Annotated in this window: 55 protein-coding genes and 1 other RNA gene (2 of these 56 cut by a window edge); 27 read left to right on the forward strand and 29 right to left on the reverse strand. The window is 69.1% G+C overall.

Features of this window, described 5'->3' with window-relative positions:
- From lpdA to VYI76_RS15285, 9 genes are all read left to right on the forward strand, one after another.
- Positions 1 to 513, forward strand: the final stretch of a protein-coding gene (gene lpdA, locus VYI76_RS15245; RefSeq protein WP_326525633.1) for a dihydrolipoyl dehydrogenase. 879 nt of this gene lie to the left of the window's left edge; only the last 513 of its 1392 coding nucleotides appear in the window; the start codon falls outside the window, past its left edge; it ends in the stop codon at positions 511 to 513.
- 253 nt (positions 514 to 766) lie between these two features.
- A complete protein-coding gene (locus VYI76_RS15250; protein WP_326525634.1) occupies positions 767 to 1375 on the forward strand; it encodes a thymidine kinase in 609 nt (202 codons plus the stop codon).
- Positions 1368 to 2057 carry a site-2 protease family protein gene (locus VYI76_RS15255; protein WP_326525635.1) on the forward strand — a complete coding sequence of 230 codons (690 nt, stop codon included), beginning with the start codon at positions 1368 to 1370 and terminating at the stop codon, positions 2055 to 2057. The genes VYI76_RS15250 and VYI76_RS15255 overlap by 8 nt, the downstream gene beginning before the upstream one ends.
- An 8-nt stretch (positions 2058 to 2065) precedes the next feature.
- Positions 2066 to 3055: a tRNA pseudouridine(55) synthase TruB gene (gene truB / locus VYI76_RS15260; protein ID WP_326525636.1), complete on the forward strand. Its 990-nt coding sequence runs from the start codon at positions 2066 to 2068 to the stop codon at positions 3053 to 3055.
- 22 nt (positions 3056 to 3077) lie between these two features.
- The gene (gene rpsO / locus VYI76_RS15265; protein ID WP_326525637.1) at positions 3078 to 3347 is read left to right on the forward strand and encodes a 30S ribosomal protein S15; all 270 of its coding nucleotides are present in this window, start codon (positions 3078 to 3080) and stop codon (positions 3345 to 3347) included.
- A gap of 151 nt (positions 3348 to 3498) precedes the next feature.
- Positions 3499 to 5862, forward strand: coding sequence for a polyribonucleotide nucleotidyltransferase (pnp, locus tag VYI76_RS15270; protein ID WP_326525638.1), 2364 nt, complete (start codon positions 3499 to 3501; stop codon positions 5860 to 5862).
- A 257-nt stretch (positions 5863 to 6119) separates the two neighbouring features.
- Positions 6120 to 7106, forward strand: coding sequence for a class A beta-lactamase (gene bla, locus VYI76_RS15275; RefSeq protein WP_326525639.1), 987 nt, complete (start codon positions 6120 to 6122; stop codon positions 7104 to 7106).
- Positions 7103 to 8284: a serine hydrolase domain-containing protein gene (locus VYI76_RS15280; protein ID WP_326525640.1), complete on the forward strand. Its 1182-nt coding sequence runs from the start codon at positions 7103 to 7105 to the stop codon at positions 8282 to 8284. The genes bla and VYI76_RS15280 overlap by 4 nt, the downstream gene beginning before the upstream one ends.
- A 38-nt stretch (positions 8285 to 8322) precedes the next feature.
- Entirely contained in the window at positions 8323 to 8667 is a 345-nt protein-coding gene (locus tag VYI76_RS15285) for a hypothetical protein (protein WP_326525641.1), read from the forward strand.
- A 15-nt stretch (positions 8668 to 8682) separates the two neighbouring features.
- Here the strand turns inward: VYI76_RS15285 and VYI76_RS15290 are convergent, their stop codons facing one another.
- Both VYI76_RS15290 and ssrA read right to left on the reverse strand, forming a co-directional pair.
- Positions 8683 to 9453: a class II aldolase/adducin family protein gene (locus VYI76_RS15290; RefSeq protein ID WP_326525749.1), complete on the reverse strand. Its 771-nt coding sequence runs from the start codon at positions 9451 to 9453 to the stop codon at positions 8683 to 8685.
- Positions 9454 to 9549: 96 nt separating this feature from the next.
- Positions 9550 to 9897: a transfer-messenger RNA gene (gene ssrA, locus VYI76_RS15295) on the reverse strand.
- A gap of 43 nt (positions 9898 to 9940) precedes the next feature.
- Between ssrA and VYI76_RS15300 the strand changes: the two genes are divergently transcribed.
- Positions 9941 to 10372, forward strand: a complete 432-nt coding sequence (locus tag VYI76_RS15300; RefSeq protein WP_326525642.1) for an RrF2 family transcriptional regulator — start codon at positions 9941 to 9943, stop codon at positions 10370 to 10372.
- Here the strand turns inward: VYI76_RS15300 and mscL are convergent.
- Positions 10369 to 10800 (reverse strand): large conductance mechanosensitive channel protein MscL, encoded by a 432-nt coding sequence (mscL, locus tag VYI76_RS15305; RefSeq protein ID WP_326525643.1) that lies wholly within the window; start codon positions 10798 to 10800, stop codon positions 10369 to 10371. The two genes, VYI76_RS15300 and mscL, sit on opposite strands and share 4 nt — an antisense overlap.
- Positions 10801 to 10895: 95 nt before the next feature.
- Here mscL and VYI76_RS15310 point away from each other — a divergent pair, with 95 nt between their 5' ends.
- From VYI76_RS15310 to VYI76_RS15325, 4 genes are all read left to right on the forward strand, one after another.
- Positions 10896 to 11480 (forward strand): LemA family protein, encoded by a 585-nt coding sequence (locus tag VYI76_RS15310; RefSeq protein ID WP_326525644.1) that lies wholly within the window; start codon positions 10896 to 10898, stop codon positions 11478 to 11480.
- Between the two features lie 82 nt (positions 11481 to 11562).
- A complete protein-coding gene (locus VYI76_RS15315) occupies positions 11563 to 12441 on the forward strand; it encodes a TPM domain-containing protein (RefSeq protein WP_443018975.1) in 879 nt (292 codons plus the stop codon).
- Positions 12441 to 13112, forward strand: coding sequence for a TPM domain-containing protein (locus tag VYI76_RS15320; protein WP_326525646.1), 672 nt, complete (start codon positions 12441 to 12443; stop codon positions 13110 to 13112). Before VYI76_RS15315 ends, VYI76_RS15320 begins: the two co-directional genes overlap by 1 nt.
- Positions 13109 to 13633: an NUDIX hydrolase gene (locus VYI76_RS15325; RefSeq protein WP_326525647.1), complete on the forward strand. Its 525-nt coding sequence runs from the start codon at positions 13109 to 13111 to the stop codon at positions 13631 to 13633. Before VYI76_RS15320 ends, VYI76_RS15325 begins: the two co-directional genes overlap by 4 nt.
- Positions 13634 to 13636: 3 nt before the next feature.
- Here the strand turns inward: VYI76_RS15325 and VYI76_RS15330 are convergent, their stop codons facing one another.
- From VYI76_RS15330 to VYI76_RS15345, 4 genes are all read right to left on the reverse strand, one after another.
- Complete coding sequence (locus VYI76_RS15330; RefSeq protein ID WP_326525648.1) at positions 13637 to 13918, reverse strand: ETC complex I subunit; 282 nt, start codon at positions 13916 to 13918, stop codon at positions 13637 to 13639.
- Positions 13919 to 13928: 10 nt separating this feature from the next.
- Positions 13929 to 16367, reverse strand: a complete 2439-nt coding sequence (gene hrpB, locus VYI76_RS15335; protein ID WP_326525649.1) for an ATP-dependent helicase HrpB — start codon at positions 16365 to 16367, stop codon at positions 13929 to 13931.
- A 184-nt stretch (positions 16368 to 16551) separates the two neighbouring features.
- On the reverse strand, positions 16552 to 18000 hold the full coding sequence (locus VYI76_RS15340) for an ATP-binding protein (protein ID WP_326525650.1): 1449 nt from the start codon (positions 17998 to 18000) through the stop codon (positions 16552 to 16554).
- A gap of 156 nt (positions 18001 to 18156) precedes the next feature.
- The gene (locus VYI76_RS15345) at positions 18157 to 19170 is read right to left on the reverse strand and encodes a polyprenyl synthetase family protein (protein WP_326525651.1); all 1014 of its coding nucleotides are present in this window, start codon (positions 19168 to 19170) and stop codon (positions 18157 to 18159) included.
- Positions 19171 to 19245: 75 nt separating this feature from the next.
- Between VYI76_RS15345 and VYI76_RS15350 the strand changes: the two genes are divergently transcribed.
- Both VYI76_RS15350 and VYI76_RS15355 read left to right on the forward strand, forming a co-directional pair.
- Positions 19246 to 19527: a chorismate mutase gene (locus tag VYI76_RS15350; protein WP_326525652.1), complete on the forward strand. Its 282-nt coding sequence runs from the start codon at positions 19246 to 19248 to the stop codon at positions 19525 to 19527.
- Positions 19528 to 19543: 16 nt separating this feature from the next.
- Positions 19544 to 21010: an amidohydrolase family protein gene (locus VYI76_RS15355; RefSeq protein WP_326525653.1), complete on the forward strand. Its 1467-nt coding sequence runs from the start codon at positions 19544 to 19546 to the stop codon at positions 21008 to 21010.
- A 3-nt stretch (positions 21011 to 21013) separates the two neighbouring features.
- On the opposite strand, the gene smc is transcribed toward VYI76_RS15355, so the two are convergent.
- From smc to VYI76_RS15375, 4 genes are all read right to left on the reverse strand, one after another.
- Positions 21014 to 24436 (reverse strand): chromosome segregation protein SMC, encoded by a 3423-nt coding sequence (gene smc, locus VYI76_RS15360; protein ID WP_326525654.1) that lies wholly within the window; start codon positions 24434 to 24436, stop codon positions 21014 to 21016.
- A 156-nt stretch (positions 24437 to 24592) separates the two neighbouring features.
- Complete coding sequence (locus VYI76_RS15365) at positions 24593 to 25339, reverse strand: thioredoxin domain-containing protein (protein ID WP_326525655.1); 747 nt, start codon at positions 25337 to 25339, stop codon at positions 24593 to 24595.
- 22 nt (positions 25340 to 25361) lie between these two features.
- Positions 25362 to 26036 carry a DsbA family protein gene (locus VYI76_RS15370; protein WP_326525656.1) on the reverse strand — a complete coding sequence of 225 codons (675 nt, stop codon included), beginning with the start codon at positions 26034 to 26036 and terminating at the stop codon, positions 25362 to 25364.
- The gene (locus VYI76_RS15375) at positions 26036 to 26566 is read right to left on the reverse strand and encodes a DUF721 domain-containing protein (protein ID WP_326525657.1); all 531 of its coding nucleotides are present in this window, start codon (positions 26564 to 26566) and stop codon (positions 26036 to 26038) included. Before VYI76_RS15375 ends, VYI76_RS15370 begins: the two co-directional genes overlap by 1 nt.
- Before the next feature lie 27 nt (positions 26567 to 26593).
- Here VYI76_RS15375 and VYI76_RS15380 point away from each other — a divergent pair, with 27 nt between their 5' ends.
- From VYI76_RS15380 to nudC, 3 genes are read left to right on the forward strand one after another with little or no spacing between them, the layout of a single operon-like run.
- The gene (locus tag VYI76_RS15380; protein WP_326525658.1) at positions 26594 to 27601 is read left to right on the forward strand and encodes an A/G-specific adenine glycosylase; all 1008 of its coding nucleotides are present in this window, start codon (positions 26594 to 26596) and stop codon (positions 27599 to 27601) included.
- 3 nt (positions 27602 to 27604) lie between these two features.
- A complete protein-coding gene (locus VYI76_RS15385) occupies positions 27605 to 28915 on the forward strand; it encodes a serine hydrolase domain-containing protein (protein ID WP_326525659.1) in 1311 nt (436 codons plus the stop codon).
- A complete protein-coding gene (nudC, locus tag VYI76_RS15390) occupies positions 28912 to 29796 on the forward strand; it encodes an NAD(+) diphosphatase (protein WP_326525660.1) in 885 nt (294 codons plus the stop codon). The genes VYI76_RS15385 and nudC overlap by 4 nt, the downstream gene beginning before the upstream one ends.
- Here nudC and VYI76_RS15395 read toward each other — a convergent pair.
- Positions 29793 to 30683 carry a prephenate dehydratase gene (locus VYI76_RS15395; protein ID WP_326525661.1) on the reverse strand — a complete coding sequence of 297 codons (891 nt, stop codon included), beginning with the start codon at positions 30681 to 30683 and terminating at the stop codon, positions 29793 to 29795. The genes nudC and VYI76_RS15395 overlap by 4 nt on opposite strands.
- Before the next feature lie 88 nt (positions 30684 to 30771).
- Here VYI76_RS15395 and VYI76_RS15400 point away from each other — a divergent pair, with 88 nt between their 5' ends.
- From VYI76_RS15400 to VYI76_RS15410, 3 genes are all read left to right on the forward strand, one after another.
- On the forward strand, positions 30772 to 31440 hold the full coding sequence (locus VYI76_RS15400; RefSeq protein WP_326525662.1) for a c-type cytochrome: 669 nt from the start codon (positions 30772 to 30774) through the stop codon (positions 31438 to 31440).
- Positions 31441 to 31629: 189 nt separating this feature from the next.
- Positions 31630 to 32961: a hypothetical protein gene (locus VYI76_RS15405; protein WP_326525663.1), complete on the forward strand. Its 1332-nt coding sequence runs from the start codon at positions 31630 to 31632 to the stop codon at positions 32959 to 32961.
- 89 nt (positions 32962 to 33050) lie between these two features.
- Complete coding sequence (locus VYI76_RS15410; RefSeq protein ID WP_326525664.1) at positions 33051 to 34286, forward strand: threonine synthase; 1236 nt, start codon at positions 33051 to 33053, stop codon at positions 34284 to 34286.
- 16 nt (positions 34287 to 34302) lie between these two features.
- On the opposite strand, the gene VYI76_RS15415 is transcribed toward VYI76_RS15410, so the two are convergent.
- On the reverse strand, positions 34303 to 34692 hold the full coding sequence (locus VYI76_RS15415; protein ID WP_326525665.1) for a hypothetical protein: 390 nt from the start codon (positions 34690 to 34692) through the stop codon (positions 34303 to 34305).
- Positions 34693 to 34780: 88 nt separating this feature from the next.
- On the opposite strand from VYI76_RS15415, the gene VYI76_RS15420 reads away from it, so the two are divergent.
- Positions 34781 to 35530, forward strand: a complete 750-nt coding sequence (locus VYI76_RS15420; RefSeq protein WP_326525666.1) for a hypothetical protein — start codon at positions 34781 to 34783, stop codon at positions 35528 to 35530.
- Positions 35531 to 35609: 79 nt separating this feature from the next.
- Positions 35610 to 37289 (forward strand): serine hydrolase domain-containing protein, encoded by a 1680-nt coding sequence (locus VYI76_RS15425; RefSeq protein WP_326525667.1) that lies wholly within the window; start codon positions 35610 to 35612, stop codon positions 37287 to 37289.
- A gap of 12 nt (positions 37290 to 37301) precedes the next feature.
- On the opposite strand, the gene VYI76_RS15430 is transcribed toward VYI76_RS15425, so the two are convergent.
- The 14 genes from VYI76_RS15430 to VYI76_RS15495 all read right to left on the reverse strand — a co-directional run bounded on the left by VYI76_RS15430 (position 37302) and on the right by VYI76_RS15495 (position 48064).
- Complete coding sequence (locus VYI76_RS15430; RefSeq protein ID WP_326525668.1) at positions 37302 to 37670, reverse strand: STAS/SEC14 domain-containing protein; 369 nt, start codon at positions 37668 to 37670, stop codon at positions 37302 to 37304.
- A gap of 89 nt (positions 37671 to 37759) precedes the next feature.
- Positions 37760 to 38116, reverse strand: a complete 357-nt coding sequence (locus VYI76_RS15435; RefSeq protein ID WP_326525669.1) for a VOC family protein — start codon at positions 38114 to 38116, stop codon at positions 37760 to 37762.
- Between the two features lie 220 nt (positions 38117 to 38336).
- A complete protein-coding gene (gene rplL / locus VYI76_RS15440; protein WP_326525670.1) occupies positions 38337 to 38717 on the reverse strand; it encodes a 50S ribosomal protein L7/L12 in 381 nt (126 codons plus the stop codon).
- A 45-nt stretch (positions 38718 to 38762) separates the two neighbouring features.
- Positions 38763 to 39278, reverse strand: a complete 516-nt coding sequence (gene rplJ, locus VYI76_RS15445; protein ID WP_326525671.1) for a 50S ribosomal protein L10 — start codon at positions 39276 to 39278, stop codon at positions 38763 to 38765.
- 320 nt (positions 39279 to 39598) lie between these two features.
- Positions 39599 to 39817 (reverse strand): hypothetical protein, encoded by a 219-nt coding sequence (locus VYI76_RS15450; RefSeq protein WP_326525672.1) that lies wholly within the window; start codon positions 39815 to 39817, stop codon positions 39599 to 39601.
- A 74-nt stretch (positions 39818 to 39891) separates the two neighbouring features.
- Positions 39892 to 40104, reverse strand: a complete 213-nt coding sequence (locus tag VYI76_RS15455; protein ID WP_326525673.1) for a cold-shock protein — start codon at positions 40102 to 40104, stop codon at positions 39892 to 39894.
- Between the two features lie 185 nt (positions 40105 to 40289).
- On the reverse strand, positions 40290 to 40592 hold the full coding sequence (locus VYI76_RS15460) for a hypothetical protein (protein WP_326525674.1): 303 nt from the start codon (positions 40590 to 40592) through the stop codon (positions 40290 to 40292).
- A gap of 21 nt (positions 40593 to 40613) precedes the next feature.
- Entirely contained in the window at positions 40614 to 42113 is a 1500-nt protein-coding gene (locus tag VYI76_RS15465; RefSeq protein ID WP_326525675.1) for a L,D-transpeptidase family protein, read from the reverse strand.
- A gap of 78 nt (positions 42114 to 42191) precedes the next feature.
- A complete protein-coding gene (locus VYI76_RS15470) occupies positions 42192 to 42530 on the reverse strand; it encodes a hypothetical protein (protein WP_326525676.1) in 339 nt (112 codons plus the stop codon).
- A gap of 323 nt (positions 42531 to 42853) precedes the next feature.
- Positions 42854 to 43447 carry a helix-turn-helix transcriptional regulator gene (locus tag VYI76_RS15475; protein ID WP_326525677.1) on the reverse strand — a complete coding sequence of 198 codons (594 nt, stop codon included), beginning with the start codon at positions 43445 to 43447 and terminating at the stop codon, positions 42854 to 42856.
- Between the two features lie 146 nt (positions 43448 to 43593).
- Entirely contained in the window at positions 43594 to 44286 is a 693-nt protein-coding gene (gene rplA, locus VYI76_RS15480; protein WP_326525678.1) for a 50S ribosomal protein L1, read from the reverse strand.
- Between the two features lie 4 nt (positions 44287 to 44290).
- Positions 44291 to 44722, reverse strand: coding sequence for a 50S ribosomal protein L11 (rplK, locus tag VYI76_RS15485; protein WP_326525679.1), 432 nt, complete (start codon positions 44720 to 44722; stop codon positions 44291 to 44293).
- Positions 44723 to 44892: 170 nt separating this feature from the next.
- Positions 44893 to 47598: a TonB-dependent receptor gene (locus VYI76_RS15490; RefSeq protein ID WP_326525680.1), complete on the reverse strand. Its 2706-nt coding sequence runs from the start codon at positions 47596 to 47598 to the stop codon at positions 44893 to 44895.
- Positions 47599 to 47716: 118 nt separating this feature from the next.
- A complete protein-coding gene (locus tag VYI76_RS15495) occupies positions 47717 to 48064 on the reverse strand; it encodes a winged helix-turn-helix domain-containing protein (protein WP_326525681.1) in 348 nt (115 codons plus the stop codon).
- Between the two features lie 235 nt (positions 48065 to 48299).
- Here VYI76_RS15495 and VYI76_RS15500 point away from each other — a divergent pair, with 235 nt between their 5' ends.
- The 3 genes from VYI76_RS15500 to VYI76_RS15510 are packed head-to-tail and all read left to right on the forward strand — an operon-like array spanning position 48300 to position 50553.
- On the forward strand, positions 48300 to 49388 hold the full coding sequence (locus VYI76_RS15500) for a sensor histidine kinase (protein WP_326525682.1): 1089 nt from the start codon (positions 48300 to 48302) through the stop codon (positions 49386 to 49388).
- Positions 49385 to 50173 carry a LytR/AlgR family response regulator transcription factor gene (locus tag VYI76_RS15505; protein ID WP_326525683.1) on the forward strand — a complete coding sequence of 263 codons (789 nt, stop codon included), beginning with the start codon at positions 49385 to 49387 and terminating at the stop codon, positions 50171 to 50173. Before VYI76_RS15500 ends, VYI76_RS15505 begins: the two co-directional genes overlap by 4 nt.
- 41 nt (positions 50174 to 50214) lie before the next feature.
- Entirely contained in the window at positions 50215 to 50553 is a 339-nt protein-coding gene (locus tag VYI76_RS15510) for a hypothetical protein (protein WP_326525684.1), read from the forward strand.
- 156 nt (positions 50554 to 50709) lie between these two features.
- On the opposite strand, the gene VYI76_RS15515 is transcribed toward VYI76_RS15510, so the two are convergent.
- On the reverse strand, positions 50710 to 53127 hold the full coding sequence (locus tag VYI76_RS15515; RefSeq protein ID WP_326525685.1) for a PhoX family protein: 2418 nt from the start codon (positions 53125 to 53127) through the stop codon (positions 50710 to 50712).
- Between the two features lie 158 nt (positions 53128 to 53285).
- Positions 53286 to 54899 carry the 3' portion of a PhoX family protein gene (locus tag VYI76_RS15520; RefSeq protein ID WP_326525686.1) on the reverse strand. It continues 840 nt past the right edge of the window, so the window shows 1614 of its 2454 coding nt (coding positions 841–2454); its start codon lies beyond the right edge, outside the window — the gene reads right to left on this strand; the stop codon is at positions 53286 to 53288.

A 54899-nucleotide genomic window follows, 5' to 3' on the forward strand; every position in this document is an offset into this window, starting at 1 on the left:
GAGACCGGCCATGATTTCCGCACCAGGGTGGACGGGGTGTGGGCGATCGGCGACGTCGTGCCCGGCCCGATGCTGGCGCACAAGGCCGAGGACGAGGGTATCGCCGTTGCGGAGAACATCGCCGGCCAGACCGGCATCGTGAACCACGACATCATCCCGAGCGTCGTCTACACCTGGCCCGAGATTGCCGGCGTCGGCCTGACCGAGGAAGCGGCGAAGGAGAAGGGCGAAATCAAGGTCGGGAAGTTCCCGATGATGGCGAACAGCCGCGCCAAGACCAACCACGAACCCGACGGCTTCGTGAAGGTCATTTCCGACGCCAAGACCGATCGCGTGCTCGGCGCCTGGATCATCGCGGTGCCCGCCGGCACGATGATCGCGCAGGTCGCGCAGGCGATGGAATTCGGCGCGACCAGCGAGGACATCGCCTACACCTGTCACGCGCATCCGACGCATTCGGAAGCGATCAAGGAAGCGGCGATGGGCGTCCGGGGCAAGCCGATACACATTTAGCAAAGCTAAATGGGATCGAACCGGCTTGCCCCCGGCCGGCGGCGCCAAAGCGCCGTCCGACGCCGCGGCTTTGCTGCGGCGGGTTTAACAGGAACGTTCTATCCCGTTCGGGCTGAGCCTGTCGAAGCCCCGCCCATTCTTCGGCGCTCGGGCTGCTCGGTGAGCAGAAGGCGGCCCTTCGACGGGCCCAGGGCGAACGGGATAGGGGTTAGCGCTGGACATTGTCGCGCGTTCCGCCCCACATCTCCGCGCGATGGCCAAGCTCTATTTCTACTACGCCAGCATGAACGCGGGGAAATCGACCACGCTGTTGCAGGCCGATTTCAACTATCGTGAGCGGGGCATGCGCACGATGCTGTTCACCGCGGCGATCGACGATCGCTATGCGGCGCGCACGATCACCTCGCGGATCGGTCTCGCGATGCCGGCGATCACGTTCGATCCGGCGACGGATATCGGCGCGTGCGTGGCTGACGAGCATGCCCGACAGAAGGTCGATTGCGTGCTGGTCGACGAGGCGCAGTTCCTCACCGCCGATCAGGTCGCGCAACTCGCCCATGTCTGCGACGTGGTTGGCGTGCCAGTGCTCGCCTACGGCCTGCGCACCGATTTCCAGGGGGCTCTGTTCCCCGGTTCCGCCCGGCTGCTGGCGATCGCCGACGCGCTCATCGAGATCAAGTCGGTCTGCCTGTGCGGGCGCAAGGCGACGATGAACGCGCGGGTCGGCGAGAACGGCCGGGCGGTTAGCGAGGGTGCGCAGACCGAGATCGGCGGCAACGATCGCTATGTCGCGCTGTGCCGCCGTCATTTCGCCGACGCGCTGGCGGGCGTGCTGAGCCTGAGCACGCACGTCGATGCCTGACGGCGATCTGCTCTATCGCATCGCCATCTGGCTGGTGCCGCTGGTGATCGCGATCGTGTTCCACGAGGTCGCGCACGGCTGGGTCGCGCGGGCATTCGGCGATCCGACGGCTGCGCGTCTCGGACGGCTGACGCTCAATCCGATCAAGCATGTCGATCCGGTCGGAACGGTCGGGCTGCCGCTATTGCTGGCTGTGACGGGAGCGCCGGTATTCGGCTGGGCGAAGCCGGTGCCCGTCGTCACCTCGCGCCTGCGCAATCCGCGGCTCCACATGATGCTGGTCGCGCTGGCGGGGCCGGGGATCAACCTGGTGCTGGCGCTCGTCGCCGCGCTCGGGCTGGGCGTGCTGCTGGCGGGCAACGGCGGCGTCGAGCCAACCGGGGGCGTGCGCTTCCTCGTCGACAATCTGTTCAACTTCCTCCTCATCAACGTCTTCCTCGCGATCTTCAACCTTATCCCGCTGCCGCCGTTCGACGGCGGCCATGTGGTCGAGGGGTTGTTGCCGCGCAGCGTCGTGCCGACGTGGCAGGGGCTGGGGCGGTTCGGCTTTCCGATCCTGATCGTCCTGCTGCTGGTGGTGCCGATGATCTCGCCGGAATGGAACGTCGTCGCGCGGGCGGTCGTGCCCATCGTACATATGGTCGCGGGCGCCTTCCTGGGACTGGTCGGCCTCGCTATCTGACCCGCGCGATGCATGGCTGGGTGATTCTCGACAAGCCGCTGGGGCTGGGTTCGACGCAGGGCGTGTCGGCGGTGAAGCGCGCGTTGCGCCAGGGCGGCTACGGCAAGTTCAAGGTCGGACACGGCGGCACGCTCGATCCGTTGGCGACGGGCGTGCTGCCGATCGCAGTGGGTGAGGCGACCAAGCTCGCCGGGCGTATGCTCGACAGCGACAAGGTGTATGACTTTACCGTGCGGTTCGGCGCGCAGACCGACACGCTGGATGCGGAAGGGGCGGTGATCGCGCAGAGCGACGTTCGCCCGACGCTGGCCGAGATCGAAGCGGTGCTGCCGCGCTTCACCGGCCCGATCGCGCAGGTGCCGCCGGCATATTCGGCGCTGAAGGTGGATGGGGAGCGGGCCTATGATCTGGCGCGGGCGGGCGAGGAAGTGCAGCTCGCGAGCCGGGATGTGGTGGTTCATTCGCTTGGCTTGTCCTCCCCTGCAAGGGGAGGTGGCGCGCGCCAGCGCGACGGAGGGGTATCGACCTCTCCGGATAACGCGACACCCCTCCGTCAGCCCTGCGGGCTGCCACCTCCCCTTGCAGGGGAGGGATTGAACGAAGTCATCCTCACCGCCCATGTCTCCAAGGGCACCTATATTCGCAGCCTCGCCCGCGACATCGCGCTGGCGCTCGGCACGGTCGGTCATGTCACCATGCTGCGGCGGACGAAGGCGGGGCCGTTCGGCCTCACCCACGCGATATCGCTGGACAAATTGGATGAAGCCGCTAAGGGGCGCACCCTTGAGACGATACTCCTGCCGCTGAGGGCGGGGCTGGACGACATCCCGGCTCTCTCCCTCTCCCCCGACCAGGCAGGGGCGCTCCGCCAGGGGCGTGTGCTGGTCGGGATTGCCGAAGACGATGGCCAGTATTTCGCGCTGTCGGGGGAAACCCCGGTCGCGCTGATCGAGGTCACCCACGGGGAAGCCCGTGTCGTCCGCGGTTTCAACTTGTGACGACGATGTCGAGGGAAACGATATGACGATTACCGCAGAACGCCGCCAGGAAGTCATCAAGGAACATGCGCGCGCCGAAGGCGACACCGGTTCCACCGAAGTCCAGGTCGCGATCCTGACCGAGCGCATCCGCAACCTGACCGAGCATTTCAAGGGCCACGCGAAGGACAATCATTCCCGCCGCGGCCTGCTGATGATGGTCAACAAGCGCCGTGCGCTGCTCGACTATCTGCGTAAGTCGGATGGCGATCGCTATCTGGCGCTGATCGCGAAGCTCGGGCTTCGCAAGTAACTTCAAGGGCGCCCGCGGGCGCCCTTGTCGCATTCGGGGCCCCGCAATCCGGCGGCGTCCCCGGCAGACGGATACTCCGTCGCACCGGATCGCATGGGCGATCCACAAAGGCCCCGGCCGGCATCTGGCCGCCGGAGTGAAGGAAACGAGAATGTTCGACAAGAAGACCGTATCGATCGAGTGGGGCGGCAAGACGCTGACGCTCGAAACGGGCAAGGTTGCCCGCCAGGCCGACGGCGCGGTGATCGCGACGCTGGGCGAGACCGTGGTGCTGTGCGCCGTGACGGCCGCCAAGTCGGTGAAGGAAGGGCAGGATTTCTTCCCGCTCACCGTCCATTATCAGGAGAAGTTCTCGTCGTCGGGTCGTATCCCGGGCGGCTTCTTCAAGCGCGAGCGCGGCGCGACCGAGCGCGAGACGCTGGTCAGCCGCCTGATCGACCGTCCGCTCCGCCCGCTGTTCCCGGAAGGCTTCTACAACGAGATCAACTGCATCGCGCAGGTGATGAGCTATGACGGCGAGAACGAGCCCGACCTGCTGGCGATGATCGCCGCCTCGGCCGCGATGACGCTGTCGGGCGTGCCCTTCATGGGTCCGATCGGCGCCGCGCGCGTCGGCTACAAGGACGGCGAGTATCAGCTCAACCCGTCGGACGGCGAAGTCGCCGAGGGCGAGCTCGACCTGATGGTCGCCGCCACCCACGACGCGGTGATGATGGTCGAATCGGAAGCCAAGGAGCTGTCCGAAGAGGTCATGCTGGGCGCCGTGATGTTCGCCCACCGCGAGAGCCAGAAGGTGATCAACGCGATTATCAAGCTGGCCGAGCAGGCCGCCAAGGAGCCGTGGGAACTGAAGGCCCAGGTCGACAGCTCGGCCGCCAAGACCAAGCTGAAGAAGCTGATCGGCAAGGATATGGAGGCGGCCTACAAGCTGACCGACAAGCAGGCCCGCCAGACCGCGATCAACGACGCCCGCACCAAGGCGCGCGAGGCGTTCGCCGACCTGAAGGAAAGCAACCCGGCCGAATATCTGGGCACGCTGAAGCTGGTGAAGAAGCTGGAGGCGGAGATCGTCCGCACCGCGATCCTCAAGACCGGCAAGCGCATCGACGGCCGCGACACCAAGACTGTCCGTCCGATCGAGGCGGAAGTCCACTTCCTGCCGCGCGCGCATGGTTCGGCGCTGTTCACCCGCGGCGAAACCCAGACGATCGCGACGACGACGCTGGGCACCCGCGACGCGGAGCAGATGATCGACGGGCTGAACGGCCTGTCGTACCAGCACTTCATGCTGCACTATAACTTCCCGCCCTATTCGGTCGGTGAAGTGGGCCGCTTCGGCGCGCCGTCGCGCCGCGACGTCGGCCACGGCAAGCTCGCCTGGCGCGCGCTGCACGCGGTGCTGCCGACGAAGGAAGAGTTCCCCTACACGATCCGCGTCACCAGCGACATCACCGAGTCGAACGGATCGTCGTCGATGGCGACGGTCTGTGGCGGTTCGCTGTCGCTGATGGATGCCGGCGTGCCGATCAAGCGCCCGGTTTCCGGCATCGCGATGGGCCTGATCCTGGAAGGCAAGGACTTCGCCGTCCTCAGCGACATCCTGGGTGACGAGGATCACTTGGGCGACATGGACTTCAAGGTCGCCGGCACCAGCGAGGGCATCACCAGCCTTCAGATGGACATCAAGATCGCCGGTATCACCGAGGAGATCATGAAGGTCGCGCTGGCGCAGGCCCATGAAGGCCGCGCGCACATTTTGGGCGAGATGGCCAAGGCGCTCGACCATACCCGCGAGAGCCTGAGCGAACACGCGCCGCGCATCGAGACGATGACGATCGACAAGTCGAAGATCCGCGACGTCATCGGCACCGGCGGCAAGGTGATCCGCGAGATCGTCGCGACGACCGGCGCCAAGGTCGACATCGACGACGAGGGCGTCATCAAGATCAGCTCGTCGGACGGGTCGCAGATCGAGGCCGCGATGAACTGGATCAAGGGCATCGTCGAAGAGCCGGAGATCGGCAAGGTCTACACCGGCAAGGTCGTCAACCTGGTCGATTTCGGCGCGTTCGTGAACTTCATGGGCGGCAAGGACGGCCTCGTCCACGTCTCCGAGATGCGTAACGAGCGCGTCGAGAAGGTGTCGGACGTCGTGTCCGAGGGCCAGGAAGTAAAGGTCAAGGTCCTCGAGATCGATCCGCGCGGCAAGGTGCGCCTGTCGATGCGCGTCGTCGATCAGGAAACCGGCGCCGAGCTGGAGGACACCCGTCCCCCGCGCGAGCCGCGTGAAGGCGGCCGTGGCGATCGCGGCCCCCGTGGGGATCGCGGCGACCGTGGCGGCGATCGCGGCGGCCGGGATCGCGGCCCGCGCCGTGACGGCGATCGTGATCGCGGCCCCCGTCGCGAAGGCGGCGACCGCGGCCCGCGCCGCGAGCGTTCGGACAACGACGCCAACGACGATCGGGGCCCCGCGCCCGAGTTCGCGCCGGCGTTCCTGACCGGCGACAAGGACTGACCCAGTTACCGTCCGGGGAAGTGACGGAGAGGATAAGGGGTCCGGCAGCAATGCCGGGCCCCTTTTTCTCGGTTCCCGTATCTTGACCGCCGGGAGGGGCAGGAAGGGGACAGCCACGCCGGGTTGAGGGGCGCGTTTCGGCGAGCCACCGTGTTGCGACCGCGCGCCCATGGTTCGTCGCGGTAACGGCCATCATGCTTGCCTGACCGCCGCTTTTTGCGGTTGCCTCCGCGCGCGATCTCGGGCGGTATGGCGCCATGCGCACATCGACCCGATCCATATTGTTCGCCCTGTCCCTCCTCGCCGCGACGCCGGCTACGGCGCAGGTGCTGCCCGACGGGCTCGCGCAGCGGGTCGCCGCCGTCGCCTCGGTGCCGGCGGGCAAGCTGGGCGTCGCGGCGATCGACCTCGACAGCGGCGCGACGCTGTCGATCAACGCCGACGATCGTTTCCCGATGGCGAGCGCGGTGAAGGTCGCCATCGCTGCAGCCTGGCTCGACGGTGTCGATCGCGGGCGGTGGACCCTTTCCACCATGTACACGCTCGATGAGGGCGATCGGGTGCGGTCGGACGGGATCACCGACACGCTGCCCCACGCTGGCGTCGCGCTGTCGGGCGCCAACCTGGTCGAACTGGCGCTGACGGTCAGCGACAATACCGCGACCGATATGTTGCTGAAGGCGGTCGGCGGGCCGGGGGCGGTGACGCGCTGGCTCGAAGCAAAGGGCATCCGGGATCAGCGCGTCGATCGCAGCATCGCGCGACTGCTGATCGACGTCAGCGGCAAGGCGATCGAGCCGGGCCTGTCCGACGGCGCCGCGCTGGCGCGGTTCATGCCGGTCGAACCGTGGAAGACCGATGACGAGAAATGGCCGGTCAACCCCGCCTTCGACGCCGATCCGCGCGACAGCTCCACGCCGCGCGCGATGGCGGATCTGCTGGCGCGCGCGCAGAAGGGCGAGTTGCTGAAGCCGGGTACGACGCGCTTCCTGTTCGACGTGCTGGCGCGGTGCAAGACGGGGACGCGGCGGGTGAAGGCGATGCTGCCCGCCGGCACGCCGTGGGCGCACAAGACGGGGACGTTGCCCGGTATCTCGAACGACGTCGGGGTGATGACGCTGCCGGGCGGGCGCCGCGTCGCGATCGCGATCTTCTCCTACGGAATCGTCGCGCCTGCCGATCGCGACGCGAAGCTCGCCGAGATCGGGCGGATCGTGTTCGACGGTTTCCAGTTGCAGAAATGAGGGCGGTCGCGCTCCTCCTGCTGCTGCTTTCCGGCTGCGCGGGACGGCCTGCGGAGGTCCGCCCTGCCGAGGTGCAGGTGACCTTCGATGCCAACCGCATAACTTTTGCCAGCGCGCGCGGTATCGCCGATCGCGCGACGGGGCGGCGCGTGACGATCGATGATCCGGCGCGGGTGGCGAGCGTATCGAAGCTGGTCGTCGCGCTTGGCGTGATGCGGCTGGTGGAGGCGGGTCGGATCGACCTGGACCGGGACGTGTCGGACGTGCTCGGCTGGCGGCTGCGCAATCCCGCGTTCCCCGACGTGCCGATAACGTTGCGGATGCTGTTGTCGCACACCTCCAGCCTGGCCGACGGCATCGATTATATCGTGCCGCTGGGCGTGCGGATGCGCGATGCGGTTGCCGATCCCAAGGCGTGGGATGTCGCGCACCCGCCCGGCCGCTATTTCCACTATGCCAATATCAACACCGGCATCGTCGCGACGGTGATCGAGGCGGCGACCGGCGAACGATTCGACCGGGTGATGGCGCGCGAGGTGCTGCGCCCATTGGCCTTGGACGCCTGCTACAATTGGGGCGAGGGGTGCAGCGACGCCAAGGTGGCGCGCGCGGTCGTGCTGTACCGCGCGAACGGCGACGTCGCGCGCGACGATCTGGGCGGCAAGCGGCCGGATTGCCCGGTGGTGGCCGTCGCGGGATGCGACCTCGCCGCCTACCGGCCGGGCGACAATGGCGCGATCTTCTCGCCGCAGGGGGGCTTGCGCATCTCCGCGCACGATCTGGCGAAGATTGGGCAGATGCTGCTCCGTCGAGGGGACGGGTTCCTCAAGCCCGAATCGGTCGCCGCCATCGAAACGGCCCGGTGGACCTTCGACGGCACCAACGGCGACACCTCGCAGGGCTTCTACTGCCGCTACGGCCTCGCGACGCAGACCGTTCCGACCTTGGCGGCGGGGTGCGAGGATGACCTGTTCGGCGACGGTGCGACCTGGGTCGGTCATGCCGGTGAGGCCTACGCCCTGCGCTCCGGCCTGTGGATCGACCGGACGGGCGGACGCGGCATCGCCTTCTTCACCACCGCCGTCGCCGACGGCAGCAAGGGGCAGTCGCGCTACAGCGTGGAGGAGGAGCGGATCGTGCGCAAGGCGGCGGGTGAGACCGCGGTGATGCCAAAGTGACAATCGATGCAACCGTGCGAGCCGTCAGGGTCGGCGCGGTGGCCGCCTCCGTAGTGGTCGCCGGACTGCTAGTTTACATCGGAAATTGGAACGAGCCGGCATCCTTCGTCCTTATGGTGCCGTTCAGCCTTTGGGTCGTCGGCCCCATTCTGGCGCCCGGACTGATCGCGCGCCGATCGCGCCCGACCCTGACCCATACGATGTGCCTGTATATCGTGCCGTCGGTGATTATTGCGGGAATGGTGTATTACGAAGCGGCCTTTACGCCGTCTTCATCGACGGCAGCACTGATCTTCATTTTTCTTCCAGCCTATCAATGGGCTGCGCTTGGCCTGTTGACCCTCCTCGCTATGTTTGCATCCCGTTATAGCGATCCTCGCTGATCCCAGCCCGCGCGGTCAGTCGCGAAACCCCGGATCGATCCGGTCGAGCTTCCTGAGCAGCGCCGGCCACGCCAGCCGTTCGGCGAGCATGCCCATCCCGCCGGGCGACGCCTGTGTCGCGACCTTCTCCGGCGTGCCCTGCGGCGGCATGTTCAGATTCTCGCGGCCCGCCGACAGCATCTTGACCTGCGCTTCGCACGCTCGCTCTAGGAAATAGAGCCGCAGGAAACAGGCCGCCACCGAACTGCCCACCGCCAGCGTGCCGTGGTTGCGCAGGATCATCACGTTCTTTGTGCCCAGATCCTCGACCAGCCGTTCGCGCTCCTCCAGGTCGGTCGCGATGCCCTCATAGTCGTGATAGGCGATGTCGCCGCCGGCGATCATCGATGTCTGGGTGTGCGGCAGCAGGCCGAAGTCCATTGCCGACACCGCCTGGCCGTTGGGGGTGTGCAGATGCATCACCGCCGCCGCGTCCTCGCGCGCCATGTGCAGGGCCGAATGGATGGTGAAACCCGCCGGATTCACCGGATGGGTCGTCGGCCCCACCGGCTTCCCCTCGACATCGATCTTGACCAGCGACGACGCGGTGATCTCCTCGAACATCATGTCATAGGGGTTGATGAGGAAATGATGTTCCGGCCCCGGCACCCGCGCCGACAAATGGGTGAAGATCAGGTCGTCCCAGCCGTAGAGCGCGACGAGCCGGTAAGCGGCCGCCAGATCCACCCGCGCTTCCCACTCCCCCGGCGCCATCGTCTGGGGGCGGTCTTCGGCCAGCGTCGCCATCATCTCTCTCCTGACTTGTGTCAGGGCGAGCATACCGCGATTTCGATTTCGAAGGAAAGTGGAGGACTTCTGTTGCCCGGTGTCCTCCGTACCGCTGGAATCCGCTTCTGTTGCCCGGTGCGGTCCAACCGCGCATTTTGGAATAACCTTAGGCCGCTAGGCCTTGGGGTTACGCCGCAATAGCGAGTGCTTCGTTATCGTTGGCACTTGTGTAATGGGCCGTCGCGGTGGTCCCATTCCGAGCGAAAGACAGCGCTTTTCAACACACGTCGATCCTGGTTCGGCCCCGTCAGAAACGGTGTCCAGATCCACCACCATTTCTGGTGGAGCCGCCGGGTACTGCCCCCGGGTCCGCTGCATCTATTGCACGCAATCCTTTATCGCCATAGCCGGGCGAACCCGGCAGGAAGACATATAGGGACTTGCGCCGCGCTTTGAAAGATCGGCCTTCACAGCGCCACAAATCAGGCGCAGGGGATAGCATATCATGTTGACGCAGCGTTCCCGCTACGCGCTCCGCGCGATGTTGTTTCTGGCGACCCAAAAGCCTGGCGGGCCGCCCGTGCCGATGAACCGCATCGCCGCTGCCGCCAATGTGCCCAGGAAATTCCTGGAACTTATCCTGGCCGATCTGCGCGAGGCGGGTTTCCTCCACTCGCACCGGGGCAAGGCCGGCGGCTACTGCCTGTCGCGGCCGAGCCATCTGATCTCGCTGGGCGAGATCATCCGCGTGATCGAAGGGCCGCTGGCTCTGGTGCCATGCGTCAGCCGGTCGGCCTATCGCCCGTGTCTCGACTGCAAGGACGAAGGGGCCTGCGCGATCCGCCGCGCGATGGCGCGCGTGCGCGATGAGACCGCGCGGATCCTCGACGGCACCAGCCTTGCGGATGCCACCGCCGAGGAACTCGCCGCCGCCTAGGCGCCGCGGTTGGCGCGCAGCTCGTCGCGGATCTCGCGCAGCAGCGCGATGTCCGCCGCCTCTGCCGCCGGTGCCTCTTCCGCCTTCGGCATCACGCGGTTCACCGCGCGGATCAGCAGGAAGATGATGAAGGCGACGATCAGGAAGTTGACCGCCTGGGTGACGAACTCGCCATAGCCGAGCAGCGGCACCCCAGCCGCCTTGAGCGCGGCATAGTCGGTCGAGCCTTCAAGGTTCGCCGGAACGTCGCCCAGCACCAGGAAATAGCTCGAGAAATCGAGGCCGCCGAAGACCTTGCCGATCACCGGCATCAATATATCCTCGGTCAACGACGTCACGATCTTGCCGAACGCAGCGCCGATGATGACCGCGATGGCCAGATCGAGCACGTTGCCGCGCATGATGAACGCCTTGAATTCATTCAACATTGCAGTCTCCCCGCATCAAGCCCGCCCGATTCCCCATTGTAAGGGCGCGACCTGCGCCTAAATGTTGGACCGCCGAGGGTTGGAGGACAAGTCACATGAAGCTTCGCGTCGCTTTTGCCGGGGTTGCCGCATTGTCGCTGGCGGGCTGTGGTCTGAACAGCGTTCCGACCGCCGAGGAGAATGCCAAGGCGCGCTGGGCCGACGTCCAGAACCAGTATCAGCGCCGCGCCGACCTGATCCCGAACCTGGTTTCGACCGTCCGCGCGGCGGGCGCGCAGGAAAAGGAGATCCTGACCGAAGTGACGCAGGCGCGCGCATCGGCCACCCAGGTGCAGGTATCGGGCGACGACCTGACAAATCCGGAGCGGGTTGCCGCGTACCAGCGCGCCCAGGCGGGCGTCACATTGTCCTTGCAGCGGCTCCAGGAGGCATATCCCGAGCTGAAGAGCCAGGCCAACTACACGACGCTGATGAGCCAGCTTGAGGGTACGGAGAACCGCATCACCATCGCGCGCAACGATTACAATGGCGCGGTGCAGGCGTATAACACGCGCATCCGCACCTTCCCCGACGCGATCGGCGCGAAGATTTTCTACGGCGCCAAGCCGCTGACGCCGTTCCAGGCGACGACGCCGGGGGCGGAAGCCGCGCCGAAGGTCGATTTCGGCGCCGGCAGCTAGACTCATATCACCCCCGTTCGGGCTGAGCCTGTCGAAGCCCTGTCCTTTTTCTCTTCCCGGAGATCAGAAGAAAGTGCAGCCCTTGGACAAGCTCAGGGCGAACGGGGCGTGGCGCCTCTGTCTGGCGATTCTGCTGGCGTTGACGGCGCTTCCCGCCGCGGCGCAGACCCTGCCCAAATTCACCGGCTTCGTCGTCGATGAGGCCAACATCCTGCCGCCCGAAGTCGAGGCGGAACTGACCCAGAAGCTCGATACGCTGCAAAAGGATACCAAGCGGCAACTGGTGGTCGCCACGGTGCCGTCGTTGCAGGGCTATCCGATCGAGGAATTCGGTGTGAAACTGATCCGCGCCTGGGGCGTGGGGCTGAAGGACGCCAATAACGGCGCGATCCTGCTGGTCGCGCCGAACGATCGCAAAGTGCGGATCGAGGTCGGCTATGGGCTGGAGCCGTTCCTTACCGACGCCTTTTCCAGCGTGACGATCAACCAGGATATCCTACCGCGCTTCAAGGCCGGTGATATTCCCGGCGGGGTGGTGGCCGGCACCGATGCGATTGTCGGGCAACTGCGCGCCAGCCCGGAAGAGGCGCAGGCGAAGGTCGATGCCGCGATCCGCGATTTCGATCGTGCGCAGAAGAAGCAGCGCAGCGGCGGCGGTGGCGGCTTTCCGATCGCGATCGTCTTCTGGGTGATGGTGCTCGGCTTCGTCCTGCTCTCGTTCGGGCGGCGCGGCAGCCGCAAGGGCAAGAGATATCGCGGCGACGGCGACGGTGCGCTTCCGGTGATCCTCTGGACGATCGCCAGCGAGGTCGCGAACCACGCGGCGCGCGGAGGTTTCTCGGGCGGTGGCGGTGGCAGCAGCTGGGGCGGCGGAAGTAGCGGTGGCGGCTGGGGTGGCGGCGGCTTCTCCGGCGGCGGCGGTGGATCGGGTGGAGGCGGCGGCGCCTCGGGGAGCTGGTGATGCGGCTGAGCGAGGACGACCATCGCAAGGTGAGCGAGGCGGTGACTGCGGCCGAGGCGCACACGTCGGGAGAGATCGTCACGATCGTCGCCGGCGCGTCGGATCGCTATCACGACGTCGCGCTGCACTGGACGGTGCTGGCGATGCTGCTCGTGCTGGCGCTGCTCGCAGTGTTCCCGGGCGTCGCGGCGGGTATCCACCAGACGCTGATCGATGGCTGGGCGCAGGAGACGCCGGCCAGCGCCTATTACACCATCGCGCTGGTGCTTATGGCGCTGACGTTCCTGGTCTGCCGCGTGCTGCTCGCCTGGCGTCCCCTGCGAATCGCGCTGACACCCGGCGCGACGCGCAGTCGCCGGGTCCGCGCGAAGGCGGTTCAGCTGTTCCGCACCGGCGCGGAGAAGAAGACGATCGGCGCGACCGGCGTGCTGCTCTACCTCAGCCTCGACGAGCATCGCGCGGAAATCATCGCGGACGAGGCGATCCATTCGCGTGTGACGCCCGACGTGTGGGGCCATGCGATGGCATCGCTGGTCGCCGCCGTGAAGGACGGACGGCCGGGCGACGGCATGGCGGCGGCGGTAGAGGAGATCGGCGTGGTGCTCGCCGAGCATTTCCCGCGCGGTTCCGACGACACCAACGAACTGCCCGACCGGCTGATCGAATTGTGAGCGTGCCTGACGCCGACGCGGTCGAGGAGACCGTCTGGCAGGGTAAGTGGCTGGTCGGCAGGAAGCGTGGGCGCTGGGAATATGTCGGGCGCGTCGGCGGCACCCGCGCGGCGGTGATCGTCGCGATCGACGGCGATCACGTGCTGCTGGTCGATCAGTATCGCGTGCCGCTCGGGCGGCGCTGCCTGGAATTGCCCGCGGGGCTGGTCGATGCCGGCGAGACGGTTGCCGGCGCGGCGGCGCGCGAACTGGAGGAAGAGACCGGCTATCGCCCCGCGCGGGTCACCGAGATCGGCGAGTTCGCCTCGTCGCCCGGCATGGTCAGCGAAACGTTCACGCTGGTCCGCGCCGAAGGGCTGGAACGTGTCTCAAACGGCGGCGGCGAGGCGGATGAGGGGATAACCGTCCACCGCGTGCCGCTCCCCGAAATCCCGGCCTATGTCGCCGCTCGGCGGGGCGAGGGGATGATGATCGACGTCAAGCTGCTGATGCTGCTGGCCGGCGATATCCTCGCCGGTTGAGCCTTACCGGAAATTGTCGGCGTAGGCCTGCAGCTTGAGCGTGCGTTCCGGCGCCGGGATCACGTGGTACGTTACGCCCTCGCGCTCGGCATAGGCCTTGGCCGCGTCGAGCGTCGGGAAGTTCAGGCGCAGTTGGATGCGCGTGTCGCGCGAACCGGCCCAGCCGGTCAGCGGGTCGGGGCGCTGCGCATCGGCCGCCTCATATTCGAGCACCCAGCGATCGGTGCGGGCGCGGCCGGACTGCATGGCGTTCTTGGGACGCTGATAGATGCGGGCGTGGGACATGGGCTTTCCCTTATCGCGATTGCGCGCGGCGCGCATCCGCATTTTTGGTGCGCAGCGTGGCCGATGCGGACGCCGGATCGTCGGGCCAGGGATGGCGCGGATAGCGGCCGCGCATCTCCTTCGCGACCGCCGACCAGCTTCCGCCCCAGAAGCCGGGCAGATCGCGCGTCGTCTGGATCGGCCGGCCCGCGGGCGATGTGAGGCTGAGCACCAGCGGCACTCGGTCCGAGCCGACCGTGGGGTGCTCGGCGAGGCCGAACAGCGCCTGCGGGCGCAGCTCGACGGTGGGGCCGGCGTCGGCGGCATAATCGATCTCGTGGGTCGATCCGGCGGGGGAAGTGAAGCGCGGCGGTGCGAGGCGGTTGACCTGTTGCAGCGCATCCCAGCCGAGCAACCCTTCGAGCGCGCCGGTCAGCCCCTCGACCTGATCGAGGCGGCGCTTGCCGCCAAGCAACGGCGGCAGCCAGTCGTCGAGCCGCGCGATCAGGCGTTCGTCGGACAATGCGTCGATGCCGGCATAGGCAGCGCGGGTGCGCAATGCCCCGGCCGGCTTGCTCCAGGGCAGCATCGACAGGCCGTGGCGGCGGACACCCTCGAGCAGCGCGGCGGCGATCTCCCGCGCGTCCGCGACCGCGTCGGGGCCGGAGGCGAGTTTGATCGCGCCGAGGCGGGTCTCGCGCGCGGCGGCGACGCCACCGGATGCGGGATCGAATTCGACGAAGCGGCGGGTGACGATGTGGTCCGCGAACAGCATCTCGACGGTCGCACGGTCGATCTCCACGGCGGATAGGATGCGCGCGCCGGCGGCCATGCCGGCGGTTTCCGCGACGGCGAGCCACTCGGCGCGGGCGAGCGGGGATGTCGGATCGAGCCGGAAACCGCGCCCGCCCGCCGATGCCCAGGTCTCTCCCGATGCGTCGCGTCGCCTGGCGATGCGATCGGGGTAGGCGAGCGCGATGGCGACGGGCAGGCCGGGTCCCGGTGCCGATCGCCGGGACGACGTGGACACCAGTCCGGCCCATCGTTCCGCCAGCCGCCGCCCGCTCTCCGCCCGCTGGCCGCGCTCCCCGCGCCAGCGCCGCAGTCGTAGCTCCAGATCGGCGTCCTGCCCGCCCAGTCCACGCTCGCTCAGGAGCACCGCCGCCTCGGCCGCGATCTTCGCCAGTCCGATCTCTCCGGCGCGGATCAGCATATGGGCCAGGCGCGGCGGCAGCGGCAGGGCGGCGATGGCGCGGCCGTGGGGTGTTGGTCGTCCGGCGCCGTCGATCGCCTCCAGCGTCGCCAGCCGCCGTTTCGCCTCGCTGACCGCCGCGTCGCCTGGCGCGTCAAGCCAGCGCAGTTCGCGCGGATCGGACACGCCCCAGATCGCGCATGCCAGCACCAGTGCCGACAGATCGGCTTCGAGTATCTCCGGCGGGTCGAAGCGGGGCAGACCTGCCGTCGCGGCCTCCTCCCACAACCGATAGGCGACGCCCGGCCCCTGTCGCGCGGCGCGGCCCGCGCGCTGGGTGGTCGCGGCCTGGCTCGCGCGTTCGGTGACGAGCCGGGTCATCCCCGCCGCGCGATCGTAGCGCGGGCGGCGCGCCAGCCCCGAATCGACCACCACCTGGATGCCGTCGAGGGTCAGCGAGGTCTCGGCGATCGATGTCGCCAGCACGATCTTGCGCGCGTCTGACGGCGCGATCGCCGCGCGCTGGGCGACGGGGTCCATCTGACCGTGCAGCCGGTGGAGCGCGACGCCAGGGATGTCGCCCAGCCGATCGGCGGTGCGCTCGATCTCGGCCACGCCGGGCAGGAAGGCGAGGATGCCGCCCGCGTCCTCGCGCAGCGCGGCGCGGATTGCCGACGCGACCGAATCCTCGATTCGCGCATCGGCGGCGCGGCCGATGTGGCGTAGAGTCAGCGGGTACGATCGCCCTTCGCTCTCGATCACCGGCGCGCCGTCCATCAATGCCGAAAAGCGCGCGCCGTCGAGCGTGGCGGACATGGCGACGAGGCGCAGGTCGGGCCGCAGCGCGCCCTGTGCATCAAGCGCGAGGGCGAGGCCGAAATCCGAATCGAGGCTGCGTTCATGCACCTCGTCGAACAGCACGGCCGACACGCCGGCCAGTTCGGGATCGGCCTGGATGCGGTTGACGAAGATGCCTTCGGTCACGACGGTCACGCGGGTGGCTGCCGATCGCCGGCTGTCCATGCGGGTCGCATAGCCGAAAGTCCGCCCGACGCCCTCGCCCGCCAGCGCCGCCATCCGCTCCGCCGCCGCGCGCGCGGCGAGCCGGCGGGGGGACAGCAGCAGGACTTCGCCGGTACACCAGGCTTCGCCGAGCAGCGCGGGCGCGACGGCGGTGGTCTTGCCCGCGCCGGGCGGCGCGACCAGCACCGCGCCCGGTGCGTCGCGCAGCGCGGCGAGCAGATCGGGCAGGACGGCGTGGATGGGCAGGTCGCTCATCGTGGCGACCGCGTAAGTTGATAAAGTTGAGACTTGCCCGCGCGCGAAATGCGGGGACCTCGCCCGTTATGAAAATCGCGGTCGCGGGAAGGGGATGACAGCGCACGCATCGCGAGGGCGGCGTGACACAGCAAGTCCAACATTGAAAGCCGGAGGCTGGCGCCGACTGTTCTCCGTGCGCCCGTCACCCCTCCGCCGGTGCGGTACTCCACCCCAGCCGCGGGATGGTCACCGATCGCCGTCCGGACAAATCGGTGCGCGTGACGATGATATCGCGGCTTTCCATATAGCCCAGCATCCGCCGCGCGCGGCCGAGCGAGCTGGTGCCATAGGTGCGCGCGATCGCCGCGTCGTCGGGTGTCGCCAGCCCTTCGCGCGCCGACCGGGCGATCAGCAGGAAGGCGCCGAGCATGTCGTCGGGCAGCCCGTGCGCCGCCGCCATTGCCTCGGCCCACTCGCCCGTCAACTCGCCGAAGATGCCCGCCCGCGCCGCCGCCAGCCTGCGCGCGAAGGCGCTGACGTCGATCGGCGGCTTGCGGATGCCGGCCATGCGGCACCGCACGCCGAAATCCTGATAGAGGACGGCGGCCGGCTTGGTCGCGGTCTCGGGATCGTCGACGATCGCATGGAGTGCTGCGACGACCACCGTTTCGGGATCGGGCGCGTCGGGTTCGGGGAAGTCGAAGCCGTGCGGCGACGGCTGCGGCCCCAGATCACGCAGCACCTCGCTCGCCGCCGGCGGCGGCGCGGGTGCGGGCGGGGGTGGAGGCGGCGGCAGGTCGAGGCCGGCGAACAGCAGGTCGCGCGCGTCTTCGGCGGGCGCGGTGGGCAGGGGGACAAGCTTTGGGCTGGACGATCGCGCCGACGTCTCGACCGCGCCGATCCTGACCGTCACCGGCCGCCGCGCGATGGCGGGGCCAAGCCCCAGGAAGGTGCCGCGCGCAAGGTCGCGAATGCTTTCCGCCTGCCGCCGTTCCATCCCCAGCAGGTCGGCGGCGCGCGCCATGTCGATGTCTAGGAAGGTGCGGCCCATCAGGAAATTCGACGCCTCGGCCGCGACGTTCTTGCTCAGCTTCGCCAGCCGCTGGGTGGCGATGACGCCCGCAAGACCGCGCTTGCGCCCGCGCGACATCAGGTTCGCCATCGCGCCCAGGCAGGTGCGGCGCACTTCCTCGCCCACCTCCGCCCCGCCGGACGGCGCGAAGATCTGCGCCTCGTCGACCACCACCAGCGCGGGATACCAATGCTCGCGCGGGGCATCGAACAGGCCGGTGAGGAACGCGGTGGCGGAGCGCATCTGCCCCTCCATCTCCAGCCCCTCCAGGCTGAGGACGACAGAGGTGCGGTGCTCGCGCGCGCGGCCGGCGAAGCGGATCAGCTCGGCCGCCGAATAATCGACCGCCTCGATCGCGATATGGCCGTATGCGTCGGCGAGGGTCACGAAATCGCCCTCCGGGTCGATCACCACCTGTTGCACCTGGTTCGCGCTGCCCTCCAGCAGGCGGCGCAGCAGGTGCGACTTGCCCGACCCCGAATTGCCCTGGACGAGCAGGCGGGTGGCGAGCAGTTCCTCCAGATCGACGGCGATCGTGCGGCCGGCGGAATCGAGGCCCATGTCGACGGCGTAGGTCATTCTGATCCGCCGATCGTGGTCGGAGTATCCCCCACCCCGTTCGTGCTGAGCTTGTCGAAGCACCGTATTTCGTGCTGCAAACGGTGCACGTGGGTATCGGAGAACGGCCCTTCGACAAGCTCAGGGCGAACGGGCTTTGGGAGCACGCGCGAAAACCTAATACGCGCGGGCGACCGCGAACTCGACCGCCTCGATCATCGCATCCTTGGCTGCGCCGGGTGCGAAGGGGCCGAGCGCGTCGATCGCACGCTGGCCATAATGGCGCGCGCGGGCCAGCGTGTCGTCGACCGCGCGGGTGGCGCGGACGCGTTCGATCGCCTCGGCGAAATCTGCGTCGGACACGCGCCGGCCCAGCACCGCTTCCTGCCAGAAGGCGCGGCCTTCCTGATCGGCGCGGGCATAGGCCAGGATGATCGGCAGCGTCATCTTGCCCTCGCGGAAATCGTCGCCCGCGTCCTTGCCCATCGTGCCGGCATCCGACGTATAATCGATCGCGTCGTCGACCAGCTGGAACGCGATCCCCAGGTTGCGACCATAGGCGTCGAGCGCGGCCTCGTCGCTTTCGGGCCGTTCGGCGACGACGGCGGCGATGCGGCACGCGGCGGCGAACAGCGCGGCGGTCTTTGCGCCGATGATGTCGAGATAGCGTTCCTCGGACAGGTCGATGCGGCGGACGGCGGTCAGCTGGTTCACCTCCCCTTCCGCGATCACGGCGGACGCGCCCGACAGGATCTTCAGCACCTTCAGGCTGCCGTCCTCGACCATCAGCTCGAAGCTGCGGCTGAACAGGAAGTCCCCGACCAGCACGCTCGCCGGATTGCCCCAGATGATGTTGGCGGTGCGGCGGCCCCGGCGCAGGTCCGACGAGTCAACCACGTCGTCGTGCAGCAACGTCGCGGTGTGGATGAACTCGACCGCGGCGGCCAGCCGATGCTGGCGATTGCCGGTATAGCCCAGCAGTCGCGCGCTCGCGAGCGTCAGCATCGGGCGCATCCGCTTGCCGCCACCGGCGATCAGGTGGCCGGCGAGCTCGGGGATCAGTGGAATATCCGACTGCATCCGCGCCAGGATCGTCTGGTTGACCAGGTTCATGTCGTGCGCGGTCAGCGCCAGCATCGGATCGAGCGAGGGTGTGCGGCCGGTGCCGAGGCGGTGGACGGTGGCGGTCATCTCACGGGGCAGATGGCCGGGGGGGCGACGAAACGCAAGCCTTGCGAACCCCGCTTCGCCGCGTCAGGAGGGGGCATGACCGACGCCACGCTGGAGCGATACCGCCAGAGCATCGACAATATCGATGCCGCCCTCGTCTTCATGCTGGCCGAACGGTTCAAGGTGACGCAGGCGGTGGGCCGCTACAAGGCGGAAACCAGCCTGCCGCCGGCCGATCCCGGCCGCGAGGAACGCCAGATCGAACGCCTGCGCGGGCTGGCCGAGCAGGCGGACCTCGATCCCGAGTTCTCGGAGAAGTTCCTGCGCTTCATCATCGATGAGGTGATCCGGCACCACGAACGGGCGCGGGTGGGCTAGCCCTATGCGGCGAGCCTTGCGCTGGCTGGGCGGCGGGCTGGGCGCGATCGCGCTGCTGGCCGCCGCCGCTATCCTGATTCCCCCGTCCGCCGCGCCTCTTCCCGATGCCGATCGCTCCTATCTGATCCAGCGCGTCAGGATCGTCGATGTCGAAACCGGTGCGATCGGCGCGCCGACCAGCGTGACGGTGCGCGATGGGCGGATCGCGGCGATCGGAGCTGCGGATGCGGCCGGATTGCGGGTGGTCGATGGCGGCGGTGGCTGGCTGATCCCCGGCTTGTGGGATATGCACGTCCATACCTTCCAATTGTCACCGCAGATGCACCTGCCGCTGTTCGTCGCCAATGGGGTGACGAGCGTGCGGGACATGATGGATTGTCCCGGTGTGCGCGACAGCCTTATCGCCTGTGTCGCCGACAAGCGCCGCTGGACGGCGGCGGCGGCCGAGGGGCAAATGGCGAGTCCGCGCTTCGTCGCGGTGGCAAGCTATTATCTCGACAAGCCGAGCCTGACGCCGGCCGACGTCCGCGCGCAGATCGCCGCCGCAGCCGGGCGGGGCATCGACGCTGTGAAAGTGTATAATCGCCTGACCCCGACAGCCTATCGTGCGGCGGCCGAGGCCGCGCGCGCTCATCGGCTGCGACTGGTCGGGCATCTGCCGCAGGCCGTTTCGCTGGAAGCGGCGATCGCGGCGGGCCAGTCCAGCTTCGAACACGGGCACCTGCTGGTCCGCCATTGTTTCCGCGAAGGCGCAGCGTGGCGCGCCGGTCGCCTGGCCGGTGCCGACCCGACATCGCTCGCCGAGGCGATGGTTCGCGATCACGAGCCCGCCGCTTGCGGGCGAGCCTTCGACGCCATGCGGACGGCGGGCGTCGCCCTTGTTCCCACTCACGTCACCCGCGAGGAGGACGCACGTGCGACCGACCCGGCCTTCGTCGACGATGCCCGGCTGGCGCATCTCGACCCGCTGTCGCGCTGGGCGTATCGCGACGATTTGAACGGAACCGCGACCCACTATCCCGGTCCGCGGGGCGCGGCCGCGCTGCGGGCATATTTCGACCACGGCCTGCGGCTGACCGGTGCGGCGCGCCGTGCGGGGGTGCGGGTTCTGGTTGGCACGGACACCGGCGTCGGCGGGTTGCGGTATCATGACGAGATGGCGCATCTGGTACGCGCGGGCCTGACCCCGGCCGAGGTGCTGCGTGCCGCGACGATCGATGCGGCGCGGCATCAGGGCCTCGATCGCGAAAGCGGTTCGATCACCGTCGGCAAGCGCGCCGATCTGGTGCTGCTGGCTGGCGATCCGATCGCGAACATCGCCAACAGCCGCAGCATTCGCGCGGTGTTCCTGGCCGGGCGGCTCTACGATCGCGACGGGCTGGACGCGCTGACCGATTTCAACCGGGGGCAGGCGGGCAATCCTGCGAACTGGGTGCGTCTGCTGTGGGGTTTCGCGCGCAGTTCGGTCGCCGCCGATCTGTAACGATCATTCCGCCGCCAGCAAACTTTCCGCCCCACCCAAGTCCACCGACACCAGCCGGCTCACCCCCTGTTCGACCATCGTGACGCCGAACAGGCGGTGCATGCGGCTCATCGTCGCGGCGTTGTGGGTGACGATCAGGTAGCGGGTGTCGGTTTCGCGCGTCATCGCGTCGAGCAGGTCGCAGAAGCGTTCGATGTTGGCGTCGTCGAGCGGCGCGTCCACCTCATCCAGCACGCAGATCGGCGCGGGGTTGGTCAGGAACAGCGCGAAGATCAGCGCGACCGCGGTCAGCGCCTGCTCCCCGCCCGACAGCAGAGTCAGCGACTGGAGTCGCTTGCCCGGCGGCTGGGCCATGATCTCCAGCCCCGCCTCCAGCGGGTCGTCCGAATCGATCAGCGCCAGGTGCGCCTGGCCGCCGTTGAACAGGGTGGTAAACAGCCGCCGGAAATGGCCGTCCACCGCCTCGAACGCGGCGCGCAGCCGCTCGCGGCCTTCGCGATTGAGCGTGCCGATCGACCCGCGCAGGCGGTTGACCGCCTGGGCGAGTTCGTCGCGTTCGTGCGCATTGGTCGCCGCCCCCGTCTCCAGTTCGGCAAGTTCGGTTTCGGCGACGAGGTTGACCGGGCCGATCCGCTCACGATCGACCGACAGGCGTTCGTGCCGCGCCGATTCCTCGCCGGGCTCGGCGACTTCGGCGGCGTCGAATCCGGCACGTTCGGGCAGCAGCGGGGGCGGACATTCGAAGCGCTCGCCCGACAGGCGGCCCATCTCGACGCGGCGCAGTTCCTGGTTCTCGGCTCGCGCGGTGGCGCCTGCGCGAGCCTCTCGCGCCTCGGCCAGCGCTTCGCCGATGACGCGCGCCGCCTCTTCGGTCTTGCGCAGTTCGGCTTCGGCGGCGCGCTCGGCCGCGGCGGCTTCGTCGGCGGCGGCGCGCAGGCTGCTCGCGGCACTCTCGGCGGCGGCGATCTCGGTGGCGAGCGCTTCGGGACGGTCGGCGAGCGTGTCCCGTTCGGCGGCGAGTTCGGCCTCGCGCTTGCCCATGTCGGCGATGCGGCGTGCGGCTTCGCCGGCGCGGGCTTTCCAACCGTTCGCCTCGGCGGTGGCGGCGGCGGCGCGTTCGCGCGACGCGGCGATTTCGCGATCGAGCCCGGCGCGGTCGGCGCGGGCGGTGGCGACGGCGGCGCGCGCGGCATCGGCGGCGGTCGAGAGCGCGGCGACGCGGGCGCGGGTGGCGACGCCATCGGGCAGGGCGGCGATCGCCGCTTCGGCACGCGCCAATTCTCCCTCGGCTTCGCGCGTTTCGTCGGCGACGCGGATCGCGCGGGCGTCGAGGTCACCGCGCTGGGCGGCGAGGCGTTCGAGCTGCGCGGTCGCGCGGTCCTCCGTCCGGGTCGCCTCGCGCGCGGCGGCGTCGGCTGCGTCGAGAGCGCGGCGTTGCGCGGTGGCGTCGGCGCGCGCGGCGGAGACGCTGGCGTCGATCGCGGCGAGGGCGTCGTCGGCATCCGCGACCGCCTGCGCGGCGGCGGGGCGCATGGCGTCCAGCGCGCGGATGCGGTTGGCGCGTTCGAGTCGTTCGGCCGCCGCCGCGCCGCCGCTGCGCGCGACATAGCCGTCCCAGCGCCGCAGCACGCCCGCGCGGGTGACGAGCCGTTGCCCGACCGAGAGCGGCTGTCCGGCGTCGGCGTCCGCGACGAAGACCTGCGCCAGCCGCCGGGCGAGTTCGGCGGGCGCCTTGACGTGATCGGCGAGCGCGGTCGTACCCGCTGGCGGCGCGGGGTCGTCGGGCTGCGGCGTGGCGCCTGCCCAATGGCGTTCGGCGGCGCGATCGAGCCCGGCCTCCAGATCGTCGCCCAGCGCCGCCGCGAGCGCGCGTTCATAGCCGGGCGCGGGCTGGAGCCGGTCGAGCAGCCTGTCGCGGGGAGCAGGCTGCACCGTCTTCGCCAGCGCGCGCGCCTCGCTGTCGATCGCGGCGAGTTCGGCATGGGCGGCTGCGCGGGCTGACTGGGCGGCATCACGCCCGGCCTGCGCCTCGCGCTCGGTCGCGGTTGCCGCTTCCAGCGCCGCGCGGGCCGCCTCTCCGGCGCGAACCGCCGCGACGCGCTCCTCCGCCGATCGCGCGCGCTCGGCCTCGAGCGGCGCGGCGTCGGCCAGCGCGTCGCGATCGCGGTCGAGCAGCACCAGATCACGCCGCGCGCGATCTGATCGGGCACGTGCCGCATCCCGCGCGGCGGAGGCGACCCGCGCCTCGGCCGCCTCGCTCGCGGCCTGCGCGTGCGCCTGCGCCAGCGCCACTTCGGCATCGCGCGCGGTGCGTTCGGCCTCGGCGAGCAATGCGTCGAGGCGCGGGACACGCTGCCCGGCCTCGGTGATGCGTGTGTCGAGCGCCTTGCTTTCCGCCCCGAGCCGATCGAGCGCCCCGGCTGCGTCGTTCGCCAGCGCGCCTTCGCGGGCACGATCGTCGGCCAGGCGGCGGGCCTGGTCAGCGAGTTCGGTAAGGCGGCGTTCCGCGGCGGTGCGATCATTGCGCAGCGCGGCCAGCGCATGGCCGGCGTCGCTTGCCGCATCGCGGGCCGCAAGCGCGGCGGCGCGGGCATCTCCCAGCGTCCCGGTCGCCCGGTGCTGATATGCGGCGGCGGCGCGCTGTTGTTCGGCGCGTTCGGCGACCAGCATGTCGGCCGCCTTCGCCTCGGCCTTGGCGACATCGGCGGCGGCGGCGGCGTCGCGCCAGCGGGCGTAGATCATCCGCGCCTCGGCGATGCGGATCTGTGCCGACAGCAGCCGGTATTTCTCCGCCTGCCGCGCCTGGCGCTTGAGCTGTGCGGCACGCGCTTCCTGATCGGAAATCACCTCGTCGAGCCGCGCCAGGTTCGCCTCGGTCGCGCGCAGCTTCGCCTCGGCATCCTTGCGACGGACGTGCAGCCCCGCGATGCCGGCGGCCTCTTCCAGCATCGCGCGGCGCTCGGCCGGCCTGGCGGCGATGATGGCGCCGATTCGCCCCTGGCTGACCAGCGCGGGGCTATGCGCGCCGGTGGCGGCATCGGCGAAGGCGAGTGCGACGTCCTTTGCGCGCACGTCGCGGCCGTTGATGCGGTACGCGCTGCCGGCGCCGCGCTCGATCCGGCGGACGACCTCCAACTCGTCGTCCCGCCCGGTGCCCACGTCGGTCACCTGATCGGCGAGGATCGAGACTTCCGCGAAATCGCGCTGGGGGCGCGTCGCGGTGCCGGCGAAGATCACGTCCTCCATGCCCGCGCCGCGCATCGACTTGGGCGAGGTTTCGCCCATCACCCAGCGCAGCGCTTCCAGCAGGTTCGATTTGCCGCAGCCGTTCGGCCCGACGACGCCGGTCAGGCCGGGCTCGATGCGCAGGTCGGCCGGATCGACGAAGGATTTGAAGCCGGTGAGGCGAAGGCGCCTGATCCTCATCAGGCCATACAGCCTGCCCCGGCGAAGGCCGGGGCCCAGTCGGGGTCACTCTGACGTGGAAGGGTGGACATTGAACATCGGGCGCGGTGGATCTGGGCCCCGGCCTTCGCCGGGGAACAGGCTATCTCCTCACCGATGTGCGCCCCCCGTGCCGTATTACGCCCCCGCCGCCTTCAGCGCGCGCTCGACCTGCTGCCAGTTGACGGTCTGTTCGAGCATCTTGCCGTTCAGCAGGAACGTCGGGGTGCCCGGAATCGGATAATCCTTGTTCGCCTGCTCGTTCAGCTTCTGGAGCTTCTCCGCCTCGCCCGCATCGGCCAGGCACTGGCGCGCCTTGGCTTCCGGGATGCCGCGCTGCTTGACGAAGTCGATATAGCCGGCGGCCTCGGCGAAGCGGCTGGCCTGCTGGTTGAGCGGCAAATTGCCCAGTTCCTCGTAGAAGCTCTGCGGCAGCTTCTGGAGCGTGTCGAGCACGCGCGGCTGATCGACCATCATCTGGTCCAGGATCGTGAAGAACGGCCCGGCGCCGCCGCAGCCGCCGACCAGCGCGGCGGAGATGTCGGCGCCGTTGCGCAGGAAGTCGCGGAACTCGAAACTCACCTTGCCGGTGCTGACGTAGTTCTTGACCAGCGGATCATGCGCCTCCTTGGAGAATTCGGCGCAGACGTGGCAGGTGCGGCTGCCGAACTCGACCAGCTTGATCGGTGCGTCCGGGTTGCCCATCAGCCAGCCACCCTCGGGCGTGCGGACCACCGTTTCGCCCCATGTAGTGCCGGCGGGCGGCGCCTTGCCGGCGACGGCGGCGGCCTGGGTGACGTTGTCGACGCTGGTGGTCGTGGCGGTATCGGCGCCGCCGCAACCGGCGAGAACGGCGGCGAGGGGCAGGGCGAGAAACAGGCGCATCTTCAGGGTCACTCCTTCGAAATCACTTGGCGCCGGCGGCGGCCAGAACGGGTTGCAGCGCTGCCCAGCCGGCGACGCCTTCGGCCAGCTTGCCGTTGACCTCGAAGCCGGGCGTGCCGGGGATCTTGGCGAAGGCGTCGCTGCTCATCGCGTCGAGCTGGTTGGTCAGCGTCGGCGTCGCGAGGCAGGCGTTGAGCGCCTGCGCGGTCAGCCCGTGGCGCGCGCCGATCTCGGTGAGGCCGGCGCCGTCGGCGAAGGCGCGGACCTGGCGACCGAGCGGCTGATCCTTCAGCGTCGCGCCATTGGCCTGCACCCAGCCGCTGCCCTTGGCCGTCCAGGCGGCCTGCTGGGCAAATATCTCGCCCGACAGCGCGGTGAAGTGCGCGGCCGGCGCGCAGCGCGCCACCGCCCAGGCCGCCATGTCGAACCCGTCGCGCACCGCGGCGCGCGCCTCGACCTGGACGATTCCGCGCCGCACCAGCGAATCGTGCAGCACCGGCTTGGAATCTCGTGCGAAGTTGGCGCAGGTGCCGCAGGTGAAGCTGAAATACTCGACCAGCTTCACCTTCGCCGCCGGATTACCGACCAGCACGCTGCCGCTCGGCGATACGCGGGCGGTTGCGCGCCAGTCCTTCGCGCCCTGGGGCGCGGCGCCGGTGAGGGCGACGACGGCGGCGAGCGCCAGAACGATACGCATCAACTGATCTTTCCGATGACGGGGATGGTGATCGGCGCCGCCTGTTCGACCCCGGCCGCGAGAGAGGCGAGCACTGCCTTCAGCTCGGGATCGGCGATGGTGCGCAGCGAATCGCCGAGTTCGTGGCTGACCGGGCGGACGGCGGGCGGGGCGCGGCGCACCTCGCGCTTCACCTCGCCCTGGCGGATCACCAGCCTCGCCACGGCGGCATAGCCGAAGAAGCGGTTGACCCGCTCGACGATCTCCGGCGCGATATGCTGCATCATCGTCGCATGCGCGCCCTGCACGCTCAGCGTCAGCACGCCGTTGGCGCGCTCGCCGTGCGGGAAGCGGATCGATTCGGGAGCGGAGACGCGCGCGTAACGATCCCCGACGATTTCCGCCCAGCGCGTTACCACGGAGGATTGCACGAAGCCGAACCGGCGGAACGCGGCGCGGCCGACGTCGGGCAGCAGTTCGCTGACCGCGCGCGCGCGATTGGCGCGGGCCGGCTCGTCCTTCACCGGAAATGCTTTGGGGGGCTTCGGCATTTGCGCCCCTCATGCCATAGGCCGCGCGTGTCCGCCACCGTCTCCGACAAGCTGCTGGCCTGGTATGATGCGCACGCCCGCGACCTGCCGTGGCGGGCGCAGCCGGGCGCCAACGCGGCCGACCCGTACCGGGTGTGGTTGTCGGAGGTGATGCTGCAGCAGACCACGGTCGCGGCGGTGCGCCCGCGGTTCGAAGCCTGGGTCGCGCGCTGGCCGACGCTGGCGGCGCTGGCGGCGGCGTCCGATGCCGATGTCATGGCCGCCTGGGCGGGGCTCGGCTATTACGCCCGCGCGCGCAACCTGTTGCAATGCGCACGGGCGGTGGTGGCGGAGCATGACAGTGCCTTTCCCACGGCCGAGGCCGAGTTGCGCGCGCTGCCGGGGCTGGGCGACTATACTGCGGCGGCGATCGCGGCGATCGCGTTCGGCCGGCGCGCGGTGGTGATCGACGCCAATGTGAAGCGCGTGGTGGCGCGCCTGTTCGCCGACGATGGCGCGACCGTGCGGGCGCTCGCCGACCGGCTGACGCCCGACGCGCGCACCGGCGATTTCGCGCAGGCGATGATGGACCTCGGCAGTGCGATCTGCACTCCGCGCGCGCCGAAATGCCTGCTCTGCCCGCTTCGCGACGATTGCGCGGGCTTCGCGAGCGGCATGCCCGAGGCGTTTCCGGCCAAGGCGGTGAAGAAGGCGAAGCCGCAGCGCCACGGCACCGCCTTCTGGCTGACGCGCGGACGCGACGTGCTGCTGGTGCGCCGCCCGCCCTCGGGCTTGCTCGGCGGGATGCGCGCGCTGCCTTCCGGGCATTGGACGGAGGACGCATCCGATCGGGCCGGCGCCCCCGTCGATGCCGCGTGGCGCGACACTGGCCGCAGCGTCACCCACGTCTTCACCCACTTCCGCCTCGAACTTCGCCTTGCGAGCGCCGAAATCGACGCGCAGGACGTCGCCGGACAATGGTGGCCGATCGACGATCTCGATTCGGCCGGGCTGCCGACCGTGTTCGCAAAGGCGGCGGCGCGGATGAAGGAGTAGGCAATGCGCGTTCGGGTAATCACCGCGATTCTGCTGGGGGCGACCGCGACGGTCGCGGCGCACGCGTGGCAGGCACAGCCATCACCCCAGCCGGCCCCGGCCGTCCAGCGCCACGCCGCGCTCCAGGCGTTGCTCGATCGCTATGTCACCGTCGAGAAGATGCCCGGTATCGTCGTCGCGGTCGGACAGGGCGACGGGCCGACCGGCTTCTATTCGGCGGGCGGGATCTCGATCGATCCTGGCGCGGCCAGGGCCGGCCCGGACAGCCTGTGGCGCGTCTATTCGATGACCAAGCCGATCACCGGCATGGCGGCGATGATGCTGATCGAGGATGGCAAGCTGAAGCTCGACCAGCCGGTCAGCGACTTCTTTCCCGGCTTCGCGAAGATGCGCGTCCTGACCAGCCCTGATACCTCGCTGGACAGCGTGCCGTCCAGGACGCCGGTCACGGTGCGAATGCTGATGACCCATACCGCGGGCCTCAGCTACAACATCATGGCGAAGGGCCCGCTGCTCAAGGAATATGAGGCCAAGGGCATCCTGCCCGGTGCGACCAACGCGGCGGTAGAGGCGCAGGCGCGGACGGTCCGCCCGAAATCGCTGGCCGAGTTCGCGGAGCGCGTAGCCACCTTGCCGCTGATCGCCGAGCCGGGGACGAAATGGAGCTATTCGATCGGTCTCGACGTGCTGGCGGCGGTGGTCGAGAAGGCGGGCGGAATGCCGTTCGAACGCTTCGTCCAGACGCGCCTGTTCGATCCGCTGGGCATGACGTCCAGCTACTGGTCGGTGCCGGCGTCGCAGGTTGCGCGCTTTGCCGACAATTACGCCTTCGCCGGTGCGGCGATGATCCCGTTCGATCCCGCGAAGACCTCCGCCTATCTCGAGCCGCCGAGCTTTCCCTATGGCGGTGCGGGTCTCGTCATGTCGGCACGCGACTATGACCGGTTCCTGCACATGCTGGCGAACGGCGGGATGCTGGGCGGCAAGCGGGTGATGAAGGCGGAGACGGTCCGGCTCGGCATGTCGAACCTGCTGCCCAAGGGCGTCGCGTTCACCGGCGTCGGCGGCGGGACCGGGGGCAACACCAGCGGCACGATGGGCTTCGGCGCGGGCGGATCGGTGTATCTGACCGACGTGCCGGGCGGCGCGAGCAAGGGCACCTACGGCTGGGGCGGCGCGGCCGGAACCGTTGGCTGGGTCGATCCGGTCAGACGCGTGCGCGGCACGATCATGGTCAATTACTTCCCGGCCGACAAATGGCCGTTGCGCACCGATGTGGTGAAGGCGCTCTACGCCGACGCCGCAGCGCGGTGATCGCCACCGGCTTCACGGGCGGCTGGCTTGACCGAGCGGATCATGTCCGTGGCGATCCCGACGCGCTGGCGCGGCTGACCGGCGACTGGCGCGCTCGGCTGCTGAAGCTTCAGGGCGGCGACCCGTCGGTCGATGCCGAGGGGCGGCTGGCGTGGGGGACGCTGGCCGACGCGGCGGACGACGGCACGCTGGTCTTCCTCGGGCTCGACGACGGCGGGCGACCTCACTTCGCAGAAAGCCGGCCGGGTGACGCCTCCGGTCCGGCGCGCTCGCCAGCGCTCTATCGGATGCTGGATGCGATGCCGGCGGGCGATGCGGCGATCTTCGGCGCGGTGCGCAGCGTGACCGGCTGGCACGCGCGCAACCGTTTCTGCGCCAACTGCGCCACGCCGACGCAGGTGACGCGCGGCGGCTGGCTCCGCAAATGCCCGTCGTGCGCCGCCGAACATTATCCGCGCGTCGATCCGGTCGTCATCATGCTCGCCGAACACGACGGGCGGGCGCTGCTCGGACGCCAGGCGATGTGGCCGAAGGGGCGCTATTCGGCGCTCGCCGGCTTCGTCGAGCCCGGTGAATCGCTGGAAGAAGCGGTCGCGCGCGAAGTGCATGAGGAAGCCGGCGTCCGGGTCCGCGACGTCCGCTATGTCGCCAGCCAGCCTTGGCCGTTCCCCGGCCAGTTGATGATCGCCGCGGTCGGCATCGCCGACGACGACACGCTCACGATCGACGCCAACGAGATCGAGCACGCGATCTGGGCTACCCGCGATGAAGTCCGCGCCGCGCTGGCCGGCGATCCCGCCGCCCCGTTCCTGCCGCCGCCGCCCTATGCCATCGCACGGACGTTGCTGGAGTGGTGGACGGCCCAGTCCCCTGCCGCCTAGGGACGCGCCCGCGCCTGCGGATAGGTGCCGAGCAGCCGGACCCACTTGGTATGATAGCGAAGCTCGTCGAGCGCGCGATCGACCGCCGGCTCGCCCGGCTGGCCGACGATATCGGCGTAGAATTCGGTCGCCGCGAAGCTCGCCCCGCGCTGGTAGCTTTCCAGCTTCGTCATGTTGACGCCGTTGGTCGCGAAGCCGCCCAGCGCCTTGTAGAGCGCGGCGGGAATGTTCTTCACCTCGAACACGAAGGTGGTCATGAACGGCCCCGCCCCCTCGACGGGGCGGCCGGCGCGGGCCAGCGCGACGAAGCGGGTGACGTTGTGTTCGGCGTCCGACACGTCCTCCTCGACGACGTTCAGGCCATAGAGCTTGCCCGCGGCCGGGGGCGCCAGCGCGGCGATGGCCGGATCGGCCGCATCCGCGACCATTGCCGCGGCGCCGGCGGTGTCGGGATAGGCGACCTGCCTGATCCCGTTCGCGCGCAGCCAGTGGCGGCACTGGCCCAGCGCCTGGGGGTGGCTCATCGCCTCCCTGATCGCCTCGCGCGGGCCGACCGACAGTAGCGCATGGCGGATCGGCAGGAAATGTTCGCCGGTGATGACCAGCCCCGATTCGGGCAGCAGGAAATGCATGTCGGCGACGCGGCCGTGCAGCGAATTTTCGATGGGGATGATCGCGCAGTCGGCGGCGCCGGTCTGCACCGCCTCGATCGCATCGGCGAAGTCGAAGCATGGCAGCGGCAGCCCGCCCGGAAAGGCTTCCATCGCCGCGACATGGCTGTTGGCGCCCGGCGCGCCCTGGAACGCGACGGCGCGATTGGGCTCCGACGCGGCGGCTTCTGTCATACGCGCGACGATCGGGCGGGCGGGGGCGGCGAAATTCTCCATCTCGCGCGCCGGGTAAGCGCCCGCTTGCGATGGCGCAAGCCGCACCCTAAAGGGTCTCGACTTTCCACTTTTGACCAAACGGCGGGCAATGGACAATCGGAGCAACACGATCGCGGGCTGGGTGCTCGCTGGCTGCGTCGCGGCGCTGGGTCTGTCGATCGGCAGCGGCATGGCGTTCAAGTCCGAACGCCCGGCCAAGATGGGCTATCCGATCGAGGGCGTCGAGGAGACCGGCGGCGGCGGCGCTGCGGCGGAGGAGCCGATCGCGGTGCGCCTGGCGGCGGCCGATCTGGCCAAGGGGCAGGCGAGCTTCGCCAAGTGCGCGGCGTGCCACACCGTTGCCGCGGGCGGCGCCAACGGCATCGGTCCGAACCTGCACGGCGTGATGGGCGAGTCGATCGCGACCGGCCACGCCGGCTTCGCCTTCTCGCCGGCGCTGAAGGCGAAGGGCGGCACCTGGACGTTCGAGGCGATGGACGCCTGGCTCAAGAGCCCGCGCAAATTCGCCGATGGCACCAAGATGACGTTCGCCGGCCTGGGCAACGCTCAGGAGCGCGCGAACATGATCGCCTGGCTCAACCAGGAAGGGTCGAACCTGCCGCTGCCGGCCGTTCCGGCCGCCGGTGCCGCCCCTGCGGCTGACACCCCGGCCGAAGGCGCCGCGCCTGGCAACACCGCCGACGTGGCGAACGCCGCGAGTCCGGCTGCCGGCGCGCCCTCGGCCGATCCCGCCGCAGCGGAGCGCGCGCCGAACTAGGCTGGCGTCGGACGGGAGCCGCACGCGGGCGCGACCCAAGGAGTAGTCGCGGATCGGCTACCCATGCTCGTCGGCGGATCACCGGCGAGCCTGGTCTCTGTCTCTGTTGGCCGATCGATCGGCACGGTTCACCGCTAAATCGTGCCGTTACGGGGCCGGAATCGTCGCGTGGGTCATTTTGCCTGCGACATGAAACACCACACCACCCCCGCTCGCCGCGCGGCCTGGCTGTTCCTCGCAGCCCCTGCGCTTCTGGCCGTCCCCGCGATCGCGCAGGACGCCTCCACCGCGCCGCCGCCCGTCCGCGTGACCGTGCCGCAGGCGACGCCGCCGGCCGCGCCACCCCCGGTTGCGACGACGGCGCCGCTCCCCGCGCAAACGCAGGCACCGCCGACGAGTCGTTCGGTTCAGGCCAACACGGTCAACCCCAACTCTCCGACGACGATCGCGCCGGGTGCGGGCGACGTCGTCGATGACGCGCGCCGCCCGGCCGCACGCACCCAGCGGGCCGCGCCCGCCCGCCAACCGATTCGTACGCAGTCCGTGACGCGGACGGTCACGACCACTGCGCCTGCCGCGATCGCGCCTGCGCCTGCGCCCGGCCCAGAGCCGCTGATCCCGCCGGTGACCGTGCCCGAGGCCGCGGCGCCCTTGCCGGTCGCCGATACCACTGCGACCGAGACGACGACTGCGACCACCAAGGACGGCGGCGCACCGCTCTGGCCGCTCGCGCTCGTCGTCGTGGCGATACTGGCAGCCGGTGCCTTCTTCCTGATGCGCAGCCGTCGCCGCGAGGCCGAATATGAAGAGTATGAGGCCGAGACGACGTATCACGACGCCGAACCCGCCTATGTCGAGCCCGTCGCGGCTCCGCAGCCGGCGGACGATCGGCCGATCGTCGTGCCCGCGCTCGCGACGGCACCGACCGCGGCCGCCGCGGCGGCCCAAGAGCCCGCCGTTGCCATCGCCGACGATGCGATCGTCAGCGACGCTCCGGCGGAAGACGTCGCGGCATTGACCGACGCCACCGCCCCGGTGCACAACCGCCCATGGCTGGAATTCGCGATGCGTCCGGTTCGCGCCGGAACCAGCGCGGACGAGGCGCTGGTCGAGATCGAACTGACCGTCGCCAATGCCGGCAGCGTGCCGGCGAAAGATGTCCGGGTCACCACCTTCATGCTGACCGACGCGCATGCCAGCGAGATGGAGAATATGCTGGTCGATACGCCGGCTGACGCGGCGATTGATCCGGTCACGATCGATCCGGGCGAAGGAACGCGTATCGACGCGACGCTCGCCGCGCTCAAGGCGGATCTCGGAGGGGATGGGCACTTTACCCCCGTGGTGGTCGCCGACGCGCGCTACACCCTGCCCGATGGTAGCGAGGGGCGGACCTCGGCATCGTTCGTGGTCGGCGTGTCGGACGACGAGGGCGGGACGCTGATCCCGATCGACCTCGCCGACCGCGTGATGCGCGAGGATATCGAAGCTCGGCTGCACGGCGCGGTCGAGCACGCCTGACGCCCGTTCCGGCGTTTCGTCCGCGGCCCCGCCCCTCGATCGGGGGGCGGGCCGTTGCCGTATCGGACGCGTGGCCCTATCCGCCCGGCATGACTTCAGCGAACCTTACCGCCGACCTGCCGAGCTTCGTCACCCACCTCGAATGCGCGATGACAGGCGATCGCTACGAGGCCGACACGCTGCAGGGCCTCAGCCGTGTCGGTCGCCCGCTGCTGGTGCGCTATGACCTCGACGGGGTACGGGTGGCGATGACGCGCGAGAGGCTGGCGGCGCGGCCGGCTGACCTGTGGAAATATCGCGAACTGCTGCCGGTGCGCGACGCGGCGAACATCGTCAGCCTTGGCGAGCAGGAGACGCCGCTCGTCACGCTCGACCGCGCGGGCACCGCCCGCGGCGCGCGCGCGCCGATCGTCAAGGACGAAGGGCGATTGCCGACCGGCAGCTTCAAGGCGCGGGGACTCGTCATGGCGATCAGCATGGCGAAGGAACTGGGCGTCCGCGCGATCGCGATGCCGACCAACGGCAATGCCGGCGCGGCGGCGGCCGCCTATGCGACGCGCGCGGGTATCGAGAGCATCATCCTGTGTCCCGACGACACGCCCGAGATCAACGTGCGCGAGATCGCCGCGCAGGGCGGCCGGGTGTACCGCGTCAACGGGCTGATCGACGATTGCGGCGCGATCGTCGCCGCCGGGTGCCGCGAGAACGGCTGGTTCGACCTGTCGACGCTGAAGGAGCCGTACCGAATCGAGGGCAAGAAGACGATGGGGCTCGAACTCGCCGAACAGCTCGGCTGGACCCTGCCCGACGCGATTTTCTATCCCACCGGCGGCGGCACCGGCCTGATCGGCATGTGGAAGGCGTTCGACGAGCTTGAGGCGCTGGGCTTCATCGGGCCCGAACGGCCCCGCATGTACGCGGTGCAGGCCGAAGGCTGCGCGCCGATGGTCCGCGCGTTCGAGGCGGGCGAGCGCCATGCCGAACGCTGGGAGGACGCGCACACCGTCGCCGCGGGCATCCGTGTGCCCAGGGCGGTCGGCGATTTCCTGATCCTCGATGCGGTGCGCGCGTCGGGGGGCGCGGCGCTGGCGGTGAGCGATGCGGCGCTGCTGGCGGCGGTAGACGAGGCGGCGCGTGATGGAATGCTGCTGTGCCCGGAGGGCGGCGCAACCTTCGCGGCATGGGATCGCGCGCTGGCCGAAGGGCTGGTCGGCGCGGACGAGCGCGTGGTTCTGTTCAACTGCGCCACCGGCCTGAAATATCCGATGCCGGACCGGTCGTGCACACTCGATCGCCACGGCGCGATCGACCTGGGAGCGCTGTGATGCGTGCAGCGAAGATTCAGCCGCCGACGCCTGGCCGCGCGGTCATGAGGGGAGCCCTGATCGCCGTCGCCGTCGCCGTCGTGCTGGCTGGTGTGCCGGCGTCCACGTCGGCACAGAATAGCACTGTCATCCCCGAGACGTTCAGCCTGCCGCCGGGGAACAGCCAGGCGACCCCGACCCCGACTCCCGCGCTGCCGAACCCCGTGACGGTGCCGACCGTCACGCCCGCGCCGCCGCCGTCGGTTGTCCCCAGCCTACCCGTGACGCGTCCGGCCGGATCGGCCGCGCCGGCATCGTCGCCGACACCGATACCGACACCGACACCGACGTCGGCGCCGACCCGAGCGCCCGACGTGAGACCGATTCCCGTGCCATCCCCGCGCGCGACGTCGGCACCCGCGTCCATCCCCGGCGCCGTTGCGCCCCCTGCGGCACAGCCCGATGCCGCGATGCCGGGCGCGGCGCCCGTTGCGGCCCCGTCGAGCGCCGAACCTGTGAGCGAGCCGGTGCCGGAAACGACGCCGGCCGGCGAAGGTCCCCCGGCGTGGCTCTGGTGGCTCGCGGGGGTCATCGCGCTCGCGGCGGCAGGGGGCGTCACCTGGCGCCGTCTCGCCACGCGCCGCGCCGCGCCGATCGCCCATGATCCGCCCGCCGCCGCCGATATGCCCGTACCGCCGACACCCAGCCCGCCCGCGCGCCCGGTGGGCCAGTCCGCCGTGGCGGCGCGCGCGCCGGTCGTGCCGCCATCCGATCGCGGGCTGCTGATCGATTTCCACCCGCAGCGGATGTGGACGCGCGGCCCCGATGCTTTCCTGGCGTTCGAGCTGGTCGTCACCAATGCGACCGGCCAGGCGCTCGACGGCATCCGCCCCGCGATCGCGCTGGCGAGCGCTGGCCCGGAGACCGCCGCCGAGGTCGCCGCCTTTCGCGCGGACGCGGCGTCGCTGCCGACCGGCGAGCCGTTCGACCTGCGCGCCGGTGAGACGCGCAGCCTGAGCGGCGAGCTGACGCTGGCGGGCGGCGCGATGTATGTGACGACGGTGGCCGACCGCGAGATGATCGTGCCGCTCGCGCTCGTCGCGCTACGCTGGCGTGCCGGGCTGGCACTGACGAGCTTGGCCGAGGCGTTCGTGATCGGCACCGGCGACGCCGCCTCTCGCCGGCTCGGCCCCATTTGGGTCGATCGCGCGGGGCAGGTCTATCCCCGGCTCGACGCGCGGCGATTCGCGACGCCGGGGAGCTGATTCCAAGGGGTTGCGGGATATAAATTGGCGTGTATTGTATCAACAACACACGCCGCTCCGGCGATCCTGGGGGAATCTGATGCAAGCTGCCGTTCGCCTGTCGAGCCTGATCGCGCTTGCCGTTGCCGCGCCAGCGGTCGTCGTGCCCTCCGCCCAGGCGCAGACCACACCGGCGCCCGTCGACCTCAAGGCATCGCTCGACCGGCTGCTCGCCGCCAGCTACTCCGCCGACGCGCCCGGCGCGACGATCATCGTGACGAAGGGCGGCGCCCCGATCTACGCCGGTGCGCGCGGCCTGGCCGATGTGGAGGCCGGCGCGCCGCTGACGCCGGACGCCGTGATCCGCATCGGATCGATCACCAAGCAGTTCACCGCCGCGATCGTCCTGCAACTGGTCGCCGAGGGGAAGCTGTCGCTCGACGATACGATGGGCAAGTTCTTCCCCGGCTATCCCGCGCCCGGTGCCGCGGCGACGGTGCGGCAATTGCTCAACCACACGTCCGGTATCCAGTCCTATACCGGGATCCCCGGCTGGATGGTCGCGGCGAACACCGGCCGCGCCTTCACCACCGACCAGCTCATCGCCGAATTCCGCGATAAGCCGGCGGAATTCCAGCCCGGCGAGCGATGGAACTACAATAATTCGGGCTACGTCCTGCTCGGTGGCATCATCGAGAAGGTGACGGGCAAGCCGTGGTATGACGCGGTGCAGGCGCGGATCGCAGGGCCGCTCGGTTTGAGGACCATCCGCTACGGCAATCCGCCCACCGAAGCCGACTGGGCCAGGCCCTATACCCGCGGGGCCGGTGGCATCGGCGCGGCGCAGGCGATCGACATGAGCGTGCCGCAGGCGGCCGGCGGGTTGGTCGGATCGGTCGGCGATGTCGCGAAATGGGCGCAGGCGCTGCACCACGGCCGCGTGGTGAGGCCAGATATGTACAAGCAGATGATCGCGCCGACCAGGCTCAACGACGGCACCGTCAACCCCTATGGCTTCGGGATCGCCAATGGTTGGGTACGCGGCGTCGCCGACCTCGAGCATTCGGGCGGCATCTTCGGCGGATCGACCGACAGCCTCTATGTGCCGTCGCAGGATCTGTTCGTCGCCGTCTTCGCCAACACCGACGCGCCGCAGACGCGCCCCGGCACCGTGATGCGCAAGGCGGCGGCGATCGCGCTGGGCAAGCCCTATGTCGAGCTTGCTCCCGTGACCGCCGACGTCGCGGCGATCGAGCCGATGCTGGGCGTCTACAGGATCGGCGGCGGGCCGGACGAGCGCCGGTTCCTCGCACGGGACGGCAAGCTGTGGATCCGGCGCGGCAGCCAGGCGCCGAGCGAGGTGTACTTCGCGGGCGACGGGCGTTTCGGGCTGCGCGGCAACAGCCTCACCTGGTTCCGCGTCGCGGCGGGCGAGGGCGGCGCCTACACGATGGAGATGTTCCAGAACGGCGAGGAACCGGGCGAGCGGGCGATCCGCACCGGCCCGGTGCCGCCCGAGGCGCCGGCGATCACGCTGCCGCGCGCGACGCTGGAGGGCTATGTCGGCAAATATGCCCTGCGCATCGGCGAGGCGACGGTGGCTTTCGGGGCCGGCGACACGCTGACGCTCCAGATCTCCGGCCAGCCGGCAGTGGCGCTCGAGGCGACCGGGCCGACCGAATTTCGCGCGGCCCGGGTCGGCGCGGACATCACGCTCGACGGCAAGACGCTGACGATCCGGCAGGCCGGTCGCGAGGTCAGCGGGCCGCGCGCGCAATAGGTAACGGGCAGGTCAGGCGGCCCCGCTCTCCAGCCACCGCATCGCCTCGTCCATTTCCCGGAATATCCGAACGCGCGGATGCACCAGCGTGCGTTCTGCCTGCAGCTTGTTGAGCTGGCTGCCCACGACCACGGCGACGTGGCCGGTCGTCAGGTCGATGCCGTCGCGCATGATCTGCGACAGAAGGTCGGCGACGTCGGTGGCCTGTACCGGGAAATCGAACGATTCGACGAGCACGCGAAAATCGCCGCGCACAGCCGATGCGGCTCTCAACTGCCCGTCGATCGCGTCAGCCAGCGCGGGAACGTCGTCCGGGTCCAGGAAGCCGCTGACGTGGATCGTCAGGATGTTGCGGCGCGGATCATAGGCCAGCCGGTGCATGCGGAATAGACGCCCTCAGCGATCGCGTGGCCGGATAGGCGCGCGGCGGGCCTCTCTGGTCGCTGGCGGGCGCCGGGGCAAGCGGCGCGTCAGTCGAGCACCCGACCGATGCGGACCAGCACCCCGGTGGGGTCGCTGACCGCGAACTCGTACGTTCCCCATGGCTTCGCGTGCGGGGCGCCGGGTTCGATGATCAGATCGCGCACCCGGCCGGCCACCGCATCGACATCGTCGACATAGAGGTAGAGGCCGAAGGGGTTATCCTCCGCGACGCGCGGCCAGCCGGGCATGCGGTTAAGATGGAGGTGCCAGCCCCGGCCGTCGGACAGGATGCGATAGTGTCTGTGATCGCTGACGACCATCAGGCCCAGGCGTGCGTAGAAGGCGGTACTGGCGTCCAGATCGTTCGCGGGGATGATCGCGGCGATGTGGTGCTGGGTCGGCATGGCGGCTCCTGGTGGATTGCGAGCCGGGATCATCCGCGCTTTCGGTGCGTAGGGAAAGCGACGGCGCGTAAAAGAAAAGGGCGACCCGCGCGTGGCGGGCCGCCCTGTTTCTTCGGCCTGGCCACCATCGAAGTGAATTCGATGGCGTCGGGCGGCGCATGGCACCGCCGGCCGGCCTTGTGCGAAGCGGGGCTGTCGCCAGCCCCGCCCGCGCTGAGGCTTACTTGACCTCGACGGTCGCGCCGGCTTCTTCGAGCTGCTTCTTGAGCTTCTCGGCTTCGTCCTTCGACACGCCTTCCTTGACGGCCTTCGGGGTCGATTCGACCAGCGTCTTGGCTTCGGTCAGGCCCAGGCCGGTGATGGCGCGGACTTCCTTGATGACGTTGATCTTCTTGCCACCGTCGCCGGTCAGGATCACGTCGAACTCGGTCTGCTCTTCAGCGGCCGGAGCGCCACCGGCGCCACCGGCGGCCGGGCCGGCAACGGCGACGGCAGCGGCGGCCGAAACGCCCCACTTCTCTTCGAGCAGCTTCGAAAGCTCGGCGGCTTCGAGGACGGTCAGTTCGCTCAGCTGGTCGACCAGCGCGTTCAGATCAGCCATTTCAATACTCCAGTTCTAATTCGGGTTGGTAACTTCAGGACAGCCTCAGGCCGCCTGCTTTTCCGCATATGCCGAGAGCACGCGGGCGATCTGCGCCGCCGGTGCCTGGGTGATGGTGGCAAGCTTGGTGGCGGGTGCCACCAGCAGGCCGACGATCTTGCCACGCAGCTCGTCGAGCGACGGCAGCGAGGCGAGCGCCTTCACCCCTTCCGCGTCGAGCATCTGGCTGCCCATCGCACCGCCGACGATTTCGAACTTGTCGTTCGTCTTCGCGAAGTCGATCGCAACCTTGGCTGCGGCGACCGGATCGGTGGAAGTGGCCAGCCCGACCGGACCGGTCAGCAGGTCGGCAAGACCCGCGTAATCGGTGCCCTCGAGCGCGATCTTGGCAAGCTTGTTCTTGGAGACCTTATAGGCGGCACCGGCCTCGCGCATCTTCGTGCGGAGCTGCGTCGACTGGGCGACGGTCAGTCCCAGGTTGCGGGTGACGACAACGACGCCCACTTCCCCGAAATTGCTGTTCAGCGCGGCAACGGCCTCGGTCTTTTGCGAACGATCCATGCCATTCTCCTCAAATATGGACCGCCCCTCATGACGAGGCGCAGCCCGGTACAATGCCCGGACCCGAGGGGCCGAGCGGTCGTGTCCAACGAGGGGAAAGGATCGTCGCGGCGCGGCGGAAAGCGGCACCCCAACCCGAACCGCCTGGGCGGTGCGGAGAAAATCTGTTCCCCGTCTAGGCAGGACATTAAGGCCGGCAAATCCCGGCCACCTGCTGTCTCGGACGGACGATCGCGCGGGCGAACCCGTCGATCAGGGGCGGGCAACTAGCATCTCTGCGCGCGAAGTCAATGAGTCGTGACCCGCGGTGGCGGGGCGTGTCAGGGCTCGACGGGTTCCGCCGCGTCGGCCTGCGCCGCCGCAGTCGCGGCCTCGCGTTCGGTGCGCAAGCGGGTTACACGCTCCGCGCTCGCCGCCATCGCCTCAAAGGCGGCAACCGACCGCATCGCGCGGTCGCGGACGTTGTCGAGGCTCGCGGCGTCAGCATCGCTGCGCGCTCGATCGGCCTGCGCACGAAAGAAGGCTGCATCATTCGCCATTGGTCGTGTCCGCCAGAAAGAGGTGTCGAACACCGGCGACACAGCAGGAAGCGCTGTGCCGCCGGCCCAAGTCGTCAGTCGGCAGCCTGAAGGTTGACCGCCGCCATCTTGCCACGGCGATCCTCCTCGAGCTCGTAGGTGACGCGCTGGTTCTGGTTCAGCGTGGCGAAGCCGGCGCGCTCGACCGCGCTGATATGGACGAAGGCGTCGTTGCTGCCGTCCTCCGGCGCGATGAAGCCGTAGCCCTTGTCGGCATTGAAGAATTTGACGGTGCCGGTGATGGCCATGATGGCGTCCTTCTCTGTCTTGACGGCGCACCGAGGATGGAGCGCCGGTCGCTCTAGGGCAGGGAAAGAAGGAGCAAGGGGCCGCAAAGCGCCGAAGACCGTCGATATGCGACTGTAGCCCGCCCCATATGGGGCGCGGCTGGCCGCTTCACAAGGGACTCTCGCCGGCGGCTCTGAGACCCGGGCTATTCGCGCTCCGCCGGCTGGGTCGCGTTGGCGGGTTCCTCCTCGCGGTTTACGCGGGCCGTCATGCCGGTGGCGTCGGCGTCGTGCTGGATCTGCTCGCGGTCGGGGAGCGGGGCGGGGGCGGGGGTGTTCTCGACCACCGGCTCCGGCGTGTTCATCACCAGCGGCGCTTCCTCGACGTTCATGGCCTCGTTAGTGACGTCGAGCATCTCTACGGCGTTGTCGGCAGGCGGTGCGGGCTCGTTCGACGAGCAGGCGGCGAGCAGGGCGGCGGGCGCGAGCGCGAAAAGCATCTTCTTCATGGCGGGTCCCCTTGTCTGTCGTCAGTCGGCCGCGATCGCCGACTGCTGGATTTGCGAGCGTTTCTCGATCTTGGCAGCGAGCTTGCCGTCCCAGCTGTACGGATCGGCGCGGAAGTTCATCGTCCCGTTGGCCGAGGCGAAGGCGGTCCAGTAGAGCAGGTACACCGTCGTCTGCGTCGGCAGCTTCACCCGCTGCGTCTTGCCGGCATCGACCGCGGCCTGGATCGTCCCGGAATTCCATTCGGGCGATGTGCGCAGCAGCAGTTCGGCCAGTTGGGCAGGCTTTTCCAGCCGGATGCAGCCGTGGCTGGCCAGCCGGTCGAACCGCGCGAAGCCGGCCTGGGCGGGCGTATCGTGCAGATAGACGGCAAACGGATTGTCGAAATCGAACTTGAACCGGCCCAGCGACGACTGCGGCCCCGCGGCCTGCTGGAGCCGGCGGCCCGGCCCAGTGCCGATCACCTTGAAACCGTTGCGCGCCAGATAGTCCGGCCCCTTCGGGAACAGTTCGCGCGCGGCGATACCGGCGGGCACGTTCCACGGCGGATTGATGACGATCGAATGGATCGCCGATTGCAGCATCGGCGTCGCGCTGTCCGGCGCGCCGGTCACGCCCTTCATCGACATGATCGGTTCGTCGCCCTCGAACACCGTCACCAGCGCGGCGGCGATGTTCACCTGGATGCGGTTGCGATCCAGTTCCTTGGGCAGCCAGCGCCAGCGTTCCATATTGGCCATGATCTGGCGCACGCGATCGGTGGCGGAGACGTTGAGCGCGGCGAGCGTCTGGCCGGCGACGGTGCCCGTGGGGTTGAGGCCGTAGCGGCGCTGGACGCGCTGGACGGCGGCCTTCAGCTCCGCGTCGAAACCGTCGCCTGCCCTGGCGACCTGGTCATCCTCGATCGCCAGCCGCTCGCGCAGCGCGCGCACCCGCGGGCCCTTGGCACCCATCACCAGATCCGGCCCGGCGGCGAGCTTCGGCCAGCCGCCCAGGGCCTCGAGCGCGCGATATTTGTCGAGCCCTTTCTGCAGGCCGTCATAGCCGGCGTAGGGCGGCGCGAGATTGCGGCCCCAGCGCGCGAGGCTGTTCTTCGCGACCGCATCGGCGAAGGCGGGCAGGGGATCATAGGCGGCCGGGCGCAATGCCCAATCCGCCTCGAAATCGGCCTCGGCCAGCCGCCCGGCGCGCACCGCGCGGGCATAGTCGAGCGCGGCGCGGACCAGCGCGTCATTGTCGCTCGCCGTCACAGGCGCGGTCGCCGCGTCGTGGCGCAGGCCGTGGGCCAGCCGTCCGTCGGCGATGATCTGCGCCAGTTGGGCGCTCAGTTCCGGCGTCAGTTGCGGCAGCGGCACGGTGGCGGCGACCGGAGCGACCGGCGCCGTCGATGGCGGAAGCTGCGCCGGGGCGGGAGCCCGTTCGATAGCCGGCGTCGGCGCGGGTTGGGTCACCTGCGCCTGGGCGGTCGCTGCAAGCGACGCGACAGAGGTCAACAGGGCGGATCGGAACAAGAGGGTACGCATCTATCCTGATCGCTTGGGAGGGTGATCGGCTTCTAGGTCAATCGACCGGAATTTCAAAGGTGGATGCTCACTGCCCGATCACAGGCCGTGAAGGTTGAGCGCCGTCACCAACAGCGCCTCCGCCGCGCCCAGGCGGTCGAGCAGGGCGGGGCGTTCGGCGTCGGCGAGCGCGGCGAACTCATCCGGGCACGCCGCGGCATAGCCGTCGATCACCCGCAATTCCGCGCGCAGCTGCACCACTTCATGGACCAGGCTGGACAGTGGCTGGACGCGATCGTTCAGGGCCAGCGCGCAATGCGCGAGTGGCGGCGCAAGCGTATCGTCCAGCACAGCTCGCGCCAGTTCCTCGAAACGCGCATGCAGTTCGGCCAGCAGGTCTGCGGTCAGATCCCGGGCGGTCAGTTTCGTCAGGGCCATGCACGTCTCGATCGCCGTTCCCCGCACCACATGACGGGGTCGATCAGAGACCGCGAAACGGCGGCGATACCTACTGTGAAAATTACGAGTGGCGCCGGCGGTGCCAGCGGGACTAAGCGAACCGCCTGTCAATCGTGACGGATCGGTCGCCGGTTCCGAACCGGGCGCCACGGGGCACCTCGCGAACGTTACGCTCGCTGGCCGCCCCGCAGCCGTGTCTCAAGACTGGCGAGCAAATCTGCTCCCCGCTCGCACCCGGTCGAGGCTGGCCGTCCCGGTCCGTCGCGATTGGCAGACCGCAACCCCGTCCGGGCCATGGCCGATCACAGCATCCCGGCACGGATCGCCAGCGCGACAGCGTGAACCTTGTTCACCGCGCCCAGCTTTCTGGTGGCGTTGTGAAGGTGGAATTCCACCGTCCGCGCGCTGATTCCCAGGATCACCGCGGTCTCCCACGCGGTCTTGCCGATACTGACCCACGCAAGGCATTCGCCTTCCCGATCGCTCAGGATTCGTTCTGATCGCCGGGTGGCGTCATCGCCCAATCCGGGCGGCAGGGCGGCGGCGGTCGGGGTGTTCTCGCCGGATGCGTCGGCGATACATCCCACCGCGCGCAGGTTGCCGGTCACCGGATCGTGGATCAGGCAGGCGACCGAGCGTATTCGCCCGATCTGGCCCCGGGGCCGTACAATCCTGAACTCGATGTGATAGCGTTCGTCCGCCTCGATCAGTTCGTTGATCCTGGCGTGATCGATCTGGGTCGCGGCTTCGGCGTCGTCGGGATGGATGAACCGCCGGAGCTTCTCGCGCGTGTCGATCCGGTGCACCGTCGGGTCGAGGCCCATGATCGCATACCAGCGCGCGCTGCACAGCAGCGTGTCGGACGGGACGTCATAGTCCCACAAGCCGCCGGCCATGTTCCCCGACCCATCGACCACGCCCGGATTTGCCCCGCTCGGAAAAGTTGCGATTGCTCGCGTTTCGACAGCCCTCAACGAGAGAGGGCCGGAAACGATGTTCCGGCCCCCTTGTTCCAATTGTCTTTTACGATGGTCGGCGGCGGTCAGGCCGCGGCCACCTCCGCCACGTCGACCTTCACGCCCGGGCCCATCGACGACGACAGGGCGATCTTGCGCAGATACTTGCCCTTGGCGCCCGACGGCTTGGCCTTGACGACGGCATCGACCAGCGCGTCGAAATTCTCGCGCAGGTCGGCGGCCGAGAAGCTCGCCTTGCCCAGGCCGGCATGGATGATGCCCGCCTTTTCGACGCGATATTCGATCTGGCCGCCCTTGGCCGCCTTGACGGCTTCGGCGACGTTCATCGTCACGGTGCCCAGCTTCGGGTTCGGCATCAGGCCCTTGGGACCCAGCACCTTGCCCAGCCGGCCGACGACGCCCATCATGTCCGGCGTCGCGATGCAGCGGTCGAAATCGATCGTGCCGCCCTGGACGATCTCCATCAGGTCTTCCGCACCGACCACGTCGGCGCCGGCTTCGCGCGCCTCGTCAGCCTTCGCGCCCTTGGCGAAAACGCCGACACGCACCGTCTTGCCGGTGCCCTTGGGCAGCGTCACGACGCCACGGACCATCTGGTCGGCGTGGCGCGGATCGACACCCAGGTTCAGCGCGATCTCGACCGATTCGTCGAACTTGGCGGTAGCGTTCGCCTTGACGATGCCGATGGCTTCATCGACGCCGTGCAGCTTTTCGCGGTCGACCGTGATCGCCTTCTGCTTCTTGCTCACGAATGCCATGATCTCAGCCCTCCACCACTTCGAGGCCCATCGCGCGGGCGGAGCCTTCGATGATGCGGGTCGCCGCTTCGATATCGTTGGCGTTCAGGTCCTTCATCTTCGCTTCCGCAATCGCCGACAGGGCGGAACGCTTGATCTTGCCCGCGCTGACCTTGCCCGGCTCCTTCGAGCCCGACTTCAGGTTCGCCGCCTTCTTGATCAGATACGTCGCGGGCGGCGTCTTGGTCTCGAAGCTAAACGAACGGTCGGCATAGACAGTGATGACGGTGGGCAGCGGCGTACCCTTTTCGGCATCGCCGGTCTGCGCGTTGAACGCCTTGCAGAATTCCATGATGTTCACGCCGCGCTGACCCAGTGCCGGGCCGATCGGCGGCGACGGATTGGCGGCGCCGGCGGGCACCTGCAGCTTGATATAGCCGGTAATCTTCTTGGCCATGTGGCCTCCTCACTCTTTAGCTGGGCCGCGAACGCAACAGCGCCCCGCCCGTTCAAGTTTAGCGGTCCAGGCGGGCTCCCTGCTCGGGTGCCCTCCCGCAGATTTCCAATGCTGATGCGATGGAAGGCGGCGCCCCTAGCGCAAAAGGGGCGCGCGCGCAATCCGCCGGGTCAGAACTGTTTGCGCAGACCCAGCCGGAAGGTGCGACCGACCGGATCGAGCAGGTCGGGCTGGTAGTTGATCGGAACGCTGCCGCTGGCATCGCGCACCTTCAGCCGCGCGTCGAGCAGGTTGTTGACGTTGAGGAACAGCCGCGTGCCGCGCAGCCAGCGATGCTCGCGCACCGCCGCCATCGACGGATTGAAATCGACGAAGCTGCGCAGTTGCAACGTCATCAGCGGTGAGAATTCGAGGTCGGTCGGCGCGGTGCGCGTGCCGCCGCGCACGAACGTGCCCGACTGCCAGGTGCCGCTGAGCGCCAGGCCATAGCCCTTGAAGTTGCCGCCGATCCGGCCGCGGATCTGGTGTCGCGACGATCCGCCGCGGGTGTTGACCGCGTCGCCGCCCAGCAGGTCGAGCACGGGCAGGGTCGGATCGATCGTGATCGTGTCGGTCAGGCGGATGGTGTGGTCGATCGACACCTGGATGCGTCCGCCGCCGCCACCGGGCCCCATCCCGCGAAAACCGCCAACGCCGCCAGCTGGGCCGCCAAAGCGTCGGGCCTGGCCGCCTTGGCCGGCACCCGCGCGCGGCGCGCCGCCTTCGGTTCCGGGCGGGCGCTGGCCGCCCTCTGTGCCGCCGAACTGGCGCTGGGGCGGCTGCGGGCCGATCCTGCCCATGAAGAACAGGCCCCAGCTGATCTGTTCCTGGTCCGAACGATCGAAGTTGATCGGGCGATTGTCGAACCGGATCAACTGCCCGTTCAGGTCGCGGGTGAAGCGGGTCGGGAACGCCGCCTCCAGCGCCGCGGTGGGCGCGGGCAGGTTTGCGATCGGGTTGACGGTGCGCGTGCCGGTATATTCGACGCGCAGGTTGATCGGCTTGCCCTGGAAGGGCGTGATATTCGCCTGGAAATTCGTCTTGCGGACCTCCGGCGTCAGCAGGTTCGGGTTGCCGCCGTCGATCTGCGTCACATTGACGCTTTCGCCCCGCACGAAATCGAAGAGGCGGACGTCGGGCGTGACGACCAGCGGGTTGCCGCGCTGTGCGCTCGACGGCGCATTTTCGTCGCGCGTCACGCTGGCGATCAGGAACAACTGCTGGATCGGCGACCAGTTGGCGCCATAGCCCCAGGTCTTGAGCGTGCCGAAATCGGAAACCCGGTCGAACTGGAGGTTGCCGTTGACCGAAAGGTTGCCGAGCGCGCCCAGCACGTTCCGGCCTCGGTTGGCGATCGGCACGTCGATGCGCGCCTGTGCGGTGGCGGTGTCGCGTTCGGTGCGAGTCGCGCTGGCGATGCCCGAACGGATCGCGCGCGCATCGAGATCGACCAGCTCGAAGCCGGCCTTGCCGCTCAGCCGCGCCGGCCCGGCGGGCAGTTCCACGATCGGGCCGTTCGCCTGGATGTCGGAACTGACGACGGTGTTGATCGAGCGGGCATAGTCACGTCGCATGTCGCCCAGCAGTACCGCGTCGAACGGCTGAAACGGGTTGATCGCGGCATCGCCCGCGGCGAGGCGGGCCGAAAGTGGCGCCAGGTCGAAGCTCTGGTCGGTCAGCGTGCGCGAGAAGCCGCGGTTGTAGGTGCCGGTATAGGACCAGCGCCACCGTCCGGCATCGCCGTTCAGTGCGATTCCGACACTCGCGGTGTTGGTGTCGACCGCGCGCTGCCGCGCGCCGCCCTCGACGAGATAGCGGTCGATCGTCACGCCGTTGGCGAAGGGCGAGAAGGGATTGGTCGCCGGCAACGCCAGGCTGGCGGTGGCGAGGCCAAGCTGCGAATCGCTCGACTGGGTCTCGAAGCTGGCGTTGAGCGATGCATCGACGCCCAGCACCGTGCGGGCATAGGTCGCCGTGCTCTTGAGCTCGCGCCGTGCCGGGCTGAGTGTCCGGTAGGCGGCGAAATCGCTGGGATTGGGTTGCGGGAGGAAGGCCGACAACGCGGGACGGCCGGTGATGCCGGCCGGCATGCCGGCGACGGCGAGCGTGCCGAGGCCCGGATCGATCTGGGTACGCCCCGCGCCGGGCGAAACGTTGCCGGTGATCGAATAGGGGCGGGCGGGCGCGGTCGGGATAATATCCCGATCCGCCTCGAAGATCGCGGTCTGCGCCTCATACTCGACGTTGACGTTCAGCCGCGTGTCGTTCGCGATACGGACGAGGTTCGCCTCGACCTCGCCGCTGTAGCGGTCGCCCTGCGTCGCGCCGCCGAGCTGCACCTCGCCGCTCCACGACCGGAAGCGGCGGCGCAGCACGAAGTTGATGACGCGCTGTTCGGGCCGGTAGCCGAGTTGCTGCGCGGCCTCGGGCGGCAGGATTTCGGTGCGTTCAAGGGCTTCCGGCGGGAATTTCTCGATCTCGCGCGGGCCGGAGATGCGGCGGCCGTTGAGCAGGAACACCGGTTGGCCGCCCGCCGTTCCGCGACCCGCGCCGATCTGGGGCGCGAGCTCGGCAACCAGATCGGCGATCGAGCTGACGCCGTAGGCACGGATGTCACTGGCGCGCAGCACCTGTTCGGGCTTGACGTCACCCGGCACCGAACCGCGCTCGCGCTGGCCGGTGACGGTCACTTCGCCAGTCGAGTCAGGCTCTTCGCCCTCATGATCTGGCGCGGGATCCTCGGCCGGAGCCGTCGCCGGGGCATCCTGCGCGGAGGCGGCCGGATTGAGGGTCACGGCGGCTACGCCGGCAAGGAGCAGGGTCATACGCTTGTACATGTCAGGAAAGATCAGCCCTTTGTGTCCGCCGCTTCGGGGGCGCGGCGTTCGTCGCGACCGGCACCTACAGCCGATTTGTCGCAAAAAATTGGCAGCGGTCGCAAAAAACGCGGGCGCGTCAGGAATCGAGGATCGGCTCGCCTTCGGTCGCGCCGATCCAGAAGGCGGTCGAGCCGTCGCGGTCGCGTTCGGTACGAAAACGTATGCCCCAGCCGCGCAGCGTCTCGATCGGGTCGGCCGCGCCCACTTCCGCGAACTTGCGCCGGATGCGGTGGATCAGCACGTCGCGGCTTTCCACGCAGCATCCGTTCGCAGCCAGCACCGCGTTGGTATCCTCCCAGCTCAGGCGGCTGCGGCGCATCAGCGCGCCCAGCAGCTCCGCCTCGATCGGTGACAGTGCGACGCGCTGGCCGTTCCAGCGGAATTCCAGCGGATCGAACGTCATCGTCACCGCACCCCGTTTCACCAGGGGGCGGCGCTCGAGGAGCGGGAACAGGGCGGGGAGGGACGGCGCCTCGGCATGCATGGGCCCGGCGCTAGGGCCGTGGAGCCGCCGCCGTCGCGCGCCAAGTCGCGAACCGGCCGGTCCCGGCGACAAATGCACGGGTGCCCGTGTGTCGCGCCATCAACAGCACGCCAGATCGCACGAACCGCGCGGCCACGGCTTGGCAGCGGCGCCCGGGCGGCCCTAGCAGGAGGGCATGGCAGATCATCGCCCCTCGACCGGCAGCGCGCGGTTCACGCACCGCATCGCGGCGGTGACGATCCTGCTGTTCTGGGCGGCGCAATTCTCGTTGCTGACGACGCAGAGGCTGGTGTTCGGTGCGGAGGACGATGCGAGCTTCTATGTCGCGCGCCTGCTGGTCGCCGCGGTGGGCGTGCTGCTGTCTTTCGTGATGCTAAGGTTCCACGTCGCGACTCGCGGGCGGTCGCTGGCGCAGCGGTTGGGCTTTGCCGTGATCGCTGCGTTGGCGGGTGCGGCGCTGCACGCGTTCGCCAACTATTGGTTGTTCCGCTTGCTGGTGCCGAAGGATACGATGGCCGAGGCGGGGCTGTTGATGCACCTGCTGGCGATGCTGCAATGGTTCTGGACCTATGCCGCGATCTCGGGCCTGCTGCTGGCGATCGTCTATTCGGGCGAGGTGCGCGATCACGAGCGCCGCACCGCGCAGTTGCAGCGCGAGGCGCACGAAGCGCATGTCCGCGCACTGCGCTATCAGCTTAACCCGCATTTCATGTTCAACACGCTCAACTCGATCGCCGCGCTGATCGGATCGGGTGCGGTCGAGCCGGCTGAGCGGATGGTCGAGAACCTGTCCGATTTCCTGCGCGCGGGGCTCGCGATCGATCCGGCCGAGGATATTCCGCTGGCCAAGGAGATCGAGCTGCAATCGACCTATCTGGCGATCGAGGCGGTGCGTTTTCCCAACCGGCTGGTGGTCGACATCGACGTGCCCGACGCGGTGCGCACGGTGCCGGTGCCCAGCCTTATCATCCAGCCGCTGGTCGAGAATGCGGTGCGCCACGCGGTCGCGCCGTCGATCGAGCCGGTGCGCGTGACGATCCTCGCCCACGCCGAGGGCCGGCGCCTGCGCATCCGCGTGCGCAACGGCGGGCCGGGCGGCGTGGGCGGACGGCCTGCCGCCCCCGGCACCGGCGTCGGCCTCGCCAACGTCGCGGAGCGATTGCGCACGCGGTATGGCGACGACTGCGGCTTTGCCGCGGGACGGATGGGCGACGGCGGGTTCGAGGTGACTTTCGCGATTCCGATGGAGGGGCAGTCGGCATGATCCGCTTTCTGATCTGCGACGACGAACCGCTGGCAGTAGAACGGCTGCGCGACCTGGTCGGGCGCGTCGCCGGCACCCAGGTGGTCGGCACCGCGACCGACGGCCGCGCGGCGCTGGCCGCCGTTGCCGAACATGCGCCCGACGCGCTGCTGCTCGATGTCGAGATGCCCGCGCTCGACGGCTTCGACGTGGTCGAGGCGCTGGCCCAGCAGGGGACGGGTGCGGCGACGCCGCTGATCGTGTTCGTCACCGCCTATCCGCAGTTCGCCGCGCATGCGTTCGACACCGGCGCCATCGATTTTCTGACCAAGCCGGTGCGGCTCGCGCGGCTCGACACCGCGATTGACCGTGTCCGCCGCGCACTGGAGGATCGCGACGCCGGCCAGCGGCTGGCCGAGCTCGCGCGTCAGATCGAGATGCTGCGCGAGCAGCGTCGCGGCGATGGCGCGGAGGGTGCCCATCTGTGGGTCCAGCGGCGCGGTGAGAATGTCCGTATCGACCTGGGCCAGGTCGATCGCGTGCAGTCCGAGGGCGAGTATGTCCGTATCTTCCACGGCAATGCGTCCTATCTGCACCGCGAACCGATCAGCAGCCTGATCGAACGGTTCGATGCCGGCCGTTTCGTGCGCATCCACCGATCGCACATCGTCAACCGCGACCGGGTTGCATCGATTCGCCGGCGGCCGGCGGGCGGCTACACGATCGTCACCGATACCGGCGAGCTGTTGCCGGTCGGGCGCAATTATCGCGCCGTGGTGAAGACGCTGGTCGGCAAGGGCGAATGAAGGGGGATTGAACCGCGGCGCATCCCGGGCATTATCCGGACATGCGCATGTTCCTCCTCGCGGCGCTGCCGCTTTCGCTGGCCGCCTGCGGCGGTGCTTCCGACAACGCCAAGGCGCCCGTCGCGCCTGCCGGTTACAGCGACGTGCAAAAGCAGGTGATCGCGCTGGACAAGCCGCAGCTGCACATCGTCTTCATCCGCGCCATCCTTGACGCCCAACAGACGTGTCAGGGCGTCACCGAATCGGCGCGCGGCGCGGATGTGAAGGGCGATCCGCTGTGGATCGCGCGGTGCAGCGGCGGCGCGCGTTTCCAGATCAGTATCGGCCCCGACGGCACGGCACGGGTTACGGGGCCGCTCAGCAACCCGCCGGCCGGCTGACGGGCCGGCTGGACCCTGATTCATTCGAGTTGGAACGCCGTGTTCCGGCGAAGGCCGGAACCTTGGCCGCCCGCGCCTGTGATCGCCTACGCTCCGGCCTTCGCCGGAGAGCCGGCCTGATCTGGGACGGTTGGCCGGTCCTGGCCCGCCCGTGCCCTACAGCCCGATGATGCCGCCGTCGGTGCGCTGGATCACGATCGTCGCCGAGCGCGGGCGCACGCCGGCCGCCGCGCCGGACTGGTTCGCCGGCCAGTTGCTGGTGGGTGCCGCGGCGGATCCGGTCTCGCCCGGATGCTGGACGTTGACGAACAGCGTGCGGCCGTCGGGCGAGGTATCCACGCCGGTGATCGCTGCCTCGTTCGGGCCGACCAGGAACCGGCGCAACGCCGCCGGCACCGGTGGCTTGCCCAGACGGGTTGCCTGTTCGGTCCCCGAATTGTTGATCGTCTTGGCGGCCGCGGTGCCATTGTCCCCCACCAGGCCGCCGCCCAGCCCGACCAGCATCTGGTTGTTGGTCACGTCGCGATAGGCGGCGTCGTCGGTGCGGATGAACATCAGCGGCGAACTGGTGCCCGCCGGGTTGCCCGGCTTGGCGAAGCCGATGCCTTCCGGCCCGGAGAAGTCGTTGGTCGCATCAAGCGCGGAGACGTTGATGTTGGTCGCATCCAGATCGGCGCCCGCGCCGAAGGCGTAGACATCCCAGGTGAAGGCCGTCGCTTCCGTCGTGCCGGTTTCCTTGATGCGCAGCACATGGCCGTTGCGGTTGCCGACCTGCGCGCTGGGCGGATCGACATAGGCGCGCGGATTGGCCGGATTGGTATTCGCCGCGTTGCGCGCGTCGTTGCCGTTCAGCGCCAGGACGATCTCGCCGGTCGCCATGTTCGCCGCCAGCCCTTGCGGACGGTCCATCTTGGTCGCCTGCAGCACGTCGCCCGCCAGCCGGGCGTGGACCAGCACGTCGGCCTGGTCGGTGAAGCTGAAGGTCGTGTTGGCGGCGTCCAGTCCGTTCTGTCCGAACGTCAGCGGCACCCAGCTGCCGGTGCCGTCGGCGGCGAATTTCGCAACATAGAGCGTGCCGGTGTCGAGATATTTGTCGCCGATCGCCATGCGATCGGTCGCCGCCGCGTCGGCCGAGGCCCAGGCGGTGTTCGACACGAACTTGTAGAGATATTCGTCCTGTCCGCCGTCGGTCATGTACACGCCGGGCTTTACCCCGACGATGGCCGGGTAGGCGAGGAGGCCAGCGTGGGCGAAGCGCCCGAGCGAGGTGCGCTTCCGCACGCTCGCCGCCTTGTCATAGGGATCGACCTCGATCACCCAGCCGAACTGGTTGGGTTCGTTGCGATAGTCGGCCGGCGCGCCGCTGCCGGTCGCCTGCGCGTCCCAACGGGCGTACTGGCTGCCCGCCGCCGCGGCGGTCGCCCAGCCATAAAGTCCATCGGTGCCGGTGATGCCGTAGCGGCGCAGCGCGGTCAGTTCCTTCGCCGTACGGCGCGCATCGTCGCTGGCCGGCGGGCGACGGAAATAGCGGGCCCATTTCTCCTCGCCGGCGATCGCGGTGCCCCAGCCGGTCGCGCCGAGCTGGGCGTTGCCGATCGTCCCGCGCCCGGCGGTGCCGTCGGTCGAGAAGGCGGTCTGCAGGTTCGCCGTGCCCTTCACCGCGCCGTTGAGCAGCACGGCGGTGTTGGGCGTCACGCGGCGGTTGAGCGCGCTGTCCTGCACGCGCGACCAGACGTTGCCGGCTGCGGCGGCGGCATCGACGATGCTCACGCCGTGCGCCTCGATTTCCTTGACGACTTCGGCGGTCGGGCGCGTGCCCCCCGGGGCGGTCGGCCCGGCGGGGTGGAGATAGGCCTGGGTGATGCCTTCATGGCTGATCGCCAGCAGGCCGCGCGCGCTGTTCGACACGTCGATGCCGGTGCCGGCGGCGGTCAGCCCGAAATAGACGAAGCCTGCCGCGTGGTCGCCGATGCGCGTCGTGAAATCGCCGTCGCTGCCGTTGTTGGCATAGGCGGCGGTGCCCGCGGCGATCGGATCCCCGGTCGCGACCAGCGTTGCGATGCTGTAGCCGGCCGGGATGGTCACGCGATCGTCGCGGTTCTTGGCGACCGCCGCGAATCCCAGCACGCCGGGGCTGGCGGTGACGTTCAGATCGAACACGCCGGTATTGCCGCTGTTGTCGGTCGCGGTGACGCGGATGACGATCGTCGAGACGGTAGCGACGGCGGGCGCGATGAAGCTGGTGGTGCCGCCGGTCGTCGCCGACAGCGTGACGGGCGCGCCTGAGACCTGGACATAGGTGATGCCGGTGACCGTGCCGTTGTCGGTCGCGCTCGCCGCGATCGTTATGCGGTTGCCTGCCGTCGTCGTGGTCGGCGTCGCCGTGGCGGTGACGATCGGGGCGGGGTCGCCAGGCGAGGCGTTGCCGCCCCCGCCGCCGCACGCCGCGAGCAGCGATCCGCCGACCACCGTCATCGCCGCCGCCGAAGCGGAACCGCGCAGCGCGTCGCGCCGGGAATAGCGCCGCGCGATCAGGTCGCCGATCGTGTGGGCGGAGCGGGTCAGGTCGGTCATCGGTAATCCTCGGAACTGAACGAACGGGGCGCATGCGCCGGATGGCTTGGCTGATTAGCGCGCGCCGACGCTTTTGCCACGCCTTTCCTGTTCGCTGCCCGAGGATTGCGGCGGTTTGCGGGCCGAGGCGACGTGCCCCGGCCCGCCAGTCCTAGTCGTCAGAGGCCGACCACCCCGCCGTCGTTGCGCGTGATGACCACCGTCGCCGAACGCGGACGGTTGCCCGACGCGGGACCGGCCTGGCTCGCCGGCCAGTTGCTGCTGAGCGCGGCGATGCTGCCGTCTTCGCCGGGATGCTGGATGTTGACGAACAGCGTGCGGCCGTCGGGCGTCGAATCGACGCCGGTGATCTCGCACTGGATGGGGCCGACCAGGAACCGCTTGAGCGCCGTGCCCGGCGTCTTGCCGATGATCGTCGCCTGCGTCGTGGTGGCGCCCGCCGCGTTGCGGTTGGTTACCGTCCGCGCGGCCCCGTCGCCGACCTGGCCGGGCAGCGCCGCCAGCATCATGCAATTGGTGACGTCGGTGTAGGCGCCGTCGTCGGTCTGGATCCACAGCAGCGGATTGCCCTGGCCCGATGCGTTGGAACCACGGCCGAACCACAGGCCGTCCGGCGACGAGAAGTCGTTGGTCGCGTCGAGCCCCGACAGGTTGATGTTCGCCGCGTCCAGATCCGATCCCGCGCCAAAGGCATAGATATCCCAGCGGAACGTCGTCGCCTCGGTCGTGTCGCCGGTCTCGCGCAGGCGCAGGATGTGGCCGTTGCGGTTGCCGAAGCTGGCCGAGGGCGGGTCCTGGTAGGATCGCGGATTAGCGGCGTCGGTGTTCGCGTTCGTCCGCGTCGAGTTGTTGGTCAGCGTCAGGTACATCTCGCCGTTGACCGGATTGACTGCCGTCCATTCCGGGCGGTCCATCTTCGTCGCGCCCAGGAAATCGGCCGCGAGGCGGCAATGCGTCAGCACGTCGGCCTGGTCGACGAAGGGGTAGAGGCTGTTCGAGGCGGTCAGGCCGTTCTGGCCGAACACCAGCGGGAGCCACTGGCCATTGCCGCTCGCGTCGAATTTCGCGACGTACAGCGTTCCGGCGTCGAGATATTTGTCGCCGATCGCCATCCGGTCCGTGGCGTTGGCGTCGTTCGCGACCCAGGCCGTGTTCGACACGAACTTGTACAGATACTCGTTCACCGCGTCGTCACCCGTGTACCAGGCCGGCTTGCGGCCGACGACGAAATTGCCCGGCCAGCAGCCTTCGTGGTTCATGCGGCCCAGCGCGGTGCGCTTCTTGATCGGCTTCGACGTGTCGTACGGGTCCATCTCGACCACCCAGCCATATTGGTTGGGCTCGTTGCGGAAATCCGCGGTCGCCGATGTACCGGTCGCCTGCGCGTCCCAGCGGCGATAGAGGGTGCTCGACGCATCCGCCGGAGTGACCGTCGCCCAGCCATAGTTGCCGCCCGACGATCGCACGCCATAGCGGGTCAGCGCCGTGACTTCCTTCGCCGTCCGGCGCGCGTCGTCGGCGGCGGTCGGACGCCGGAAATAGCCGGCCCAGTTTTCCTCGCAGGTCAGGCTGGTGCCCCAGGGCGTATAGCCGTTGGCGCAATTGTTGATGGTGCCGCGCGCATCGGTGCCGTTCGGCGACCAGGCGGTCTTCATCAGATCATTTCCACGCGCGGGGCCGGCGAGGGTCGTCGGCGTGTTGGGCGTGACGCGGCGGTTGAGCTGCCCCGCCTGGACATAGTTCCACGCACCGTTGGTGCCCTGCGACACCTC

Origin of the sequence: Sphingomonas sp., from assembly GCF_035910975.1 — a bacterium.
Classification (GTDB): Bacteria; Pseudomonadota; Alphaproteobacteria; order Sphingomonadales; family Sphingomonadaceae; genus Sphingomonas.

Bases quoted from the DNA above. Each gene is read 5' to 3' on its own strand.
- VYI76_RS15250 (WP_326525634.1), top strand. From the start codon at position 767: ATGGCCAAGCTCTATTTCTACTACGCCAGCATGAACGCGGGGAAATCG.
- rplL (WP_326525670.1), bottom strand. From the start codon at position 38,717: ATGGCTGATCTGAACGCGCTGGTCGACCAGCTGAGCGAACTGACCGTC.
- VYI76_RS15385 (WP_326525659.1), top strand. From the start codon at position 27,605: ATGCGCGTTCGGGTAATCACCGCGATTCTGCTGGGGGCGACCGCGACG.
- hrpB (WP_326525649.1), bottom strand. From the start codon at position 16,367: ATGAGCGACCTGCCCATCCACGCCGTCCTGCCCGATCTGCTCGCCGCG.
- smc (WP_326525654.1), bottom strand. From the start codon at position 24,436: ATGAGGATCAGGCGCCTTCGCCTCACCGGCTTCAAATCCTTCGTCGAT.
- VYI76_RS15280 (WP_326525640.1), top strand. From the start codon at position 7,103: ATGAGGGCGGTCGCGCTCCTCCTGCTGCTGCTTTCCGGCTGCGCGGGA.
- VYI76_RS15340 (WP_326525650.1), bottom strand. From the start codon at position 18,000: ATGACCTACGCCGTCGACATGGGCCTCGATTCCGCCGGCCGCACGATC.
- VYI76_RS15475 (WP_326525677.1), bottom strand. From the start codon at position 43,447: ATGGCCGGCGGCTTGTGGGACTATGACGTCCCGTCCGACACGCTGCTG.
- VYI76_RS15395 (WP_326525661.1), bottom strand. From the start codon at position 30,683: ATGGAGAATTTCGCCGCCCCCGCCCGCCCGATCGTCGCGCGTATGACA.
- VYI76_RS15365 (WP_326525655.1), bottom strand. From the start codon at position 25,339: ATGCGCCTGTTTCTCGCCCTGCCCCTCGCCGCCGTTCTCGCCGGTTGC.
- VYI76_RS15255 (WP_326525635.1), top strand. From the start codon at position 1,368: ATGCCTGACGGCGATCTGCTCTATCGCATCGCCATCTGGCTGGTGCCG.
- VYI76_RS15430 (WP_326525668.1), bottom strand. From the start codon at position 37,670: ATGCACCGGCTGGCCTATGATCCGCGCCGCAACATCCTGACGATCCAC.
- rplJ (WP_326525671.1), bottom strand. From the start codon at position 39,278: ATGGATCGTTCGCAAAAGACCGAGGCCGTTGCCGCGCTGAACAGCAAT.
- rpsO (WP_326525637.1), top strand. From the start codon at position 3,078: ATGACGATTACCGCAGAACGCCGCCAGGAAGTCATCAAGGAACATGCG.
- VYI76_RS15510 (WP_326525684.1), top strand. From the start codon at position 50,215: ATGCGCATGTTCCTCCTCGCGGCGCTGCCGCTTTCGCTGGCCGCCTGC.
- VYI76_RS15290 (WP_326525749.1), bottom strand. From the start codon at position 9,453: ATGGCGACGCTGGCCGAAGACCGCCCCCAGACGATGGCGCCGGGGGAG.
- VYI76_RS15410 (WP_326525664.1), top strand. From the start codon at position 33,051: ATGACTTCAGCGAACCTTACCGCCGACCTGCCGAGCTTCGTCACCCAC.
- VYI76_RS15450 (WP_326525672.1), bottom strand. From the start codon at position 39,817: ATGGCGAATGATGCAGCCTTCTTTCGTGCGCAGGCCGATCGAGCGCGC.
- VYI76_RS15375 (WP_326525657.1), bottom strand. From the start codon at position 26,566: ATGCCGAAGCCCCCCAAAGCATTTCCGGTGAAGGACGAGCCGGCCCGC.
- VYI76_RS15415 (WP_326525665.1), bottom strand. From the start codon at position 34,692: ATGGACGCGGGTGCCGACGTCGCGCGCGGGGATGGCACGGGAATCGGT.
- VYI76_RS15455 (WP_326525673.1), bottom strand. From the start codon at position 40,104: ATGGCCATCACCGGCACCGTCAAATTCTTCAATGCCGACAAGGGCTAC.
- VYI76_RS15435 (WP_326525669.1), bottom strand. From the start codon at position 38,116: ATGCCGACCCAGCACCACATCGCCGCGATCATCCCCGCGAACGATCTG.
- VYI76_RS15405 (WP_326525663.1), top strand. From the start codon at position 31,630: ATGAAACACCACACCACCCCCGCTCGCCGCGCGGCCTGGCTGTTCCTC.
- bla (WP_326525639.1), top strand. From the start codon at position 6,120: ATGCGCACATCGACCCGATCCATATTGTTCGCCCTGTCCCTCCTCGCC.
- VYI76_RS15320 (WP_326525646.1), top strand. From the start codon at position 12,441: ATGCGGCTGAGCGAGGACGACCATCGCAAGGTGAGCGAGGCGGTGACT.
- VYI76_RS15330 (WP_326525648.1), bottom strand. From the start codon at position 13,918: ATGTCCCACGCCCGCATCTATCAGCGTCCCAAGAACGCCATGCAGTCC.
- pnp (WP_326525638.1), top strand. From the start codon at position 3,499: ATGTTCGACAAGAAGACCGTATCGATCGAGTGGGGCGGCAAGACGCTG.
- VYI76_RS15310 (WP_326525644.1), top strand. From the start codon at position 10,896: ATGAAGCTTCGCGTCGCTTTTGCCGGGGTTGCCGCATTGTCGCTGGCG.
- VYI76_RS15345 (WP_326525651.1), bottom strand. From the start codon at position 19,170: ATGACCGCCACCGTCCACCGCCTCGGCACCGGCCGCACACCCTCGCTC.
- VYI76_RS15505 (WP_326525683.1), top strand. From the start codon at position 49,385: ATGATCCGCTTTCTGATCTGCGACGACGAACCGCTGGCAGTAGAACGG.
- truB (WP_326525636.1), top strand. From the start codon at position 2,066: ATGCATGGCTGGGTGATTCTCGACAAGCCGCTGGGGCTGGGTTCGACG.
- VYI76_RS15350 (WP_326525652.1), top strand. From the start codon at position 19,246: ATGACCGACGCCACGCTGGAGCGATACCGCCAGAGCATCGACAATATC.
- rplA (WP_326525678.1), bottom strand. From the start codon at position 44,286: ATGGCATTCGTGAGCAAGAAGCAGAAGGCGATCACGGTCGACCGCGAA.
- VYI76_RS15460 (WP_326525674.1), bottom strand. From the start codon at position 40,592: ATGAAGAAGATGCTTTTCGCGCTCGCGCCCGCCGCCCTGCTCGCCGCC.
- VYI76_RS15490 (WP_326525680.1), bottom strand. From the start codon at position 47,598: ATGTACAAGCGTATGACCCTGCTCCTTGCCGGCGTAGCCGCCGTGACC.
- VYI76_RS15425 (WP_326525667.1), top strand. From the start codon at position 35,610: ATGCAAGCTGCCGTTCGCCTGTCGAGCCTGATCGCGCTTGCCGTTGCC.
- mscL (WP_326525643.1), bottom strand. From the start codon at position 10,800: ATGTTGAATGAATTCAAGGCGTTCATCATGCGCGGCAACGTGCTCGAT.
- VYI76_RS15400 (WP_326525662.1), top strand. From the start codon at position 30,772: ATGGACAATCGGAGCAACACGATCGCGGGCTGGGTGCTCGCTGGCTGC.
- VYI76_RS15470 (WP_326525676.1), bottom strand. From the start codon at position 42,530: ATGGCCCTGACGAAACTGACCGCCCGGGATCTGACCGCAGACCTGCTG.
- VYI76_RS15465 (WP_326525675.1), bottom strand. From the start codon at position 42,113: ATGCGTACCCTCTTGTTCCGATCCGCCCTGTTGACCTCTGTCGCGTCG.
- VYI76_RS15500 (WP_326525682.1), top strand. From the start codon at position 48,300: ATGGCAGATCATCGCCCCTCGACCGGCAGCGCGCGGTTCACGCACCGC.
- VYI76_RS15515 (WP_326525685.1), bottom strand. From the start codon at position 53,127: ATGACCGACCTGACCCGCTCCGCCCACACGATCGGCGACCTGATCGCG.
- rplK (WP_326525679.1), bottom strand. From the start codon at position 44,722: ATGGCCAAGAAGATTACCGGCTATATCAAGCTGCAGGTGCCCGCCGGC.
- VYI76_RS15300 (WP_326525642.1), top strand. From the start codon at position 9,941: ATGTTGACGCAGCGTTCCCGCTACGCGCTCCGCGCGATGTTGTTTCTG.
- VYI76_RS15370 (WP_326525656.1), bottom strand. From the start codon at position 26,036: ATGCGTATCGTTCTGGCGCTCGCCGCCGTCGTCGCCCTCACCGGCGCC.